The organism is Streptomyces sp. NPDC014733, from assembly GCF_043083385.1.
Taxonomy (GTDB): domain Bacteria; phylum Actinomycetota; class Actinomycetes; order Streptomycetales; family Streptomycetaceae; genus Streptomyces.
This window is the reverse complement of sequence record NZ_JBIBYO010000011.1, coordinates 57,031-111,978: the sequence shown is the minus strand read 5'-3', so window position 1 is coordinate 111,978 and position 54,948 is coordinate 57,031. Positions and strand designations below refer to the sequence as shown.

At 74.0% G+C, this 54,948-nt stretch carries 53 protein-coding genes (2 of these 53 cut by a window edge); 28 read left to right on the top strand and 25 right to left on the bottom strand.

The features are described 5' to 3' along the window. Both ACF1BH_RS23295 and ACF1BH_RS23290 read right to left on the bottom strand, forming a co-directional pair. On the bottom strand, nucleotides 1-1,795 hold the 5' portion of the coding sequence (locus ACF1BH_RS23295; RefSeq protein WP_391645124.1) for a family 2 encapsulin nanocompartment cargo protein terpene cyclase. The gene continues 455 nt to the left of window position 1, outside the view; 1,795 of the gene's 2,250 nt are visible here — the first part of the coding sequence; the start codon lies at nucleotides 1,793-1,795; its stop codon lies beyond the left edge, outside the window. A 42-nt stretch (nucleotides 1,796-1,837) separates the two neighbouring features. Next, the gene (locus tag ACF1BH_RS23290; protein WP_391645122.1) at nucleotides 1,838-3,241 is read right to left on the bottom strand and encodes a family 2B encapsulin nanocompartment shell protein; all 1,404 of its coding nucleotides are present in this window, start codon (nucleotides 3,239-3,241) and stop codon (nucleotides 1,838-1,840) included. Between the two features lie 884 nt (nucleotides 3,242-4,125). Between ACF1BH_RS23290 and ACF1BH_RS23285 the strand changes: the two genes are divergently transcribed. The 4 genes from ACF1BH_RS23285 (at nucleotide 4,126) to ACF1BH_RS23270 (ending at nucleotide 7,888) form a co-directional block, all read left to right on the top strand. Further along, nucleotides 4,126-5,238 carry an LCP family protein gene (locus ACF1BH_RS23285; protein ID WP_391645120.1) on the top strand — a complete coding sequence of 371 codons (1,113 nt, stop codon included), beginning with the start codon at nucleotides 4,126-4,128 and terminating at the stop codon, nucleotides 5,236-5,238. Between the two features lie 211 nt (nucleotides 5,239-5,449). Continuing rightward, nucleotides 5,450-5,953: a hypothetical protein gene (locus ACF1BH_RS23280; protein ID WP_391645118.1), complete on the top strand. Its 504-nt coding sequence runs from the start codon at nucleotides 5,450-5,452 to the stop codon at nucleotides 5,951-5,953. Nucleotides 5,954-6,013: 60 nt separating this feature from the next. Continuing rightward, nucleotides 6,014-7,207: an MFS transporter gene (locus ACF1BH_RS23275; RefSeq protein ID WP_391645116.1), complete on the top strand. Its 1,194-nt coding sequence runs from the start codon at nucleotides 6,014-6,016 to the stop codon at nucleotides 7,205-7,207. 225 nt (nucleotides 7,208-7,432) lie between these two features. Next, entirely contained in the window at nucleotides 7,433-7,888 is a 456-nt protein-coding gene (locus ACF1BH_RS23270; protein ID WP_391645114.1) for a cyclic nucleotide-binding domain-containing protein, read from the top strand. Between the two features lie 58 nt (nucleotides 7,889-7,946). Here the strand turns inward: ACF1BH_RS23270 and ACF1BH_RS23265 are convergent, their stop codons facing one another. From ACF1BH_RS23265 to ACF1BH_RS23245, 5 genes are all read right to left on the bottom strand, one after another. After that, nucleotides 7,947-8,681 carry a Mut7-C RNAse domain-containing protein gene (locus tag ACF1BH_RS23265; protein ID WP_391645112.1) on the bottom strand — a complete coding sequence of 245 codons (735 nt, stop codon included), beginning with the start codon at nucleotides 8,679-8,681 and terminating at the stop codon, nucleotides 7,947-7,949. A gap of 100 nt (nucleotides 8,682-8,781) precedes the next feature. Then, entirely contained in the window at nucleotides 8,782-9,456 is a 675-nt protein-coding gene (locus ACF1BH_RS23260) for a hypothetical protein (RefSeq protein ID WP_391645110.1), read from the bottom strand. After that, nucleotides 9,453-10,022, bottom strand: a complete 570-nt coding sequence (locus ACF1BH_RS23255; protein ID WP_391645108.1) for a sigma-70 family RNA polymerase sigma factor — start codon at nucleotides 10,020-10,022, stop codon at nucleotides 9,453-9,455. Before ACF1BH_RS23255 ends, ACF1BH_RS23260 begins: the two co-directional genes overlap by 4 nt. Then, a complete protein-coding gene (locus ACF1BH_RS23250) occupies nucleotides 10,019-10,222 on the bottom strand; it encodes a hypothetical protein (RefSeq protein ID WP_391645106.1) in 204 nt (67 codons plus the stop codon). Before ACF1BH_RS23250 ends, ACF1BH_RS23255 begins: the two co-directional genes overlap by 4 nt. A 379-nt stretch (nucleotides 10,223-10,601) precedes the next feature. Then, nucleotides 10,602-11,009 (bottom strand): 4-oxalocrotonate tautomerase family protein, encoded by a 408-nt coding sequence (locus ACF1BH_RS23245; RefSeq protein ID WP_391645104.1) that lies wholly within the window; start codon nucleotides 11,007-11,009, stop codon nucleotides 10,602-10,604. Nucleotides 11,010-11,140: 131 nt separating this feature from the next. On the opposite strand from ACF1BH_RS23245, the gene ACF1BH_RS23240 reads away from it, so the two are divergent. Further along, the gene (locus tag ACF1BH_RS23240) at nucleotides 11,141-12,025 is read left to right on the top strand and encodes a LysR family transcriptional regulator (protein WP_391645102.1); all 885 of its coding nucleotides are present in this window, start codon (nucleotides 11,141-11,143) and stop codon (nucleotides 12,023-12,025) included. A gap of 9 nt (nucleotides 12,026-12,034) precedes the next feature. Here ACF1BH_RS23240 and ACF1BH_RS23235 read toward each other — a convergent pair whose 3' ends face one another. The 5 genes from ACF1BH_RS23235 to ACF1BH_RS23215 form a co-directional block, all read right to left on the bottom strand. Further along, nucleotides 12,035-13,039 carry an MASE1 domain-containing protein gene (locus tag ACF1BH_RS23235; RefSeq protein ID WP_391645100.1) on the bottom strand — a complete coding sequence of 335 codons (1,005 nt, stop codon included), beginning with the start codon at nucleotides 13,037-13,039 and terminating at the stop codon, nucleotides 12,035-12,037. A 64-nt stretch (nucleotides 13,040-13,103) separates the two neighbouring features. After that, entirely contained in the window at nucleotides 13,104-13,940 is an 837-nt protein-coding gene (locus ACF1BH_RS23230; RefSeq protein ID WP_391645098.1) for a PP2C family protein-serine/threonine phosphatase, read from the bottom strand. Nucleotides 13,941-14,101: 161 nt separating this feature from the next. After that, nucleotides 14,102-15,733, bottom strand: a complete 1,632-nt coding sequence (locus ACF1BH_RS23225) for an APC family permease (RefSeq protein WP_391645096.1) — start codon at nucleotides 15,731-15,733, stop codon at nucleotides 14,102-14,104. A 162-nt stretch (nucleotides 15,734-15,895) separates the two neighbouring features. Next, nucleotides 15,896-16,117, bottom strand: coding sequence for an acyl-CoA carboxylase subunit epsilon (locus ACF1BH_RS23220; protein WP_391645094.1), 222 nt, complete (start codon nucleotides 16,115-16,117; stop codon nucleotides 15,896-15,898). A 187-nt stretch (nucleotides 16,118-16,304) separates the two neighbouring features. Beyond that, complete coding sequence (locus tag ACF1BH_RS23215; RefSeq protein WP_391645092.1) at nucleotides 16,305-17,303, bottom strand: winged helix-turn-helix domain-containing protein; 999 nt, start codon at nucleotides 17,301-17,303, stop codon at nucleotides 16,305-16,307. Between the two features lie 220 nt (nucleotides 17,304-17,523). Here ACF1BH_RS23215 and ACF1BH_RS23210 point away from each other — a divergent pair, with 220 nt between their 5' ends. Next, nucleotides 17,524-19,599, top strand: a complete 2,076-nt coding sequence (locus ACF1BH_RS23210) for a prolyl oligopeptidase family serine peptidase (RefSeq protein ID WP_391645090.1) — start codon at nucleotides 17,524-17,526, stop codon at nucleotides 19,597-19,599. Nucleotides 19,600-19,644: 45 nt separating this feature from the next. Here the strand turns inward: ACF1BH_RS23210 and ACF1BH_RS23205 are convergent, their stop codons facing one another. Continuing rightward, nucleotides 19,645-20,055, bottom strand: a complete 411-nt coding sequence (locus ACF1BH_RS23205) for an organic hydroperoxide resistance protein (protein WP_391645088.1) — start codon at nucleotides 20,053-20,055, stop codon at nucleotides 19,645-19,647. Between the two features lie 119 nt (nucleotides 20,056-20,174). On the opposite strand from ACF1BH_RS23205, the gene ACF1BH_RS23200 reads away from it, so the two are divergent. The 6 genes from ACF1BH_RS23200 to ACF1BH_RS23175 all read left to right on the top strand — a co-directional run bounded on the left by ACF1BH_RS23200 (nucleotide 20,175) and on the right by ACF1BH_RS23175 (nucleotide 25,186). Next, nucleotides 20,175-20,654: a MarR family winged helix-turn-helix transcriptional regulator gene (locus ACF1BH_RS23200; protein WP_391645086.1), complete on the top strand. Its 480-nt coding sequence runs from the start codon at nucleotides 20,175-20,177 to the stop codon at nucleotides 20,652-20,654. A 282-nt stretch (nucleotides 20,655-20,936) separates the two neighbouring features. Continuing rightward, nucleotides 20,937-21,170 (top strand): acyl carrier protein, encoded by a 234-nt coding sequence (locus tag ACF1BH_RS23195; protein WP_030280985.1) that lies wholly within the window; start codon nucleotides 20,937-20,939, stop codon nucleotides 21,168-21,170. Further along, complete coding sequence (locus ACF1BH_RS23190) at nucleotides 21,167-22,405, top strand: beta-ketoacyl-[acyl-carrier-protein] synthase family protein (protein ID WP_391645084.1); 1,239 nt, start codon at nucleotides 21,167-21,169, stop codon at nucleotides 22,403-22,405. The genes ACF1BH_RS23195 and ACF1BH_RS23190 overlap by 4 nt, the downstream gene beginning before the upstream one ends. Nucleotides 22,406-22,444: 39 nt before the next feature. Then, nucleotides 22,445-23,347 (top strand): alpha/beta fold hydrolase, encoded by a 903-nt coding sequence (locus ACF1BH_RS23185; protein ID WP_391645082.1) that lies wholly within the window; start codon nucleotides 22,445-22,447, stop codon nucleotides 23,345-23,347. A gap of 76 nt (nucleotides 23,348-23,423) precedes the next feature. Then, on the top strand, nucleotides 23,424-24,155 hold the full coding sequence (locus ACF1BH_RS23180) for an HAD family hydrolase (RefSeq protein WP_391645080.1): 732 nt from the start codon (nucleotides 23,424-23,426) through the stop codon (nucleotides 24,153-24,155). Between the two features lie 377 nt (nucleotides 24,156-24,532). Beyond that, nucleotides 24,533-25,186: a transglycosylase SLT domain-containing protein gene (locus ACF1BH_RS23175; protein ID WP_391645078.1), complete on the top strand. Its 654-nt coding sequence runs from the start codon at nucleotides 24,533-24,535 to the stop codon at nucleotides 25,184-25,186. Between the two features lie 129 nt (nucleotides 25,187-25,315). On the opposite strand, the gene ACF1BH_RS23170 is transcribed toward ACF1BH_RS23175, so the two are convergent. Then, nucleotides 25,316-25,507 (bottom strand): hypothetical protein, encoded by a 192-nt coding sequence (locus ACF1BH_RS23170; RefSeq protein WP_391645076.1) that lies wholly within the window; start codon nucleotides 25,505-25,507, stop codon nucleotides 25,316-25,318. 523 nt (nucleotides 25,508-26,030) lie between these two features. On the opposite strand from ACF1BH_RS23170, the gene ACF1BH_RS23165 reads away from it, so the two are divergent. Both ACF1BH_RS23165 and ACF1BH_RS23160 read left to right on the top strand, forming a co-directional pair. Continuing rightward, complete coding sequence (locus ACF1BH_RS23165) at nucleotides 26,031-26,723, top strand: transglycosylase SLT domain-containing protein (protein WP_391645074.1); 693 nt, start codon at nucleotides 26,031-26,033, stop codon at nucleotides 26,721-26,723. Nucleotides 26,724-27,070: 347 nt separating this feature from the next. Next, the gene (locus ACF1BH_RS23160) at nucleotides 27,071-27,946 is read left to right on the top strand and encodes a lysozyme (RefSeq protein WP_391645072.1); all 876 of its coding nucleotides are present in this window, start codon (nucleotides 27,071-27,073) and stop codon (nucleotides 27,944-27,946) included. A gap of 71 nt (nucleotides 27,947-28,017) precedes the next feature. Here the strand turns inward: ACF1BH_RS23160 and ACF1BH_RS23155 are convergent, their stop codons facing one another. Continuing rightward, nucleotides 28,018-29,580 (bottom strand): SDR family oxidoreductase, encoded by a 1,563-nt coding sequence (locus ACF1BH_RS23155; RefSeq protein ID WP_391645070.1) that lies wholly within the window; start codon nucleotides 29,578-29,580, stop codon nucleotides 28,018-28,020. Between the two features lie 307 nt (nucleotides 29,581-29,887). Between ACF1BH_RS23155 and ACF1BH_RS23150 the strand changes: the two genes are divergently transcribed. Both ACF1BH_RS23150 and ACF1BH_RS23145 read left to right on the top strand, forming a co-directional pair. Next, nucleotides 29,888-31,183, top strand: a complete 1,296-nt coding sequence (locus ACF1BH_RS23150; RefSeq protein ID WP_391645068.1) for a glycosyl hydrolase — start codon at nucleotides 29,888-29,890, stop codon at nucleotides 31,181-31,183. 53 nt (nucleotides 31,184-31,236) lie between these two features. Further along, nucleotides 31,237-34,278, top strand: coding sequence for an alpha-mannosidase (locus ACF1BH_RS23145; protein ID WP_391645066.1), 3,042 nt, complete (start codon nucleotides 31,237-31,239; stop codon nucleotides 34,276-34,278). A 45-nt stretch (nucleotides 34,279-34,323) separates the two neighbouring features. Here the strand turns inward: ACF1BH_RS23145 and ACF1BH_RS23140 are convergent, their stop codons facing one another. Then, nucleotides 34,324-34,539 carry a hypothetical protein gene (locus tag ACF1BH_RS23140; protein ID WP_391645064.1) on the bottom strand — a complete coding sequence of 72 codons (216 nt, stop codon included), beginning with the start codon at nucleotides 34,537-34,539 and terminating at the stop codon, nucleotides 34,324-34,326. A gap of 190 nt (nucleotides 34,540-34,729) precedes the next feature. On the opposite strand from ACF1BH_RS23140, the gene ACF1BH_RS23135 reads away from it, so the two are divergent. Continuing rightward, on the top strand, nucleotides 34,730-34,924 hold the full coding sequence (locus ACF1BH_RS23135) for an antitoxin (RefSeq protein WP_391645062.1): 195 nt from the start codon (nucleotides 34,730-34,732) through the stop codon (nucleotides 34,922-34,924). 108 nt (nucleotides 34,925-35,032) lie between these two features. Here the strand turns inward: ACF1BH_RS23135 and ACF1BH_RS23130 are convergent, their stop codons facing one another. The 5 genes from ACF1BH_RS23130 to murJ form a co-directional block, all read right to left on the bottom strand. Continuing rightward, nucleotides 35,033-35,392, bottom strand: coding sequence for a hypothetical protein (locus ACF1BH_RS23130; RefSeq protein ID WP_391645060.1), 360 nt, complete (start codon nucleotides 35,390-35,392; stop codon nucleotides 35,033-35,035). A 354-nt stretch (nucleotides 35,393-35,746) separates the two neighbouring features. Further along, nucleotides 35,747-35,953, bottom strand: a complete 207-nt coding sequence (locus ACF1BH_RS23125) for a cold-shock protein (protein ID WP_391645058.1) — start codon at nucleotides 35,951-35,953, stop codon at nucleotides 35,747-35,749. A 289-nt stretch (nucleotides 35,954-36,242) separates the two neighbouring features. Beyond that, nucleotides 36,243-37,493, bottom strand: a complete 1,251-nt coding sequence (locus tag ACF1BH_RS23120) for a D-alanyl-D-alanine carboxypeptidase family protein (protein ID WP_391645056.1) — start codon at nucleotides 37,491-37,493, stop codon at nucleotides 36,243-36,245. A 140-nt stretch (nucleotides 37,494-37,633) separates the two neighbouring features. Further along, nucleotides 37,634-38,506, bottom strand: coding sequence for an endonuclease I family protein (locus tag ACF1BH_RS23115; protein ID WP_391645349.1), 873 nt, complete (start codon nucleotides 38,504-38,506; stop codon nucleotides 37,634-37,636). A gap of 282 nt (nucleotides 38,507-38,788) precedes the next feature. Continuing rightward, on the bottom strand, nucleotides 38,789-40,348 hold the full coding sequence (gene murJ / locus ACF1BH_RS23110) for a murein biosynthesis integral membrane protein MurJ (RefSeq protein WP_391645347.1): 1,560 nt from the start codon (nucleotides 40,346-40,348) through the stop codon (nucleotides 38,789-38,791). Nucleotides 40,349-40,580: 232 nt separating this feature from the next. Here murJ and ACF1BH_RS23105 point away from each other — a divergent pair, with 232 nt between their 5' ends. Together ACF1BH_RS23105 and ligD (ACF1BH_RS23100) are read left to right on the top strand one after the other, a co-directional pair. Continuing rightward, a complete protein-coding gene (locus ACF1BH_RS23105; RefSeq protein ID WP_391645054.1) occupies nucleotides 40,581-40,958 on the top strand; it encodes a nuclear transport factor 2 family protein in 378 nt (125 codons plus the stop codon). Nucleotides 40,959-41,073: 115 nt separating this feature from the next. Continuing rightward, nucleotides 41,074-42,051 (top strand): non-homologous end-joining DNA ligase, encoded by a 978-nt coding sequence (gene ligD, locus ACF1BH_RS23100; protein WP_391645052.1) that lies wholly within the window; start codon nucleotides 41,074-41,076, stop codon nucleotides 42,049-42,051. A 10-nt stretch (nucleotides 42,052-42,061) separates the two neighbouring features. Here the strand turns inward: ligD (ACF1BH_RS23100) and ligD (ACF1BH_RS23095) are convergent, their stop codons facing one another. Further along, nucleotides 42,062-42,955: a non-homologous end-joining DNA ligase gene (gene ligD / locus ACF1BH_RS23095; protein WP_391645050.1), complete on the bottom strand. Its 894-nt coding sequence runs from the start codon at nucleotides 42,953-42,955 to the stop codon at nucleotides 42,062-42,064. A 30-nt stretch (nucleotides 42,956-42,985) separates the two neighbouring features. Here ligD (ACF1BH_RS23095) and ACF1BH_RS23090 point away from each other — a divergent pair, with 30 nt between their 5' ends. After that, nucleotides 42,986-44,146 (top strand): Ku protein, encoded by a 1,161-nt coding sequence (locus ACF1BH_RS23090; RefSeq protein ID WP_391645345.1) that lies wholly within the window; start codon nucleotides 42,986-42,988, stop codon nucleotides 44,144-44,146. A 128-nt stretch (nucleotides 44,147-44,274) separates the two neighbouring features. After that, nucleotides 44,275-44,649, top strand: a complete 375-nt coding sequence (locus ACF1BH_RS23085) for an RNA-binding S4 domain-containing protein (RefSeq protein WP_391645048.1) — start codon at nucleotides 44,275-44,277, stop codon at nucleotides 44,647-44,649. A gap of 34 nt (nucleotides 44,650-44,683) precedes the next feature. Here ACF1BH_RS23085 and ACF1BH_RS23080 read toward each other — a convergent pair whose 3' ends face one another. After that, entirely contained in the window at nucleotides 44,684-45,142 is a 459-nt protein-coding gene (locus tag ACF1BH_RS23080; RefSeq protein ID WP_391645046.1) for a YchJ family protein, read from the bottom strand. A gap of 245 nt (nucleotides 45,143-45,387) precedes the next feature. On the opposite strand from ACF1BH_RS23080, the gene ACF1BH_RS23075 reads away from it, so the two are divergent. Then, a complete protein-coding gene (locus ACF1BH_RS23075; protein ID WP_345081089.1) occupies nucleotides 45,388-45,582 on the top strand; it encodes a hypothetical protein in 195 nt (64 codons plus the stop codon). 213 nt (nucleotides 45,583-45,795) lie between these two features. Beyond that, nucleotides 45,796-47,499: an FtsK/SpoIIIE domain-containing protein gene (locus ACF1BH_RS23070; protein WP_391645043.1), complete on the top strand. Its 1,704-nt coding sequence runs from the start codon at nucleotides 45,796-45,798 to the stop codon at nucleotides 47,497-47,499. Between the two features lie 33 nt (nucleotides 47,500-47,532). Here the strand turns inward: ACF1BH_RS23070 and ACF1BH_RS23065 are convergent, their stop codons facing one another. Next, complete coding sequence (locus ACF1BH_RS23065; RefSeq protein WP_391645041.1) at nucleotides 47,533-47,733, bottom strand: hypothetical protein; 201 nt, start codon at nucleotides 47,731-47,733, stop codon at nucleotides 47,533-47,535. 450 nt (nucleotides 47,734-48,183) lie between these two features. Here ACF1BH_RS23065 and ACF1BH_RS23060 point away from each other — a divergent pair, with 450 nt between their 5' ends. Both ACF1BH_RS23060 and ACF1BH_RS23055 read left to right on the top strand, forming a co-directional pair. Next, nucleotides 48,184-48,360, top strand: coding sequence for a hypothetical protein (locus ACF1BH_RS23060; RefSeq protein ID WP_391645039.1), 177 nt, complete (start codon nucleotides 48,184-48,186; stop codon nucleotides 48,358-48,360). Between the two features lie 258 nt (nucleotides 48,361-48,618). Then, on the top strand, nucleotides 48,619-50,496 hold the full coding sequence (locus tag ACF1BH_RS23055; RefSeq protein WP_391645037.1) for an ABC transporter ATP-binding protein: 1,878 nt from the start codon (nucleotides 48,619-48,621) through the stop codon (nucleotides 50,494-50,496). 87 nt (nucleotides 50,497-50,583) lie between these two features. Here ACF1BH_RS23055 and ACF1BH_RS23050 read toward each other — a convergent pair whose 3' ends face one another. Continuing rightward, nucleotides 50,584-52,089 (bottom strand): PLP-dependent aminotransferase family protein, encoded by a 1,506-nt coding sequence (locus ACF1BH_RS23050; protein WP_391645035.1) that lies wholly within the window; start codon nucleotides 52,087-52,089, stop codon nucleotides 50,584-50,586. Nucleotides 52,090-52,195: 106 nt separating this feature from the next. Here ACF1BH_RS23050 and ACF1BH_RS23045 point away from each other — a divergent pair, with 106 nt between their 5' ends. The 3 genes from ACF1BH_RS23045 to ACF1BH_RS23035 all read left to right on the top strand — a co-directional run. Then, nucleotides 52,196-52,873: a YitT family protein gene (locus ACF1BH_RS23045; protein WP_391645033.1), complete on the top strand. Its 678-nt coding sequence runs from the start codon at nucleotides 52,196-52,198 to the stop codon at nucleotides 52,871-52,873. Further along, on the top strand, nucleotides 52,870-53,670 hold the full coding sequence (locus ACF1BH_RS23040) for a glycerophosphodiester phosphodiesterase (protein WP_391645031.1): 801 nt from the start codon (nucleotides 52,870-52,872) through the stop codon (nucleotides 53,668-53,670). Before ACF1BH_RS23045 ends, ACF1BH_RS23040 begins: the two co-directional genes overlap by 4 nt. 61 nt (nucleotides 53,671-53,731) lie before the next feature. Next, on the top strand, nucleotides 53,732-54,948 hold the 5' portion of the coding sequence (locus tag ACF1BH_RS23035; RefSeq protein WP_391645029.1) for an MFS transporter. It continues 139 nt past the right edge of the window; 1,217 of the gene's 1,356 nt are visible here — the first part of the coding sequence; it begins with the start codon at nucleotides 53,732-53,734; the stop codon falls past the right edge of the window.

Below are 54,948 nucleotides of genomic sequence, written 5' to 3'. Positions count from 1 at the left end.
GGGTGCGGTAGATCTCGGGCGGGACGGTGCGGCCGTGGCCGAGCCGGGAGAGGCTCATGGTGAGGTCCGCGCCGAAGGTCCGGCGGCGCATCTCGACGTAATCGACCGGGTCCGGGACGCGGTTCGCCCAGTGGTTGTCCAGCTCCCACAGCCAGCTGCCGGTCATGTCCTCGATGGTGCGGCGGAAGGTGCGGCGGGCGGCGGGCGTCATGGGAGCCGCGGTGCGCCGCCACAGATCGGCCAGTCCGCGCTCCAGCGCGTTCCGCGGCTCCGGCAGGTCCGCGCCGGATTCGACGGGCATGAAGGAGGACAGCCGGTCGGTGCAGGCGCGGGCGCCGACCGCGTCGCGGCTGCGGCCGAAGACCACCGGGTAGTAGTCGTCGCCGTAGGTGCCCCAGGTCAGCCAGCCGGTGGTGAGGTCGAGACCTTCGGGGGTGGCGTCCGGGTGGATGCCGGCGGAGCAGAGGGCGAAGTCGAAGGCGCGAAGCTTGTGCTCGTCCCAGATGACGGGCGGCGCGGAGCCGCCGCCGGGCAGCCCGGGCGGCTGCTCCAGCATGCCCATGCGGCGCGCCCAGCCGACGATCCGCTCCCGGGAGCCCGCCAGATGCGGCGAGAGCCGGGTGGTGTACGGCAGGTACAGCTCCGGGAGCCGCACCTTTCCGACGGGCCGGAACGGCACATGGGTGTGTTGCCGGACGCGGGCCGGGAGGGTGGCCGCGAGGGAGCCGGCGATGCGGGCGGCGGAGGTGCCGAGGCCGGTGGGTCCGCCGAGGACGGGGGTGAGGGCGCTCGGCGTCTTGTCCGTGGCGGCGTTCATGTAGCGGCTGGAGCGCAGATGCCATTCGTGGCCGCCGGACTGCCAGTCCTGGAGCCCCTTGACGTACGCGGCGATGTCGGCGCAGGCCGCGGGGGACAGACCGTGTTCGGCGCAGAGGACGGGCACCTCGGTGAGCGCGGTGTGTTCGAACTGGTGGAGCCGGGAGGTGAGGAGGTCGTTGACGGCGTCGGCGGCCTCCTGGGTGGTGCAGCCGAGGAAGGTCTCGAAGACCAGGACACCGTTGGAGAGTTCTCCCTCCTCCTCGATCTCCCGCTGGTAGGAGAAGAGGTCGTTCCGCAGGTGGACGGCGTCGGAGAAGGTGTCCTTGAGGACCCGCAGCGGACGGGTGGCGGCGACGGCCGCGGGTATCTCGGCGCCCGCCGCGTACTCGACGAGCCCGGCGGACCAGGGGGCGCCGCCGACCTTGCGGCGCATCTCGATGTACTCGACGGGGTTGGCGATGCGGCCGGTGCTGATGTTGGCCAGCTCCCACAGCGACTCCTCCAGGAGATGCTGGGTGTACTCCGCGAAGCGGCGGCGCCAGTCGCGGGACATCGCCGGAACGGTGCGTCGCCACAGGTCGGCGAGGCCCTTCTCGACGGCGTTGACCGGCTCGGGCGGCGGGCCGGCCGGGTCCACCGGCATGAAGGCGGGCAGCCGGTCGAGGTAGGCCTTGGCGCCCGCCATGTCCTGGCCGCGTTTGAAGCTCTCCAGGAAGTGGTCGTCGAAGAAGAAGACCCAGACGTACCAGTCGGTGACGGTGGCGAGCTCCGCCGCCGGGGCGTCGGGGTGGGTGTAGGCGCAGAGCAGGGCGTAGTCGTGGGCGTCGAAGTCCCGCTCGTCCCAGATGCCTGACCCTTCGATCATCTCCATCTCACGGGCCCACGCCTTGGAGTGGTCACGGACCGCCTCCAGGTGCGGGTTGAGCCGTGCGGGATACGGCTCGTAGAACTCCGGAAGTACGAAGGGCTGTGTCATCTGCGCCTCACCTCGTCTCGTCGTGTCCGCCTCGGCGCCCGGTCAGCCCCGGCGGCCGATCTCGACGTTCTCCAGCACGCCGAGCGCGTCCGGTACCAGTACGGCGGCGGAGTAGTAGGTGGAGACCAGGTACGAGATGATCGCCTGCTCGTTGATGCCCATGAAGCGGACGGAGAGACCGGGCTCGTACTCGTCGGGCAGTCCGGTCTGGTGCAGGCCGATGACGCCCTGGTCGTCCTCGCCGGTACGGAGCGCGAGGATCGAGCTGGTGCTCTCCTTGGTGACCGGGATCTTGTTGCAGGGCAGGATCGGGACGCCGCGCCAGGCGGGGGCCTGCTGGCCGCCCAGGTCGACATGGGTGGGGTAGAGACCGCGGGCGTTCATCTCGCGGCCGATGGCGGCGATCGTGCGGGGGTGGGCGAGGAGGAACTTCGTGCCCCGGCGGCGGCTGATCAGCTCGTCGAGGTCGTCCGGGGTGGGCGGGCCGGAGTGGGTCTGGATGCGCTGGCGGTAGTCGGCGTTGTGCAGGAGACCGAACTCGGGGTTGTTGACCAGTTCGTGTTCCTGGCGCTCGCGCAGCGCCTCGATGGTCAGCCGGAGCTGGTGCTCGGTCTGGTCCATCGGCTCGTTGTAGAGGTCGGCGACGCGGGTGTGGACGCGCAGCACGGTCTGGGCGACGCTCAGTTCGTACTCGCGGGGCCGGAGTTCGTAGTCGGCGAAGGTGGCGGGGAGGGTGGGCTCGCCGGTGTGGCCGGCGGCGAGGGCGATCTCGGCCTCGCCGTGCTTGTTCTGGGCCTGCTGCGGCAGGGCGGCGAACTCCTGGAGGTGGCTGCGGAGCGCGGGCGCGGTGTCCAGCAGGGCGGCGAAGTCGCGGCGGGCGAGGACGAGGACGGTGCCGGCGGTCTCGGCCTTGGCGGTGTACTCCCAGACGGCGTCGGGGTCGGTGAGGCCCTGGGCTCCGAAGTGGTCGCCGTCGGCGAGGACGCCGAGGCCGGCGGCGTGTCCGTAGCGGCCGTCGGCGGTGCGGGCGATGCGGCCGTGGGCCAGCAGGAAGACCTGGTCGACGGGGTTGCCCTGCTCGGCGAGGACCTCGCCGGCGGCGATCTCGCGCTGCGCGAAGCGGTCGGCGAGGGCGGTGAGGACGCCGGTGTCGTCGAAGCCGCGCAGCGGGGCGAGTTCGCCCAGTTCCTGGGGGATGACGGCGACGCGGGAGCCGGTCTGGTCGAAGTCGATGCGGCCGTCGCCGACGGTGTAGGTCAGGCGGCGGTTGACGCGGTAGGCGCCGCCCTTCGTCTCGACCCAGGGGAGCATCTTCAGCAGCCAGCGGGAGGTGATGCCCTGCATCTGGGGTGCGGACTTGGTGGTGCTCGCGAGGTTCCGCGCGGCGGCGGTGCCCAGGCTCTGCTGTGCGGCGCGGGTTTCCTCGGTACCGGCGGGGATCGTCATCCGGCGCTCCTCATCGTGGTGGACGCCCGGTCCGCGCGGTCGCCGGGCATGCGGCAACCCGGCGCCGGAGGGCGGGAGTCGGGTGGGGGTGGGTGGTCCCGGGCCGGTCGGGCGGACGGGGTCCGGGCCGCTCGGGGAATCCGTTGATCACACTAAGGCCGTGTCACAGAGGCAAAAGCCGATTCCGGCGCCCCACCGACCGGGTACGCCCGTACGAGTGACATGCGGTCCGCGAAACGTGAGACCCACCTCGGGCGGCGTGTTTTCGCCCCTCGAACGGGGCCGCTCCCCCGCTTTCCCCGCCGGCCAGGGGATGTGCGGCGTGCTGCCGCACGGTCACACGTTCCTTCTCTGGCTTGTTCTCGCGGCTCGGGGACGGGCGGGACGGGGCGGAGCGGGTGGCTCCGGCGTGCTGGGTGGCCGCGCGCTCCCTCCCCTTCGTCGGGGACAAAAAGTGCATTACCCATGTTTACGGATGCGAGGCTTCGGGTGCGGTTGTGACCCCGGCCATAGGTCGTCCGTCACGTACGACGCCGGGTAGTGGACCCGGCGGGGCCGTGCGCCTCGCGGGTGCGGCGGTTTCCGGGAGGCGGGGCGGGGCGTCTACGCGGCGGGGTAGTACGGGACGTCGTTGCCCGTGGGGCGGCGTCCGCCCAGGATGGTCGGGCCCCGGGCGCGGACCTGGTCCGTCCCCGGGCCGCCGGCCCGTGCACGGAGCGCGCCGGCGGGGCGGGAGCGCCGGACGGCGCTCCCGCACGCCAGGGCGCCGGGCCCGTGCGGGCCCGCGGCCGGTCCGGCGCAGGCCGACCGCGACCGGACGCCCGGGCCATCGACAACGCACGCCGGGCGCAGCCGTGCCCGGGCGGGCGGAGGACGGAGTGCAGATGCCGCAGGACAGCGGGAACAACGGGCCGTATCCGGCGGACATCCCGGCGCACGGGGACGGGCCCCGGCCGCCGCGTCGCCGCCGCCGGGGGCTGCGGATCGCCGCGTGGACCGCGCTGGGCGTGGTGGCCGTGGGCGGCGCCGGGACCGCGTACCTCTGGTCGCATCTGAACGGCAACCTCCAGGGCGTCGACATCAACGCGGCGCTCGGCAAGGACCGTCCCGGCGCCTCGAAGGACGGGGCGATGAACATCCTGCTGCTGGGCTCCGACTCGCGGGCCGGTACGGGTGGCGAGTACGGCAGGAACATCAGCGGCGCCCGGTCGGACACCACGATGGTGCTGCACGTCGACAAGGACCACCGCACGGCGAGCGTGGTGAGCATTCCGCGCGACACGATGGTGGACCGGCCGGCGTGCCCGAAGCCGGGCGGCGGTGCGGCGCCCGCCGCGCACCAGGTGATGTTCAACGAGTCGTACCAGGTCGGCGGCCCGGGGTGCACGGTGAAGACGGTCGAGGCACTGTCCGGGGTGCGGATGGACCACTACCTGGAGGTCGACTTCACCGGCTTCAAGAAGATCATCGACGAGCTGGGCGGCGTCGACATCACCACCAAGCAGGCGGTGAAGGACATCCACAGCAAACTCGACCTCCCGGCCGGGAAGCACACCCTCAAGGGCGAGCAGGCGCTGAGCCTGGTCCGGACCCGGCACGGCGTCGGGGACGGCAGTGACCTGGGACGGATCCAGTTGCAGCAGGCGTTCATCAAGGCGCTCACCCACCGGATCGACGATGTCGGGCTGAGCAATCCGGCGAAACTGTACGCGCTGGCGGACACCGCGACGCGGACGGTGCGCGCCGATTCGCAACTCGCCTCCACCGGCAAGCTGTTGGGCCTCGCCCAGGAGCTGAAGGGCATCGGCCCGAAGAACATGAAGATGGTGACGCTGCCGGTCACCTACGACCCGCAGAACCCGGACCGGGTGGTGGCGCTGCCCGCGGCGTCCGCGAAGGTGTGGCAGGCACTCCGGGACGACCGGCCGATCCCGGCGTCCGCGGGGCGCGACTCGGTGGGCGACAAGGGCTCGTCCCCGGTGGTGGTCCAGTCCTGAGCGGGGCGGGGCGGCGGCTCCGTCCGGCCGGGCCGTAGCTCCCTCCCGCCGGGCGGCGACCGGCGCCCCGGCGCGGCGGCGGGGTCCGGGTGCGCCCGCGCACTCCCCTTTTTCCTTTTCCGTCACCTTCGATGACGGTCCGTCAGTGCCGGGGGCGGGTATCAGCCGGGGGTACCGGTGGCATTCCTCTTCGCCTCTCCCGGAGCCGCAGATGATCCAAGCCAGTCCGCAACCCGGCGACATAGGTCTGACCCAGATATCCGGCACGGTGGGCCGGTTGATCCGGTTCGGCCAGTGGCTGAACGGCAACGGCTTCGCCGACTACCAGCACGCGTTCCTCGTCCTGCCCGGCGACCGGCTGATCGAGGCCGAACCCGGCGGGGCGCGGATCGTCCCCCTCGACTCGTATGCGGGCGCCGACGTGGTGTACGTCTGCCCGCCCGGCCTGACCGACGCGGACCGCGACCGGATCTGCACGGCGTCCTCGGTGTACGAGGGCGTGCCGTACAGCTTCCTCGACTATCTGGCCATCGCCACGCACCGGCTGAAGCTGCCGGTGCCGGGACTGCGCCGCTATGTGGCGGCGACGGGCCACATGATCTGTTCCCAGCTCGTCGACCAGTGCTACCAGGACGGCGGGGTGCATCTCTTCGACGACGGCCGGTGGCCGGGGTATGTGACGCCGCTGGCGCTGTACGACCAGCTGGCCGACTGAGGCGGGGCCCGCCGGGCGAACGGGTCGACGGGGTCCGGCGGGGCTCCTACTGTGGCCGTCATGATCATCAGACGTACGGACCGGCGTCCCGGGCCTCTCGTGGCGGCCGTGGTGTTCGCCATCGGCATGGCGGGCACCACCCTGCCCACCCCGCTGTACGGGCTCTACCGGCAGGAGCTGGGCCTGTCACAGCTGATGGTGACCGTGATCTTCGCGGCGTACGCGCTGGGGGTGATCGCGGTGCTGCTGCTCGCCGGGAACGTCTCGGACGAGGTGGGGCGGCGGCCCGTGCTGCTGGTGGCGCTGGGCCTGTCGGCGGCGAGCGCGCTCTGTTTCGTGGACGAGGGCGGGCTGCCGCTGCTGTTGCTGGGGCGGGTGCTGTCCGGGTTCGCGGCGGGGTTGTTCAGCGGGGCGGCGACGGCGGCGGTGCTGGAGCTGGCGCGGCCCGGCGGTGAGGCGGTGGCCGGGTTCGCGGCGACGGCGGCGAACATGGGCGGGCTCGGGTGCGGTCCGCTGCTGGCCGGGGCGCTGGCGCAGTACGCGCCGTGGCCGCTGAAGCTGCCGTTCCTGGTGCATCTGGCGTTGCTGGCGGTGGCTGCGGCGTTGGTGATCCGGGTGCTGCCGGAGACGGTGGCGGAGCCGGGACGGCCGTCGCCGCCGCGGCCGAGGCGGTTGGTGCCGCCGCCGGAGGTGCGGGGGGTGTTCGTGCCGTCGGCGGTCGCGGCGTTCGCCGGGTTCTCGCTGCTGGGGCTGTTCACGGCGGTGGCACCGAGCTTCGTCGGCCAGACGCTGGGCGTGCACAATCTGGCGGTCTCGGGCGCGGTGGTCTTCACCGTCTTCCTCGGGTCGACGGCCGGGCAGGCGCTGTCCGGCCGGCTGGGGGTGCGGCGGGCGCTGCCCGCCGGGTGCCTGGTGCTGGTCGCCGGATTGCTGCTGGTGGGGGCGTCGCTGGCGGTGCGGTCGCTGCCGCTGCTGGTGGGCGGCGCGCTGTGCGGCGGCTTCGGGCAGGGCCTCGCGTTCCGGGCCGGGCTGACGGCGGTGGGCGCGGCGGCCCCGCCCGCCCACCGGGGCGGCACCATCTCGGCGTTCTTCCTCGCGGCGTACGTGGGCATCTCGCTGCCGGTGGTGGGCGTCGGGGCGCTCACCGTGCCGCTGGGGCTGCGCGGCGCGGGGCTGACGTTCGCCGGGTGCGTGATCGTGGTCGCGGTGGTGGTGGGGGTGTACGTGCTGCGGCGCCCGCCCGGTGAGAGGTGACGGGCCGCGGCGGACCGGCCCGAGCCCTCGCGGCCGGGCGCCCGTGATCCGGCGGGGGCCGTCGGCCGAGGTGCCGCGGGCCCCGCTGCGGCCCGGGGTGACCGGCCCTCTCCGCCCTCCCGGGGTGCCGTGGCCGCCCGGCACGGTTCCAATGGAAGGAGAACGGCCGTACGCCCGCGCCGTTGCGGGGGCGGGCATCCGCCTACGGCGAGGAGGGCACCGGAGATGACCATCGCGACGCGGCTGCTGACCGCGCTTCCGACCGCGTACCGTGACCAGCTGATGACGCTGGCGCGCGAGGTGTCGTTCGAGCAGGACACCCGCATCTTCGAGGAGCGGGGCCGCGCGGACCGGTTCTGGGTGCTGCGCTCGGGATCGGTGACGCTCGACCTGAACGTCCCGGGCCGCCGCCGCGTCACGGTGGCCACCCTCGGCCCCGGGGATCTGCTGGGCTGGTCCTGGCTGTTCCCGCCGCACGAGTGGGACTTCGGAGCCGAGGCGTTCAGCCCGGTGCGCGCCCATGAATTCGACGCCCGCAGCGTCCGCGCGCTCTGCGACGCCGACCCGGCGCTGGGGCTGACGCTGGTCAGCGCCATCACCCAGGTCCTGGCCCACCGGCTGGAGGCGACCCGGGCGAAGCTGATCGACCAGTACGCGGTCCCGCACGCGGTGACGACCTAGACGGCGTAGCGGACCCCGGGCCGGGGCGGGACACCCGGCCCGACCGCGGCCGCCCGGCTCAGCTCCGGGCGGCCGCGAGGGTGCCCTGTGCCCGGTCGACGAGGGCCTGGAGGCGTGCGTGGTGGGCGCCGCGCCAGTAGACGCGGTCGCACTCCGTACAGCGGGCGAACACGTCGTAGGTGCGGCGGGTGCCGTGGTGGAGCCGTTCGACGACGGCGTCCTTGCCGGCGTCGGTGAGCGGGCCGTTGCAGGCGGTGCAGCGGGTCCAGGGCGCGACCTCGGGCACGAACCTGCCGAGGACGTCGGTGAGTTGGTCATCGGGCCGGTCGCTGTAGACGTAGGCGCCGGCCCACAGTTCGCGGCGGTGGAGCAGCCCGCGGTCGCGGGTGAGCAGGACCCGCCGCTCGGCCGCCGACCGTGCCGCCAGCGCCGCGTCACCCGGGTCCTCGGCGGTGTACGCGGCGTCGACGCCCAGCAGCCGCAACCGGCGGGCCAGGGTGCCGAGATGGACGTCGAGCAGGAAGCGCAGCGGGGCCCCGGGGACGGTCTGCGGGCGGGCGACGGCGAGCACCGTGACGCACTCGCCCGCGCGCGGCACATGCGACGGGTTGACCGGCGCGCCGTCCACCCGCAACTCCCCCACCTCGGTGAGCGGCACCCCCAGCGATTCGACGACATGGCCGAGCGAGGCGGCTCCGTCCGTCACCACACGGGCGTGGTCGCCGGAGCGCCCTGCGGGGAGGAAGAGATGGAGCGCGGGCGCGAAGCTGAAGGAGATCTCGGGTCCGTTCACCCCTCCAGCATGGCACCGGCCGCACCGCCCGGGCCAGGGGATTTCCGCTGGTGGGGGCAGGTGCGACCGTCGGGCGGCGGCCCACGTTTCGCCGAGCGGGTCAGAGCGCGTCGGCGAGTTCTCTCAGCCGGTCGGCGAGGCAGGGGTCGGGGTGCGGTACGCGGCCGAACTCGTCGTCCTCGTCGACGGTGAGCAGCCCGATCACGGCGCGCAGCGCGGCGCGGGGCTGGTAGCCGTCGGGCGGCGGTGCGGTGTGCGGCCGGCTGAGGACGGTCGGGCCGCCGGCGAGTGCGGCCGCCTGGCCCGCCCAGTGCTCGGCGTCGCGGAGTTCCCCGCGGGCGAGGTGGAGCAGGTGCAGGCAGTGCGCGGCCGCGGCGCTGCCCGCCCCGGCGGCGAACTGCCACCAGAACTGGGCGCCTTCGGGGCATCCGGCGAGGTACAGGAGACTGCCGAAGTGGAGGGCGCCGTCGGGGTCGATGCGGCGGCTGTTGGCGAGCTTGGCGAGGAGTTCGGCGGCGTCGCCGCGGTGCAGCGCCTGTGCGCACAGGGCGCGCAGATCGGCACCGGCCCGGTCGTGGGCCGAGACCAGCACCAACGCCGGGCGGCGGCCGGGGGCGGGGCGCAGAGTGGTGGCGTCCCGGCGCACCGCGTCGGCGGCGGCGAGGTCGTACGCCATGTGCCGCTTGGAGGCGGCGAGGTCGAAGTCGGCGAAGGCGTCGGGGATCGTGGCGTCGTCGAGGACTTCGTGGATGCTGCGCGAGGACCGCACGGTCACTCCTCTTCCTTCTCGTCGCCGGTGGCCGCGGTCAGCGGCAGCCCGAGCTTTCTGGCGATCCGGCGCTTGGCGAGGCGCCGGTGGGACCGGACGGTGTCGCGGGTGACGCCCATGATGTCGGCGACCCGGTCCGAGGGGTAGCCGAGGACGTGGAGCAGCACGATCACGTCGTACTGCCGCTCGGGGAGGGAGGCGATGGCGGTGTAGAGGCCGAGGGAGGTCTCCATCACCTCGAACTGGCAGCGGACCGATTCGAGGGTGGCGCGCGCGGTGCGCTGGAAGGCCGTGGTCGCCACCATCCGCGAGGGCGCTCCGGTGAGCCGCAGATGGGTGTCGACGCGGACCTTCAGCAGCGCCCAGGCGTAGGCCTCCGGGCTCTCCTCCTGGATGACGTGCGCCCAGTTGAGGGCGAGGTGGGAGAAGCAGCGGCGGACGACGGCCTGGGCCGCGTCCTTGTCGCCGAGCATGGTGTGGGCGTAGTTGAGGTACGCCTTGACGTACAGGTCGTGGAAGGCTTCCAGGGCGGTCGGCAGGGTGTACTGCACCGGCGGTAGGTCGGCGTTCACGGGGAGACCTCCTCGTCCCGGGCGGCAGGTACGTGGCCGGTGTGCCACGGAGGGGCGGGCGGACGGTCCTCGACCAGTGCCGCCGCGCCCACCCGGACGCCCGCCCGCAGCAGACGCCGCGTCAGGCGTCGGGTGTCCGGGGCGAAGACACGCACCGCGGTGAGCAGCACCAGCGGGGCGAGCGCATCGTTGAGAGTCACGTCTGTGTCCTCCTTCCGGCCCGGCGCCCGCCGGGGTGCGGCGGGCGCCGGAGATTTCGCTGTCCTCCTCCGCAGGATTTCCGAAAGGGGTGGGCAAACGTGCAATGCGGTGCGGAAGGAAATACGGAAAGCGATCGTCCGGTGACGCGGAGAGGTCTCCTCCGTGCCGCCCGGCGTCCGCTCCCCCGCCGGACCAGGGAGGATCGCCACCACCCCGCCGACCTGGGGAGGAGTTTCCCCTCACGCCGGACGCGCGGAGGTTGACTATCCGTCGGGCAAATGACAACGACATCCACCCACCCCTCATCATGTGAGGCAGATCACTGATCATTGCCGCATGATTTCGGTGGACGCCGGAATGCGGGGCGGCCCCTGGCCCTCACGCCGTGGCCGGCGCGCGGTCGGGGCGGCCGTAGTGGGCGCGTTGCGTCACGCCGCCGTAGCCGTAGCCGTCCGGGTCCAGTTCGTGGAGCGCGACGCCGCGCCGGGCCAGCGGGCCGAGGACGTCCGTGAGCAGGGCGTCCGCCGCGGCGACGAACGCCGCCCGCTCCTCGGCGGTGTTCGTGCCCCGCGTCAGATTGCCCTCGACGTAGGCATCCCGGGCATCGGTCAGCGGGGCGCCGGCCACGAACCAGCGGCCGGACGGGACGAGGTCGAGGTGGACGAGGGTGCGTGCGGCGTCCTTGCGCAGGACGGACACGGCGAGGGCGGTCAGCCCCTCGGCCAGGGCGCGTTGCCCCTCGGCGGGCAGCGCGGGGTCGGTGACGGTGACGCGGAAGTACGGCATGGCTCTCCCGGGGGGGGACGGCGGACGGGGCGGGGCGCCGGGTGCGGCGCCCCGCCGTGGGCCCGCCCAGCCTCACCGGCGCGGCATCATGAGGCCAACGCATCCCTGTCATCGCTCCATGAGGCCGCCGCATGTCCGTGAATCTTCCCCAGCTCAGAGCCTTTCTCGCGGTCGTGGAGACGGGCGGCTTCGGCGCCGCCGCGGACGAGTTGGGGGTGAGCCAGTCCGCGGTCTCGCACGCGGTCGCCGCCCTGGAGCGGACGCTGGGCGGCCCGCTCCTCGTACGGGCCGTCCCGGCGCGGCCCACCGCGCTCGGGCGGCGGGCGCTGCCGCATGCCCGCGCCGCGCTGGCGGCGGTCGGCTCCCTGGAACTGCTCGGCGACGACGGGACGCTGCGCGGCACGGTCCGGCTGGCGGCCACCCCCACCGTCCGCCGGGGTCTCCTCCCGGATCTGCTGCGGCACTGGCGGGCGGAGCTGCCGGGGGTCACGGTGCGGGTCTTCGAGGGCGACAGCGGGGAGCTGGCCGACTGGCTGGCGAACGGCACGGCGGACGCCGCCGTCCTCGTCGACCCGCCGCCCGGGCCGGGCCTCACCCTGGCCTCGGACGGCTACCGCGCCCTGCTCCCCCGCGACCATCCGCTGGCGGACGAGCCGCACATCGCCCTCGCGGACCTCGCCGACGACGCGTTCCTCGTCGCGCCGCACGGCTGCGAGGAGCGGGTACGGGAGCTCCACGCCCCGGCCGGTGCCCGTTTCGCGCCCGCGCGGCGGGTCCGTGACCTCGCCACGCTGATCAGCATGGTGCAGGCGGGGCTGGGCGTGACCGTGCTGTCGGAGGTGTCCCGGCCGCTGATCGGCCCGGATCTCGTACTGCTGCCGCTGGACCCGCCCGCCGCGCGCCGCCTCGTGCTCAGCGGGCCGCGGTCGGGGCCCTGGCATCCGGCGGTGCGCCCGCTAGCGACGGCGGCCGCGGAGTGTCTGGCCGGGCACGCCCGCCCCGGAGAGGCCCGCTGACCCGGGCGGTCACCTCCCCCGCTTCCGTCCGCGGGGCGCCGTGGCGCCCGGCGGCCAGCGGTGGGCGGCCTCACCGGGGGCGAGGCGGTCGACCACCTCGGCCAGCTCCCGGCAGGCGTCCTCGACCTTCTCCCGGACGGCGTTCTGCTCGGCGACGAGCGCGGCGAGCAGCAGCGCGGTGAGCGCCGCCGCGCCGTTCAGGGCCTGGAGGTTGACCATCACCAGCAGGAAGCTGTGCCCGGCGAACGGGCCCGCCCGGTCGTTGGCCGCCGCGATGGCCAGGACGGAGACGATCAACGCGACGGGTGCGGCACCGGCCAGCTGGAACCGCACCGCCGCCCACACGATCAGCGGGAAGACCAGGAAGAGCAGCGAGAGCGAGCTGCGGGTGCACAGCAGCCCGACGCCGACGGCGGCGAGCAGCAGCGCCGCCGCCTCCACGGCGCGCGCCGGGCGGATCGCGCGCGGCAGGCCGGCGTGCCACGCCACCAGCAGCAGCGGGGTGACGATCAGTACGCCCATCGCGTCGCCCGCCCACCAGGCGGCCCACGCGGGCCAGAACTGCGCGGCCGGGAGATGGCCGATCAGCACCTGGTTCCCGGCCCCGAACGTCGCGCTGACCAGCATCCCGGCCAGCGCGCCCAGCACCACCAGCGCCACCCCGTCGCGCAGCCGGTCCAGCTCGGTACGGAACCCGGCCCGGCGCAACAGCAGCGCGGCGCACACCGGGGCGAGGGTGTTGCCGGCGAGGTTGCCGAGGATCCCGGCGTCCACCGGGCCGATGCCCGCGATGACGAAGAACGTGCCGAGCAGGATGCCCGGCCAGGTGCGCAACCCGAAGACGAGCAGGCAGCTCAGCGCGATGCCGGTGGGCGGCCACATCGGCGTGACCACCGTCCCGTCGATCACCACCTGCTCCAGCAGACCGATCCGGGCGCCCACGAAGTACGCGACGGCCAGGGCGAGGACCTTCAGGGCGTCGGCAGCGAGAGGGGGCACGTTCCCGGTGCGCATCCCTCCAGCATCGGGCAACGGCCCCGGACCCGCGCGGCCACCGCCACGGACGGCGGCACCGCGTTCACCCGTTGTCCCGGTCCGCCCGGTCGTAGCAGAGGACGACGACCGCGGCGTCGTCGGTGTGGCCGGTGAACTCCGCGACATCCATCACCGCCGCGGCGACATCGGCCGGATCGCCGGTCGGGGCGCAGTCGCGCACCCGCTTCGCCGCCTCCGCGAGCCCCGCCTCGATCGGGAACGACGGCCCTTCCACCACACCATCGGTCAGCAGCGCGAACGCGCCGCGCGGGGCGAGCCGCCAGTACGTGACCGGGTACGTCTCGCCGGGCAGCACCCCCAGCGGCGCGCCGCCGGTCTCCTCGGCGATACCGCACCGGCCGTCGGCGGTGGCCCAGACACCCGGCGGATGCCCGGCGCGGGCGGCGACCACCTCCCAGGTCACGGGGTCGAAGGTGAGGAAGGTGCAGGTGGCGAAGAGCGGGCTGTCCACGGAGAGCAGCAGTTCGTTGGCGCGGGCGAGGACCACGCCCGGGTCGGCGCCGCCGCCCGCCACGGCGCGCAGCCCCATGCGGATCTGCCCCATGAACGCCGCCGCCTCGACGTCATGGCCCTGGACGTCGCCGATGCAGAACGCCAGCCGGCCGCCGGGCAGCGGGAACCCGTCGTACCAGTCGCCGCCGATGTCCAGACCGTTGCGCGCCGGGGCGTACGCGGCGGCGGCCCGCACCCCGGGGACGCCGGGCAGGGCGGCCGGGAGCATCTCCCGCTGGAGCGCCTCCGCCAGTTCGACCCGGGCACGCTGGAGTTCGGCGCCGGCCCGGGCCTGGGCGGTGAGCCGGCCGAGCGTCGTCAGCAGATCGTCGGCGCTCAACTCCCGCGCGGGACGCCGCCGGAACATGGCCGCCTCCGTGGTGCGGTGGGTGTCCGCCGCGGGAGGCACGCGCGGCGTGTCGTGGCCGCCTCCTGTTGCCGTCGCCGACCGGACGGGCCGACGCACAAGCTCCCGTCAGGATAGGCCGGTACGGGCGGTTTCGCCTGGTGGGCGCGGTGCCCGTGCCCTCACTCCGCCGCCACCGGAGCCGGCGCCGGGACCACCGCGAGGTACCGGACCCCGGACCGTACCGCCCAGAAGAACAGCGCGAGGGCCACGGCGGCAACGGTGAGGGAGTCGTACGGGGCGGGCAGCAGGCCGGTGCCGCCGAAGGAGCCGAGCCGGGAGAGGACGGTCAGGGCGAGGAGGTAGCACACCAGCCAGGCGCCGGTGCGCAGTTCGGCGGCGAGCGGGCGGCGGGGCAGTTCACCGGGGGTGGGGGCGGTGCCGGGGCGCCGCATGAGGAGGAAGAGCAGCAGTCCGCCGAGGACCATCGGGAGCGCCAGCCGCAGCGCCGCCCAGCCCGACCAGTAGACGAACTCGCTCGCCACCACGAAGCTCACCGGCGCGAGCCAGCGCAGACCCGGGATCCAGCCGGCGGTGACGGTGCCCGGGTCGGCGCGGAAGACGGCGGCGGCCACCGCCGACGCCGCGTAGATCAGCAGGTACATGTCCCCCATCACGCTGACGATCTGTTGCCAGCCGCCGATCGGCAGCAGGAAGAGGACGATCACCGCGAGGTTGACGACCAGGGCGCGGCGCGGCACGCCGGAGCGGGCGTCCACCTTCATGAAGTAGCGCGGGATGGTGCCGTTCTTGGCGAGCGCGTAGGTGTGGCGGGCGTCGAGGGCGACGCCGACGTACGCGGAGCCGCCGGGTGAGAGGACGGCATCGGCGTAGAGCAGGCTGGAGAGCCAGTGCAGATTGAGGATGAGGGCGAGCTGGCCGAAGGGCGATTCGAAGGAGACGCCGTGCCAGCCGCCGCCGAGCAGCGACTCGGGGACGGTGAACAGGAACGCCACCTGGAGCGCGAGGTACATCAGCACCGCCAGCCCGATCCCGGCGAGGACGGCGGCGGGCAGGGTGCGGCGCGGGTTGCGGGTCTCACCGGAGAAGTCCAGCGGCGCCTGGAAGCCGTTGACGGAGTACACGATGCCGCCGCCGGCGAGGGCGGTCAGGCAGGCGGCGTAGCCGTACGGGGCGAAGCCACCGTGGTCGCTGAGGCGGCCGGAGTGCCAGCCGGAGGCGATGAGGGCGGCCACGGTGACCACCGGGACCACGATCTTGAAGACCGAGACGAGGTTGTTGAGCCGGGCGAACAGCCGCACCGCGAACCAGTTCAGCGCGGTCAGCACCACGCTGAGCCCGGCGGCGAGCGCGACGCCGGAGGCGGAGAGCGTCCGTCCGTTGTAGAGGTCGGGCAGATAGTGCGCGGCGTACTGCATGATGGCGCTGATCTCGGCCGCGGTGCCGCCGACGGACAGCAGCACCGACCAGCCGACGAGGGTGCCCACGAGCGGACCGCCGGCGTGCAGCGGCCAGCGGACGGTGCCGCCGCCCTCGGGCCGGGAAGCACCCAGTTCGATCATGACGAGGGCGACCAGCGCGCAGAGCAGACCGGCGCCGATCCAGGAGAGCAGGGAGGCCGGCCCCGCGGTCTGCGCGGCGTAGAGGGCGGCGAAGAGCCAGCCGGAGCCGACGATGTTGGAGAAACCGATCGCGGTCAGGCCCCAGAATCCCAGATCCCGGCGGAGCCTCCGCTCCTGCGCCACCGCCGCCGGTGTTCCCGGCTCCCCGCCCGTCACCTGATGCTCCGCCACGTTCCGGCCTCCCGCTCCGCTTCCGGCTGTACGGCGCCGCGCTCACGGGGCCCGGTGGGGATTCTGCCGGTCACCGGCCGGTTTTCTCCGGTTGTCGGGTGAACGGGACGCCGGGCGCGACGGGTTCGTCAGCGGATGCGGTTTTTCTTCCGGGGCGGCGGGTCAGCCGCAGCACCAGCAGCCGGACCAGCAGGCGGAGCGCGGCGGGTGCCGGTGGCACTCGGAGTCGTCCGGGGGCACCACCCAGTCGGTGCCGTCGGCGGTGACGGCGACGGCGAGGCGGGCGTAGAGGATCACGGTGATCGCCGCCAGCTCCTCCGGTTCGGCGACCCCGCCCTCGATGCGCAGGCCGATGTCGCGCGGCGCGTCCGGCGGGGCGGTCACGGCAGCGCCCCGCGGGTACGGGGCCCCGGCCGGGCGGCCCGTGGCGGGCGGGCCGGCGGGGCCGGGGCTCCGGAGCTGGTCGGCGCGGTCACACGGCCGACCCTAGGAGCGCCGGCGGGGAGTGTCGCGCCCGTGTGGACCGATCGGGCGAGGCGCGCGGACGGACACGGCGCGGGCCGCGGAGCGGTCAGCCGTCGGCCGTGCGCGGCGTGCCCCCGGCGCCCAGGAGCGCATCGGCGGCCGGGGTGCGGCGGTAGAGGACCGAGGCCCCGGCCCGGCGGCGGCTCACCAGCCCGGCGTCGCGGAGGACCTTCAGATGGCCACCGACGGAGCCCAGGCCGAGACCGGTCAGGGCGGCGAGCTGGCTGGTGCTCCTGGGCGGGGCGAGGAGGGTGAGGAGGGTGGCGCGGTTGGTGCCGAGGAGGCGGGCGAGCGGGTCCGGGACGGGCGGCGGTCCGTCGGGGCCGGTGCCCGGTCCGTCCGCGAGGGCCGTGCCGGACGCCGGGTAGATCATCGCGTAGCTGTCGGGCAGCTCCCACGCCACCCAGCCGTTCGGCCCGCCGACGGGGACGAAGAGGAGGTCGGCACCGGTGAGGTCGCGGGAGGGGCGGTCGGCGCCGTTGATGCGGAGGCGGCCGTTGCCGAGCCAGCGGGTGCGCGGGCCGAGATCGGCGACGGCGGCGGCCCAGCCGTGCCGGCTCAGCCGGTGCGCCCGCCCGATGACGTCGGCCTCCAGCACCCGGCTGCGGCGCGGCCAGTCGGGTCGGACGACGCCCTGCCACACCCGGTCGAGCAGGTCGGCGGCGCGGCCCGCCGGGTCCGGGACGTCCAGCGCGCGGGGCAGCCGTCCACCGCAGGCCGCGGCGAGGTCGGCACGGGCCTCGCGGGCGGGGGTGGCGCGGACCCGGGCCAGCTCCCCGGCGAACGTGGGGGTGTCGTGGCGCGGCGGCCGGGTGAGGAAGTCGGGCGTCCAGTGCACCCCGACCCCGGCCGCCGCCCAGGCCCGGACGAACGGATCGGCGGTGAGCCGCGCGCGGAACGCCTCCGCGGGCGACGGGCGCCCGCCGCGCCGGACGGGGGCCGGGTGCGTGGTCAGCGTCCGCAGCGTGGCGACCGTCTCGATCAGCGGTGAGAGCACGAACCGGCTCCGCGCCAGCACCTCGGCGTCGACCAGCCACTCCCCCATGCGGTGCTCCTCCCCGTCCGCCACCGGCCGATCGCGTGCGCCGCCGCCCGGTCCGGGGCGGGGCCGCGTTCCGGCCCGGGCCGGGCGGTCGCCGCCCGATGCGCTCGGCCCCTGACCGCCCGGGTCACCGGCGTACCGGAGCCGCCACCCGCCCCGCTCACCTTTCGTATCGGGACGAAACAGTAGGACGCCGGGGCCGGGGCGCTCCACCCTGTCCGCCATGCAGCCTCCCGAGAGTCTTCCGCACCAGTTCCTGCGCACCCGCCGCTTCACGCTGGGCGCCCCCGACCGGTTCACCGTCTCCCCCGACGGCGCCACCGTCCTGTTCCTGCGCAGCGCCTCGGGCGACGATCCGGTGCACCGCCTGTGGGCGCTGGACACCGCCTCGGGCCGCGAACGGCTGCTCTTCGACCCGGCCGATCCGGCGCACGGCGCGGGCCCGTCGGGCGACGGCGTCACGGCGTACGCCACCGACGCGGCGGGCACGCTCGCCGCCTGTCTGTGCGGCGGGGCGCTGTGGGCGGTGGAGGTGGCGACGGGCCGGGTGCGCGCGCTGCCGGTGGCCGGGCGCCCGGCCGATCCGCGGCCCGATCCGACGGGCCGCCGCATCGCCTATCTCGCGGACGGCGCCCTGCGGGTGATCGGCGCGGACGGCACCGGGGCCCGCGAGATCGCCGCGCCCGACGGGCCGGACGTCCGCTACGGCGCTGCCGAGTACGCGGCGGCCGCCTCGATGGGCCGCGACCGGGGCTACTGGTGGGCGCCGGACGGCTCCCGTCTCCTGGTGGCACGGGTCGACGAGAGCGCCGTCGCCCGCTGGTACGTCGCCGATCCGGCGCATCCGGCGACGCCGCCGCGCGCGGTCCGCTACCCGGCGGCGGGCACCGCGAACGCGGAGGTGACGCTGTGGCTGGTACCGGCCGACGGGGGCGCCCGTACCGAAGTGGCCTGGGACCGGGCCGGGTTCCCGTATCTGACGGCGGCGGGCTGGGACGCCCACGGCCCGTTCGCCGCGGTGCAGAGCCGGGACCAGCGGCGGCTGCGGACGTACGCGGTGGACCCGGCCGACGGGCGGCCGGCGCTCCTGGCCGAGCAGCGCGATCCGTGCTGGGTGACGCTGGTGCCGGGCACCCCGGCGCGCACCGCGTCCGGCGCGCTGGTGGCGCACCGGGACACCGAGGGGGCCGACGGCACACGGCAGTTGACCGTCGGCGGTACGGCCGTCACCCCCGACGGGCTCCAGCTGCGGGAGGTGCTCGGGGTCGGCGGCGAGGGGGTGCTGTTCACGGCGTCCGCGGACGTGGTCGGGCAGGCGCTGTGGTCCTGGTGTCCGGAGGGCGGCGCCCGGCCGCTGACCACCGCCCCGGGCGTGCACACCGGGGTGCGGGGCGGGCCCACGCTGCTCCGGGTCGCCCGGGCGCCGCACCGGCCCGGCGCCACCGCGGTGGTGGCGCGCGCCGGGCGCCCGGACCTGCCGGTGGCCTCGTACGCCGAGCGGCCGGTGCTGGCACTGTGCGAGCGGCGGCTGACGGTGACGGGGCGTGGGCTGCACAGCCGGTTGCTGCTGCCGTCGTGGTACCGGCCGGGCGGTGGGCGGCTGCCGGTGCTGGTCGATCCGTACGCGGGCCCGGCGCTCCAGCGGGTGACCGCCGCCCAGGCGCCGCTCATGTTCGTCTCACAGTGGTTCGCCGAGCAGGGGTTCGCGGTGCTGGTGACCGACGGCCGCGGCACGCCGGGCCGCTCCCCGGACTGGGAGCGCACGGTGTACGGCGACGTCGTGTCGGCGGCGCTGGAGGATCAGGCGGCGGCGCTGACGGAGGTGCTGGGGCGGTTCCCGGAGCTGGATCCGGGCCGGGTCGCGGTCCGCGGCTGGTCGTTCTCCGGGATGCTCGCCGTGGCGGCGGTGGTGCGGCGCCCCGACCTCTTCCACGCGGCGGTCGCGGGCGCGGGCCCCTACGATCCGCGGCTGTACGACACCCACTGGCGGGAGCGGTTCCTCGGGCATCCGGACACGCACCCCGAGAGGTACGACGCCTGCGCCCTGACCCGGGAGGCCGCGGGGCTGACCCGCCCGTTGCTGCTGATGCACGGGCTGGCGGACGACAACGTCCACGCCGCCCACACGCTGCGGCTCTCCGCCGCCCTGCTGGCCGCCGGACGCCCGCACGAGGTACTGCCGCTGCCCGGCACGGCGCACGCCCCGACCGATCCGGTGCTCTTCACGAATCTGCTGCGCCATCAGGTCGACTTCCTCTGGCGGCACCTGGGGCGCGAGGACAGTGCGGCCGTCTCGTAACGGCCGCCGACGGGGGGCGGGCGAGAGTGCCGCCCGCCCCCGGTCTCACTCGATGACCAGCTCGACGTCGATGTTGCCGCGGGTGGCCTTGGAGTACGGGCAGAACCGGTGGGTGGCCTCGACGAGTTCCCGGCCGGCGGCGCCCGCGAGGGCGTCCGGCAGCTCGACGCGCATCACGACGGCGAGGCCGAAGCCGGTGTCGTCCTTGCCGATCGAGACCTCGGCGGTGACCGACACCTCCGCGGTGTCGACCTTCAGCTGCCGTCCGACCTGCGCCATCGCACTGGCGAAGCAGGCGGCGTACCCGGCGGCGAAGAGCTGCTCGGGGTTGGTGCCCTCGCCGCTGCCGCCGAGCGCGGGCGGCATGGCCAGCGCGAGGTCGAGCCGGCCGTCGGAGCTGACGGCGCGGCCGTCCCGGCCGTTGGCGGTGGCGGCGGCGGTGTAGAGCGCGTCCATGGGTGTCCCTCCGGTTCCGGCGGCCGCGTCCCGGCCACCGGAGAGAACAATGACACACAACTAAATTGCACACAACTCAATGTCCCGCGATTCAATGCCTCGACGGCTAACCTGGGGGCATGGCCGCCTCCCCCAGCCCCTCCGGCTCCCCCGACTCCCCGCTCACCGACGCCGAGCTGCTCCGCCTCGACCACCAGGTCTGTTTCTCGCTGCACGCCGCTTCGCGCGCCTTCGGCGCGGTCTACCGGGACGCGCTCAAGGACCTCGGGCTGACCTATCCGCAGTACCTGGTGATGCTCGTGCTGTGGGAGGACGGCCCGCTCCCCGTCAAGTCCATCGGCGAGCGGCTGCGCCTCGACTCCGGCACCCTCTCCCCGCTCCTCAAGCGCCTGGAGGCCGCCGGTCTGGTGCGCCGGGTGCGCAGCGCGGAGGACGAACGGTCGGTCGGCGTCCACCTCACCGACGCCGGCGCCGCGCTGCGCGAGCGGGCGCTGCCGGTGCCCCGCCGGATGCTCGCCGCCACCGGCCTGGAGCTGGCGGAACTGCGCACGCTGCGCGCCCTGTTGAGCCGGGTGACCCGGACCCTCGACGAGACCTGAGCCGCCCGGCCGGGCCGCCGCGCGCATCCCGATCCGGCCGCGCCCCGTACCCTCCCGTCACCCTGCGCCGTTAGACGGGGCGAGTGCCTTCCGCGCCGTGCGGGCAGGGGCGCGCACCGCGCGTGCGCCCCCTGCGTCGCCCCTCACCCCATCGAGCGAACGGCGTTGGGGAGTTTTCCGGACGAAGACGTATAAAGGGTGCCGCCGAACCAGCCGGAGCCGCCGGCGAGCCCCGCCAGGACGCGGTTGGCAACAGCGCCTACGAATGCGGAGGAGTGCCACGTGAACGCGGCAGAAGTCGTCAACACCCTGCTGGTCCAGCGATTCGGGGTCGATCCGGTCGACGTCAGCGCCGAGACCTCGCTGCAGCATCTGCGGATGGACTCGCTCGCCCTGGAGGAGCTGCGGTTGCTCATCGAGGACCGCCTCGACGTCGATCTCGACGAGGTCGCGCTCACCTCCCGGGACACCGTGGGAGCGCTGGTGGCGGCCGTCGACGGCAAAGTCGCCGCGTGACGGCCCGCACGCCGTTCGCCGCGGCCGTGACGGGCGTGGGGCTGATCACCGCCGCGGGCGTCGGAGCCAAGGCCACCTGGCACACCGTCACCGGCGGGACGACCCCGGTCGGCGTCCGCCACCGCCCCGAACTCACCGATCTGCCCTGCGACTTCACCTACGGCGTCGACGGTCTCGACACCACCGAGGTGCTGGGCGTCGCCACCCAGCGGCTGATGGACCGCTTCGCGCAGCTCGCGGTGATCGCGGCCCGGGAGGCGATGGCCGACGCCGGCCTCGACGCCGGGAGCTGGGACGGCACCCGTGTCGCCGTCGTCATCGGCTCGGCCCACGGCGGGCTGCCGTTCTACGACGAGCAGCACACCGCGCTGCTGGAGCGCGGCGCCCGCCGGGTCTCCCCCAAGCTCGCGCCGCTCGCCGTCGTCAACAGCGCGGCCAGCAGCGTCGCGATGGACCTCGGCGCACAGGGCCCCAGCCTGGGCGTGGCCACCGCCTGCTCGTCGGGGACCGTCGCGCTGGGCACCGCCCATCAGCTGCTGCGCGCGGGCGCCTGTGACATCGCCGTCGCGGGCGGCGCCGAATCGGTCTGCTCCCGGCTGCTGGTCGCCAGCGCCTGCCAGATGAAGGCCGTCTCCACCCGCCGCGACGATCCGGCTGCCGCCTGCCGCCCGTTCGACGCCGACCGCGACGGTTTCGTCATCGGCGAGGGCGCCGGACTCCTCGTCCTGGAGCGCCCCGAGCACGCCCGCGCCCGCGGGGCGACGGTCCGTGCCCATGTCGCGGGGTACGGCGCCTCCAGCGACGCCTACGCCGCGGTCGCCCCCGACCCCGAGGGCCGCGGCGTCGAGCGTGCCCTGCGTACCGCGCTCGCGGACGCCGGGGTCGGCCCGCGGGACATCGGCCATGTCAACGCGCACGGCACCTCCACCGTCGTCAACGACCGGATCGAGGCGGCGATGCTCCGCCGGGTCCTGGGCGAGGACGCACTGGTCACCTCCACCAAGGCGATGACCGGGCACACTCTGGGGGCGGCGGGCGGCATCGAGACCGCGCTCACCGTCCTCGCGCTGGAGTCCCAGCTGGTCCCGCCGACCGCCAATCTGGACACGCCCGATCCCCGGATCCCCCTGGAGATCGTGCGCGGCGCGGCCCGGCCCGCGCCCTTCGACTGGGCGGCCAAGACGTCGCTCGGCTTCGGCGGCCACAACGCCGCACTCGTCCTGACCCGCGCCTGACGCGCGCCGCCCCCGCGGATCTCCCGAGAAGGAACCGTCATGTCCGAGGAAACGATCCGCTCACTGTCGGTGGGCGGGGTGTCCTACGCGTACCGGCTGCTGCACCGGCCGGACGGCGTCACCGAACCCGTCATGGTGCTGGGCGGTGCCCTGCAAGGCATGTTCGGGTGGCCGCAGATGGAAGAACGGCTGACGCCCGTGGCCGGCGTGATCACCGCCGATCTGCCCGGGATGGGCACCGCCGAACCGCTGCCGCCGGGCCCGAGCACCGAGCTGCTGTGCCGGGCGATCGAGCACATCCTCGACGACCTCGGGCTGGCGCGGGTCAACCTCTTCGGCTTCTCCTACGGCGCCGGCCTCGCCTTCGGCTGCGCCCGGCGCTTCCCGGACCGTATCGCCCGGCTGGCGCTGGGCGGGGTCCCGTCCCACATCAGCGACGAGCAGTGCGCCCACTGGGAGCGGGCCGCCGAAGAGCTGCGGCGCGGGGCGGTGGACACCTTCGCGACGCTCGCCACGGACGGTCTGCTCTGCCTGGACGAGGGGCGGTACGTGACCCGGCGGCGGCTGGCCTACCGCTATGTCCGACGGTCGATGCTGCAGGCGGCCCGCACCTCCCCGCACGCGCTCGACTCGCTGGTCCGGGCGGTGACCGACCGCCCGGACTTCTCCGGCGGGCTCAGCGGCGTGCCGACCCTGGTGTTCAGCGGCGCCCACGACACCGTGACCACCCCGGCCCGGCAGCGGCGGTTCGCCGCCACCCTCGACGGCAGCCGTTTCCTGGTGATCCCGGACGCCGACCACTGGGTCGTCCTGGAGCGCCCGCAGGCCGTCGCCGACCTCGTCGCCCGCTTCTTCACCGACCGTCCGCTCTCCTCGGCCCCGGCGCTGGCGCCGGTCGCCCGCGACGGCGAGCCGACGGACGGTGCGGCGGCGTACGTCTGAGCCGGTGCGGGGCCGGCGCCGGGCGGATTCCGCCGAACGCGCCCGCCACCGGCCCCGTACCCGGTAGGAAGGGCCCATGGTTTCTCCCCCGGAGTACGGACCCGAAGGCCCGATCCGCGCCGTGACGGCGCGGCCGCCGGTGCCGGTAGCCGGGGTGCTGTTCGACTTCTCCGGGACCCTCTTCCAGATCGCGCCGTACGCCGACCGCATCCGGGCGGCCGTCCCCTGTGCCGTGGACGACGCCACGGTGGACGCCTGGCTGACCGCCCTGGCGACGGGGCTGACCGATCCCGGGGTGCGCGCCGCGCAGCACGCCCGCGACACCTCCGCCCGGGCCCACCGGCACGCCTTCACCACCTGGTACGCGTCGGTGCCCGCGCTCGCTCCGTACGCGGAGGCGCTGTACGAGCAGCTGCGGACGCCCGCGCACTGGCTGCCGTACGCGGACAGTGCGCGGACCCTCGCGGCGCTGGCGGCGCGCGGGATCGCGGTCGGGGTGGTGAGCGATGTGGGCTGGGATCTGCGGCCGACCTTCGCCCACCACGGGCTCGCGGAGTACGTCGGGGCCTGGGTGCACTCCTTCGAGCACCGCACCGAGAAGCCCGATCCGGCCCTCTTCCACCACGCCTGCGCGCTGCTCGGGCTGGCCCCCGCACAGGCGCTGATGGTCGGCGACCACCCCGCCAAGGACGGCGGTGGCGCCCTCGCCGGGCTGCGCTCCTACGTCCTGCCGAGCGGTGCGGCGCCGGGCGGTGTCCGCGGGCTGGACGCGGTACTGCGCCTGGTGACGCCGGGCCCGGCCGGCTGAGCCGCGCCCCTCTCCTTCCTTGTGGCGCAGGCCACTTCGGCGCTCTTCCGCGCCGTCTCGCGCGCCGCTTTTCGGTCGCCGCGGAGTGAGGGCAGGCACAGGGCGTACGTCACGTACGAGGGCGCTTAGTCGCGCCGGATCCCGTGGCGACATAGGAAAACGCGGATGATTGCGGACATTTACCCTCATCTCACTATGCACGGTAGTACGTCACATCATTGCCACCGATTCAGGGCCGCGCTAACCATGGATCCAGCAAGCGCCGAGAACGTGCCGGTGAACTCCTCGCCCTGGTGAGTGAGCGCGGCCAGACCCTCGGTTCCCGCGCCGCCGAAGGCCGCATTCCGCACCAGCCCCTGAGAAGAGGTCACCACCGCATGTCCCGTTTCGCCCTGCTCCGCAACGTCCGCGTCACCCGCACCCAGAAGGTCGCCACCGCCGTGCTGGCCGCCGCCGGTGCCACTACCGCCCTGGCCGTGACGGCCGCCCCGAGCCAGGCGGCGCCCGCCACCTCCGCGCACGCCCCGGCCGCGGTCAAGCCCGTGAGCGCCAACGGCATGCCGAAGACCGGCGCCGGCAAGAGCGCCGAGACCGCCTCCGCCACGGTGTCGGCCGCGGGTCACCTGAAGGTCACCGCCGTCGAGAAGCAGGGCCACGCCGCCAAGCAGGCCGCCAACCGCTCCGCCGAGCGTCAGGCCCCGAAGTCGTATGCGAACAACCTCGACGGCTGGATCCGCCAGTCCCTCGACATCATGAAGAACAAGGGCATACCCGGCTCCTACGAAGGGCTCCACCGCAACATCATGCGCGAGTCCTCCGGCAACCCCAACGCCGTCAACAACTGGGACATCAACGCCATCAACGGCATCCCCTCCAAGGGCCTCCTCCAGGTGATCCAGCCCACCTTCGACACCTACCACGTCAAGGGCACCCCCCATAAGCTCACCGACCCCGTCGCCAACATCACCGCCGCAGCCAACTACGCCGCCCACCGCTACGGCTCCATCGACAACGTCAACTCCGCCTACTGAGCCGGAACATGACGGCCGTCACCCCTGACGGCGACAGCATCGGGCGACCGGCCTCCGGCCGGCCGTGACCACAGACGAGGGCCCTGTCCGCCTCCCGCGGCCAGGGCCCTCGTCGTCGTGCGCGGACACCTACCGGACGGCGCCGCCACCCAGCGGTCCGAGGCCGAGGAGGGCCCCGACGACCTGGCCGACGACCTCCAGGCCGGCTTTCTCCTTCGGGGTGAGGTCGTGGTCGTCGGCGGGTGCCGCGACGGCCGGACCGGCGACCAGGGCGCCTGCGGCGCAGAGAGCGGCGACCAGGACGGTCAGACGACGGAACATAGACGCTTCCTTACGGTGCGAGGGCTCGGACGGGCCCAGTCTCGGCGAGCCGCGCGCCCCGGCCGCCGCGACAGTCCGGGCGCTGCGGCGAACGGCCCACCGACTGTGCCGCAACGGGCGCTCCACCCGTCCGCGCCACGGGACGACGGGGCCGCACACCCCCGGATCCGGGCCCGCTCCGGGCGTGACCCGGGCCATACGCACGGCCCCCCTGAAGGGGGCGCCAGGTGATGCCGGGCACAGGACGCACGTCACCTACGAGGTCCGGTAGTCCTGCCGACACCGCCACAGCACGGGATAAAAAGCCTGCAACATCGGACATATCGCCCCATCTCACTACGAGGGGTAGTACGTCACATCATTGCCACCGCTACGGGACAGCGCTAACCATGAATCCCGTAAGCACCGAGAACGTGCCGACGGACTCCTCCCGCCAGGTGAGCGAGCGCGGCCTGACCCTCGGTTCCACGCGCCGCCACAGGCCGCTCCCCCGCGTCCCGCACCCGGAAGAGGTCACCACCGCATGTCCCGTTTCACCCTGCTCCGCAATGCCCGCGTCACCCGCACCCAGAAGGTCGCCGTCGCCGTGCTGGCCGCCGCGGGCGCCACCGGCGCCCTGACCGCCACCGCGACGCCGAGCAACGCCCAGCCCGCCGCCGCGCACGCCCCGGCCGCGGTCAAGCCCGTGAGCGCCAACGGCATGCCGAAGCTGGTGACCGGCGAGGCGACGACCGCCGAGGCCAAGACCGCGGACGTCTCCGCGTCGGTGGCCGACGGCCTGAAGGTCACCGCGGTGGCGAAGCAGGACCGGGCCGCCCACGAGGCCGCCAACCGCTCCATGGAGCGCGCGTCCCTCGCCCCGAAGGCCGCCCCCAAGGCCGCGCCGAAGTCGTATGCGAACAACCTCGACGGCTGGATCCGCCAGTCCCTCGACATCATGAAGAACAAGGGCATACCCGGCTCCTACGAAGGACTCCACCGCAACATCATGCGCGAGTCCTCCGGCAACCCCAACGCCGTCAACGACTGGGACATCAACGCCATCAACGGCATCCCCTCCAAGGGCCTCCTCCAGGTGATCCAGCCCACCTTCGACACCTACCACGTCAAGGGCACCCCCCATAAGCTCACCGACCCCGTCGCCAACATCACCGCCGCAGCCAACTACGCCGCCCACCGCTACGGCTCCATCGACAACGTCAACTCCGCCTACTGACACGGAGTGACACCGCGCTGACGGGCACGCGCTCCGGCACCACGCCGGACCGTGCGCCCCCGAGACCGCGGACCGGGGCGACTGGCGCGTGCGCCTCGTCCGCAGCCCCGCAGCGGGCCCCGTTCACCGGGGCCCGCTGCGGCGTTTGCACACCAAGGTGCCCGAAGTGCGGCGACACGCCGTCAGGGACGTCCGATCGGGTGAGACCGACCGGCTGAATGGCGGACTGACGGGCCATCTGGTCTTCGGCGCGTACGGATTAGCGTATACGTCTTCTTATCGGCCGATATGTTCCGTCTTTCACATCTGCCGATGACGACCTCACCGATGGCTTTCGGAGGCACTCGATGCCCTTGCGCAGTTCCGGTCCCGCCCGCCGTGCGTTCCCCGTCACGGCCGGAACCCTCATCGTCCTCACCGCGCTCGCCCTGCCGCTCGCGCTGCCCACCGCCGCGGTGGCCGCCACCGGGAACGGCCGGGAGCCCGCCCATCCCGAGCAGGACTGGATGGGCTCCACCATCGCCGCCCACGAGGGGGGCGACCGGGCCGGCGGCAAGGACACGGACGACCCGGAGACGACGGAGTCCAACGCCGTCACGTCGGTCAACGGCGTCGACGTCTCCAGCCACAACGGCAACGTCGGCTGGCCCGCGCTGCGGCAGAGCGGGGTGCGCTTCGCGTACGTCAAGGCGACCGAGGGAACGACCTACAAGAACCCGTACTTCACCCAGCAGTACAAGGGGTCGTACGACGCGGGGATCATTCACGGCGCGTACCACTTCGCGCTGCCCGACCACTCCAGCGGCGCGTCACAGGCGAAGTACTTCGCGAAGGAGGGCGGCGCCTGGTCGAAGGACGGCAAGACGCTGCCCGGGGCGCTGGACATGGAGTACAACCCCTACGGATCGACCTGCTACGGCAAGAGCGAGTCCGCGATGATCGACTGGATCGCGGACTTCCTGAAGACGTACCGCGCCGAGACCAAGCGGGACGCCGTCCTCTACACCTCCACCAACTGGTGGAAGCAGTGCACCGGCAACTCCACGAAGTTCGGGAAGACCAACCCGCTGTGGGTCCCCCGCTACGGCTCGTCCGTGGGGGAGCTGCCGGCGGGCTGGGACTTCCACACCATCTGGCAGTACACCTCCAGCGGACAGACGGTCGGCGACCGCAACCGCTTCAACGGCTCGTTCAGCCGTCTGCAGGCACTCGCCAACGGCTGACGCCACCGTGTGTGACGGCCGGTCCCGGCGCCCGATGCGGTGCCGGGACCGGCCGTTCGGCGTACCGGCGCCTACCCCCGGCCGGACGGGGAACTCTCCGCGGCGTGCGCGATGTTGCGGGCCATCCCGCCGAACACCGCGGCGTGGAAGGGCGCGACGGCCCACCAGTAGGCGTGTCCGGCCAGTCCGCGCGGGTGGAAGAGGGCGCGCTGGCCGTAGACGGTACGGCCGTGGGCGTCGCGGCCGACGGTCAGCTCCAGCCAGGCCAGGCCCGGCAGCCGCATCTCGGCGCGCAGCCGCAGCAGCCGCCCGGGGGCGATCTCCTCGACCCGCCAGAAGTCGAGGGAGTCACCGGCCCGCAGCCGGGCGGCGTCGCGGCGGCCGCGGCGCAGCCCGACGCCGCCGACCAGCCGGTCGAGCAGGCCCCGGACCGCCCAGGCGGCGGGGAACGAGTACCAGCCGTGCTCCCCGCCGATGCCCTCGACGACGTTCCAGAGCGCTTCGGGGGTGGCGTCCACCAGGCGCCGGCGGCGGTCGGTGTAGAGGCTGCCGCCCGCCCAGTCGGGGTCGGTGGGCAGCGGCTCGGCGGGGGCGCCGGGGACCGCGGCGCTGGACCAGCGGGTGGCGACCTTGGCCTCCCGGATCCGGCGCAGGGCCAGGGCCAGCGCCTCGTCGAGCGGGAGCGGGTGGCCGGGCGGGTCGGGGACGTACCGGGCGATGTCGTGCTCCTGGCAGACGACCTCGTGGCGCAGCGATTCGGCGAGCGGCCGGGCGAGGCCGCCGGGGACGGGGGTGACCAGGCCGACCCAGAGGCTGGACAGGCCCGGGGTGAGGACCGGGACGGACACGATGAACCGGCCGGGCAGCCCGGCGACGCGGGCGTAGCGCTGCATCATGTCGCGGTAGGTGAGGACGTCGGGGCCGCCGATGTCGAAGGCGCGGGAGACGTCGTCGGGCAGGGTGGCGCAGCCGACGAGATACCGCAGGACGTCGCGGACGGCGATGGGCTGGGTGCGGGTGGCGACCCAACTGGGCGTGATCATCACCGGGAGGCGTTCGGTCAGGTAGCGGAGCATCTCGAACGAGGCGGAACCGGAGCCGATGATCACCGCGGCGCGCAGTGCGGCGGTGGGGACGCCGGAGGCGAGCAGGATGTCGGCCACCTCGGCGCGGGAGCGCAGATGCGGGGAGAGCTGGTTCCGTGGGACGCCGGGCGGAGTGAGGCCGCCGAGGTAGACGAGGCGGCGGATTGCGGCGGCGCGGGCCTCGTCGGCGAAGATCCGGGCGGCGCGGCGGTCGGTCTCCTCGAAGGCGGCGCCGGTGCCGAGGGCGTGCACCAGGTAGTAGGCGGTGTCGACGCCGTCGAGCGCCCCGCGGACGGAGGCGACATCGGTGACATCGCCCCGCCGGATCTCGATGCGGCCCGCCCAGGGATGGTCGCGGAGCTTCTGCGGGGTGCGGGCCAGGGCCCGTACGGCGAACCCGGCGTCCAGCAGCTCGGGGACGAGGCGCCCGCCGATGTATCCGGTGGCGCCGGTGACCAGCGCGAGGGGGCGCTTCGGCGGGGTGTGCGCGCCGGGTACCCGGTCGTGCGCGGCCGGGTCCGGGCCGCCGGGCCCTGTGGTGTCGGCCATGGACCGTGCCTCCTGACGGGGCGGGTGCCGGGGCGACGGGGCGCGCCGCCCCACCCGGCTCAGTGTGGCACCGGGAGGGGCGGGGCGGCACGCCGGCGGGCGCGGGGCCAGGCACCGGGTGGCACGGGCGCGGGCCCGGCGCGGGATGTACCGGGCGCCCCGGTGGCGCCATCCGGCCGCCGCTCCCGGTCTTCATCGCGCCGCGGCGTTTCTCCGTCCCCGATACGGGCCAGGGTGCGGTCATGGGACACGGGGTCCGGCCCCGTCCGGCCGTGTCCGCCGGTTCGTCCGACCCGCAGGAGCCGTCATGCCCGAGCAGGAAACCGATCGCCGCCCGCCGCGGTTCGGCGTCAACTACACGCCGTCGCAGGGATGGTTCCACCACTGGCTCGACTTCGACCCGGACGCGGTGCGCGCCGATCTGGACGCCGTCGCCGGCCTCGGCCTCGACCACGTACGCGTCTTCCCGCTGTGGCCGCTGTTCCAGCCCAATCGGACACTGATCCGGCCGCGCGCCGTGGAGCAGCTGGTGGCGCTGGCGGACGCGGCCGCCGAGCGGGGTCTCGACGTCGCCGTCGACGGCCTCCAGGGGCATCTGTCGAGCTTCGACTTCCTGCCCGCCTGGACCCGGACCTGGCACCGCCGGAACCTGTTCACCGATCCGGAGGTGCTGGCCGGGCAGCAGGAGTACCTGCGGACGCTGGCCGCCGCGCTCGCCGACCGGCCCGCGTTCCTCGGGATGACGGTCGGCAACGAGTTCAACCAGTTCGCGGACGGTCCGCACCCCGATCCGGACCGGATCGACGCCGCGCGGGCCGGGGCGTGGCTGGAGCTGATGCTGGCGGCCTGTGAGCGCGGGGCGCCGGGGCGGCCGCATCTGCACGCCGCCTACGACGCCGCCTGGTACCAGGACGGTCACCCCTTCACGCCCGCGCACGCCGCCCGGCTGGGCGCGGTGACGGCGGTGCACTCCTGGGTCTTCAACGGGACGGCGCAGCGCCACGGCGCCACCGGCGTCGCGACGGAGCAGCACGCCGCGTATCTAATCGAGCTGTCGAAGGCGTGGGCCGACGATCCGCGCCGTCCGGTGTGGCTCCAGGAGGTGGGCGCCCCGGCGCCGCACATCCCGCCGGAGGGCGTCGCCCGCTTCACCGCGGCCACCGTCGACGCCGCGCTGGACTGCGCGGACGTGTGGGGCGTGACGTGGTGGTGTTCGCACGACGTGGACCGGGCGCTGGCGGACTTCCCGGAGCTGGAGTACGGGCTGGGGCTGTTCACCACCGACGGGACGGCCAAACCCGCGGCCCGGGCCCTCGCCGAGCGGGCCGCCGCCTGCCGCGCCCGGCCGCCCCGCCCCGCCCCCCGCACCACCGCGCTCGTCGTCGACGCGGGTGATCCGGAGACGGCGCCGCACCGGTCGGTGTGCGCCCCGGGCGGGCCGGTCTTCGAGGCATGGGCCCGGCTGGCGGCCGACGGCGTCCGGCCCGCGCTGGTGTTGGCGGGACACACCGGCGACGTGGACCGGCTGACGGCCCGCGGCATCACGGAACTGGTGACTCCGGACGAGGTGAGGGGCGGCGCCGCGGTCCGGCATCCCGGCTGACCACGGCCGCCTCGCCCCGCCCCGAGCCCACCCCCGACGTGAGGAGCACACCCATGCACGACGACCGCGCCCTGACCGAAGCCCGTCTCGCCCGGGTCCTCGACGAACGCATCCGGCCCGCGCTGTACCCCGCCTCCGTACCGCTGGAGGTCTCCGCCTGGGTCGCGCCGGGTGAGCCGGTTCCGGTGGCGGAGGGGATCGCGGCGCCGCACTCCCCCGTGGCCGTCGGGGACGCCTGGGGCGCGCCCTGGGGGACGACGTGGTTCAAGGTGACCGGTGAGGTGCCCCGGGAGTGGGCGGGGCGGACCGTGGAGGCGGTGCTCGACCTCGGGTTCGACGAGCAGCAGCCGGGCTTCCAGTGCGAGGCGCTGGTCCACACACCGGACGGCACCCCCGTCAAGGGCCTCAACCCGCGCAACCAGTGGGTGCGGGTCGGCGCCCCGGTGTGCGGCGGCGAACGCGTCGAATGGCATCTGGAGGCGGCGTCGAACCCGGTGATCCTCGGCGATCCGCCGTTCCGGCCGACGCCGCTGGGCGACCCGGAGACCGCGGGCCATGCGCCGCTGTACCGGCTGGCGCGGATGGATCTGGCCGTGTTCGACCGGGCGGTGTGGGAGTTGATCCAGGATCTGGAGGTGCTGGGCGAGCTGATGGCCGAGCTGCCGGTGGAGGCGGGGCGCCGCTGGGAGATCCTGCGGGCGGTCGGCCGGGCGCTGGACGTGGTGGACCTCCAGGACGTGGGCGGTACGGCCACGGCGGCGCGGGAGCGGCTGCGGGAGGTGCTGGCGGCGCCCGCGGGCGCGTCGGCGCACCGGATCAGTGCGGTGGGGCATGCGCACATCGACTCGGCGTGGCTGTGGCCGCTGCGCGAGACGGTGCGGAAGGTGGCGCGTACCGCGTCGAACATGACGGCGCTGCTGGCGGACGAGCCGGAGTTCGTGTTCGCGATGAGCCAGGCGCAGCAGTTCGCCTGGCTCAAGGAGCACCGGCCCGCGGTGTACGCGAAGGTCAAGGAGGCGGTGGCGGCGGGCCGGTTCGTCCCGGCGGGCGGCATGTGGGTGGAGTCGGACACCAACATGCCCGGGTCGGAGGCGATGGCGCGGCAGTTCGTGCACGGGCGGCGGTTCTTCCTGGAGGAGTTCGGTGTCGAGAACGACGAGGTGTGGCTGCCGGACACCTTCGGGTTCGCCGCGGGGCTGCCGCAGATCATCAAGGCGGCGGGCGCCCGGTGGCTGCTGACGCAGAAGATCTCCTGGAGCCGGACGAACTCCTTCCCGCACCACACCTTCCGCTGGGAGGGCATCGACGGCACCCGGATCTTCACGCACTTCCCGCCGGTCGACACGTACAACTGCGAGATGTCGGGTGCGCAGCTGGCGCATGCGGCGCGGAACTTCAAGGAGAAGGGGGCGGCGCGGCGGTCGCTGGCGCCGACCGGGTGGGGTGACGGCGGGGGCGGCACCACCCGCGAGATGATCGCCAAGGCGCGGCGGGTGCGGGATCTGGCCGGTTCGCCGGTGGTGGTGTGGGAGAAGCCGGCGGACTTCTTCGCGGCGGCCGAGGCGGAGTACCCGGAGGCGCCGGTCTGGGTGGGTGAGCTGTATCTGGAGCTGCACCGCGGGACGCTGACCAGCCAGGCGCGCACCAAGCGCGGCAACCGCCGCAGCGAGCAGTTGCTGCGGGAGGCGGAACTGTGGTCGGCGACCGCGGCGGTGACGGCCGGTCATCCCTATCCGTATGCGGCGCTGGACCGGCTGTGGAAGGCGGTGCTGCTGCACCAGTTCCACGACATCCTGCCCGGCTCGTCGATCGCCTGGGTGCACCGGGAGGCGGCGCGGACGTATGCGGCGGTCGCGGCGGAGCTGGAGGGGATCGTCGCGGGTGCGCTGGCGGCGCTGGCCGGGGACGGGGAGCGGGAGCTGACGGCGAACGCGGCGCCGCACGCCCGTGCCGGGGTCGCCGCCGGCGAGCTGGCCCCGGCGGTGTCCGAGGGTGGTCCGGTGACCGCGCAGCCGCGCGCGGGAGGCGGGTTCGTGCTGGTCAACGGCGTGCTGCGGGTGGAGGTCGACGGCCGGGGGCTGCTGGTCTCGGTGTACGACCTGGCGGCGGGGCGGGAGTGCGTCGCGCCGGGCGGTGCCGCCAATCTGCTCCAGCTGCACCCGGACTTCCCGAACATGTGGGACGCGTGGGATGTGGACGCGTTCTACCGGAACACCGTCACCGAGCTGACCGACGCGGACGAGGTGGTGCTCACGGCGGCGTCCGACGAGGCGGCGACGGTGCGGGTCACGCGGCGGTTCGGCGCCTCCCGTGTGGTGCAGACGGTGACGCTCCCCCGGGGCGCGGGCCGGGTCGACCTGGCGGCGGAGGTCGACTGGTACGAGACGGAGAAGTTCCTCAAGGCCGCCTTTCCGCTGGATCTGCACACCGACCGGTACGCGGCGGAGACCCAGTTCGGGCATCTGTACCGGCCCACGCACACCAACACCAGCTGGGACGCGGCGAAGTTCGAGGCGTGTGCGCACCGCTTCGTCCACCTCACGGAGCCCGGCTGGGGTGTGGCGCTGGTGAACGACGCGACGTACGGGCACGACGTGACCCGCACCGTGCGGGAGGCGCCCGACGAGCCGGGTACCACGACCACGGTGCGGCTCTCCCTGCTGCGTGCCCCGCGCTTCCCGGACCCGGAGACCGACCACGGGGTGCACCGCTTCGGGTACGCGCTGGTGCCCGGCGCGGACATCGGCGGGGCGGTGCGCGAGGGCCACCGCATCAACCTGCCGGAGCGGCGGGTGACGGGCGCGGGCCCGGTGGCGCCGCTGGTCTCCGTCGCCGGGGAGTCGGTGGTGGTGACGGCGGTGAAGCTCGCGGACGACGGCAGCGGCGATGTGGTGGTGCGGCTGCACGAGGCGCACGGTGCGCGCGCCACCGCGACGCTCACCCCGTCGTTCGTGCCGTCCGGGGTGGTCGCCACGGATCTGCTGGAGCGCCCGGTGGCCGACGGCCCGCGTCTCGTCCGGGAGGGCGCCGCGGTGCGGCTGGCGCTGCGGCCGTTCCAGCTGGTCACGCTGCGGCTGGCGCGGGCGGCGGGGTGAGCGCGGAGGGCGGCCGGCGGCGGTGGGCGGCCGGGCCGCGGGGTGTCACGGCGGGTGGCCGTCGTCCTGAGGTGCGGCGGGCTCGTCCTCCTCGGGGTAGCCGTCGTGGCCCGGGTCGAGGTCGAGCATGTCCAGCAGCAGGGACAGCTCCCCCGCGTCCCGGGCCCGGCCGGCCAGCGCGGACCGGGCCCGCCGACGCTCCTCGTCGCGGCTGATGCGGCGGGGCGGGGGCCCGTCGGGCGTGCGGTGTTCATCGGTCACCGGTGCATTCTGGGCCGGTGCCCGGTCGGCGCGCCCGCCGGACGGGCCGCTGCTGCGCCGCCCAGGCCGTATCCGTGGCCCGGCCGGGTGACGGCGGGCGCGGTCGGGCGCCGCGGGCCGCGGGGATGCGGGGTGCCGGGAGCGGCGCGATGCTGGAGCCGACGGGGATCGTCGTGAGGGAGGATCACCCATGTCCATGCTCGACAAGCTCAAGTCCATGCTCAAGGGCCACGAGGAACAGACCGGCAAGGGCATCGACAAGGCCGGCGACTACGTCGACAAGCGGACCCAGGGGAAGTACAGCGGCCAGGTCGACAAGGGCCAGGAGCGGCTGAAGGACGAGTTCGGCGGGGGCGACGACAAGGGCCGGCCGCCGCAGTCCTGACCCTCCGGACCGCGGCCGCCACCGCGGTCCGCCCCTTCCGTGGCCCCGCGCGGGAGCGCCCCGGCGCTCCCGCGCGGGGCCACCGGCCGGTCCGGGACCGGCAGGGCGTCACTCCCCGGTGATCTCCAGGCCCCGCAAGGGGCCGGGGTCCAGCACGGCGCCGCCCGCGGCGAGATCGCGCGGGAGGTCGGCGGCGGTCACTCCGGTCAGATAGAGGGCCGCTTCCTCGCCCTCGGCGGCATGGTCGCGCCTGCGGCGGCGGACCTCGATGGCCTTGACCGTCACCTCACGCGGCCCCGCCGGCAGCGGCAACAGCCCCCGCTGCCCGGTCCGTATCGCCCCCGAGACCACCTGCCCGGTGAAGGCCACCCCGCGCACCGGCACGACGAAGACGTCCGCCACGGTGAAGCGGAACGGCCCTGCGGCGGGCGGCGGTTCGGTGCCGCCGCGCCTGCTGAAGATTCCCATGCCCGTCATCCTCGCACGCCCGTACGACAATGAGCCGGAATATCCACAACGGTGCAGGTGGGCCGCCTGCTGTGGGCCGATGACGGCGGTGTCCGCCGGTCTGGCGCCCGATGTTCTGCGCCGTCCCGCCACCGTCGCCGCCGCACCGGCCCGCGCATTGACGCCGCCTCGCAGCGGGTGCCGGTGAGGAACGGGTTCACGCCGTACGGCGTCGCCGAGCGGTATCCGCACATCAACGGCGCCTGGCGCGACCACCGGCTCTTCCGGAGGATCCTCGACGACCGCGAGCCGTGAGCCGGACACACGACGGCGCCCGCCCCGGACACGCGGGGCGGGCGCCGTCGGAAGGCAGGCTCAGACCGCGAGGCGGATCTTCTCCGCCTGCGGGCCCTTCTGCCCCTGGGTGACCTCGAACGTCACCTTCTGGCCCTCCTGGAGCTCCCGGAAGCCGGTGGCGTCGATGTTCGAGTAGTGCGCGAAGACGTCGGCGCCGCCGCCGTCCTGCGCGATGAAGCCGAAGCCCTTCTCCGAGTTGAACCACTTCACGGTTCCGCTGGCCATATCCGTCTCCTTCGTTCAAGGGGCTCGTATCGGCTTCCGCGCGGTGCGGCAGCCGGAGGTGATCGCCCTGGTCCGGAGAGGTATCGCACAGAAAGAACGCCCGTGAAGGCGACACGGGCGTCCGGCACTTCGGAACCACGACAGCTGATCGGGACGCTACACCGAGTCCTGCCCGGCAGTCATCACCGTCGTGGCAGTCGCGTCACGGGTCCCCTGCGGGTACGCCCCCACGGTCCACCGAATCCCCGACCGGTCGTACGTCCGTACGGGGCCCGGCCGGGGTGGCGGGTCAGCCCTGACGACGGCGGAGCACGACCACCGTGGAGCCGGTGACCAGCACCGCACCGGCGGCGACGAACCACCACACGCCCGGCCCGGAGCCGTCCGGCGTACCGGCGTCGTGGCCCAGCGCGGCGGCGCGCAGCACGGCCGCCCGGTCGGTGGCGCGGCGCCGGGCCGCGCGGTCGGCGGCGGGCTGGTGGGAGGCCGGTCCGTCGGCGTCCGGCTCCGGGGCCGACGGCAGCGGTCCCACGCGGTCCGGCAGCATCGCGACCGGTTCGATGTCGGGTGCGGCGTCGAAGCCCCAGTCCAGGAGCGAGCGGGCCTCCTCGTAGACCGCGTTGTTCTTGCCGGACTGCGGGTTCATGACGGTGACGAGCAGCGTCCGGCCGTCGTGGCGGGCGGCGGCGACGAGGGTGTTGCCCGCCTGCGAGGTGTAGCCGTTCTTGACGCCGATGAGGCCGGGGTAGGGCTCCACTCCGTGCGAGCCGACCAGCAGCCGGTTGGTGTTCTGGATGCCGAACGCGTCCGGGCCGCCGGACTCGGGGAACTCCGCCTCCTTGGTGCTCGCGAAGCGGGCGAAGTCCTCGTTGGTGAGCCCGGCCTTGGCGAAGAGGGTGAGGTCGTAGGCGGAGGAGTGCTGGCCGGGTGTGTCGTAGCCGTCCGCCGACTCGACGTCGGTGTCCCGGGCGCCGAGGCGGTCGGCCATCGCCCGCATGTCGTCCAAGGTCGTCTCCCAGCCGCCGTTCATCGCGGCCAGGGTGCGCACCGCGTCGCTGCCGGAGCTGAGGAAGACGCCGCGCCACAGGTCGGCGACGGTGTAGCGGTGGTCTTCCTTGATGCCGACGAGGGAGCTGCCGGGGCTGATGTCCGACAGGTCGTCCTCGGAGACGGTGTGCACGGTCTCCTGACCGAATTTCGGCAGCACGGTGACGGCGAAGAGGGTCTTGAGGGTGGAGGCGGGCGGCAGTTCGCGGTGGGCATCCTTGGCGGCGAGCACCCGGCCGTCGTCGGCGTCGGTGACCATCCAGGACAGGGCGGAGACATCGGGAGGTTCGTCGACGTCGGGCGCGGAGCGCACCTGGACGCCGGGGCGGTCGAGGCGGACGGCGGCGGAGGTGGCCGGGGCGTCGCCGGCCACCAGGGGGCCGTCCCCCGGGGAGCCGGCCGCGGCGGCCGGGAGGGCGGTGACGGCGACGGTCGCGGCGCAAACGGCCGCAGCGGTCCCGGCTTTGACGGAGGGCCATTTCGCTGACGACATGAGGCCACGCTAGGAACGGCCCCGGGCGCGTCGCCGTCTGGAGTGCTCCATCCGGTTCATCGGCTCGACCCGGCACGGCGTGTCGGGTCGACGTGGCGGTCCGGGCCGGGTCGACGCGCGTCGACCCGGCCCGGATCAGGTCACCAGATCTCGTTGACCCACTCGGGGTGGTCGATGAACGGGTTCCTGTTGTGCTGGTACTTGTCGAAGATCACCTGGTTGCGGTGCTGCTCGAACGCGTCGGGCGGGTCGGCCTGGCTCCACGCCTTGAGGACGGAGAGCTTCCCGATGTTCGGGGCCGAGCCGTTGTCGACCTTGTCGTTGGGCTCCAGGTCGGGGAAGCCGTCGTCACCGTCGTACCGGACGGCCATGTAGAGGATCATCCGGGCGACGTCGCCCTTGACCGCGTCGCGCGGCTCGAAGGAGTCGTTGTCGGTGAAGCTGCCGGGCGCCTCGGGGACCGGGGAGCCGCCGTTGTCGAAGTCCTTGTTGCCACGGTCGCTGTTGACCGAGACGTCCTCGGGCCGCAGGTGGTGCAGGTCGGTGCCGGGGCCGGTGGAGGTACCGAAGTCGCCGTGGGACTTGGCCCAGACGTGCTCGCGGTTCCAGTCGTCCGGGTTCCCGCCGTTGGCGTCCTTGCTCTGGGAGCGGCCGGAGTAGAGGAGGATGACGTCGGACTTGTTGTCCGGGTCCTCGTCGGTGTCCTTGAGGGCGTCCCAGACCTGGCTGTAGGAGAGCTTGCCGGTCTGGGTGGACTTGATGATCTGGTGCAGGCTGGACTTCAGCTCCTGCCCGGTCTTGCCGATGGCGTCCTTGTAGTAGGTGTCGTCATAGGCGGTGTGTGTCGCCCCGGGTGCCGCCGGACCGCCGGACACATGGGCGGCGGCCGGGTGGGGGGCGGCGGGGGTGGCTGTCGCGGTGGCCGGGAGCTGGGTGGCCAGCGCGACGGACGCGGCCACGGCGGCCACGGCGAGCGCGGTACGGCGGCGACCTCTACGGGTCGCGCGGGTGATGTCCACGAAGGTGTCCTCTCCCCGAATGGTGGTACCGGGCCGCGAGTTGTGGGGGTGCGGCCGATACCGGCCGTTGGGTGTACGGCCGGTGGGCAGCCTTCCACCGCAACAAATCCCACAGTGTGAACAGCAGGGGGGAGTTGTGTGCGCAGACCGTGAAGAGCGGGCCTTTCATACCGGACGGCCCCGATTGTCGGACGGCCGCACCGCCGGTTCCGCGCCACCGGACAGCCGCCCGCCGGACCGGTTGCGCCTCCGGACCGGACGGCCGCCCGACGGCGGTCAGGCGCGCCGCAGCCCCGGCAGCCCGCGCAGTTCGCCGACGCGCAGCAGCCGGGCCAGCCCCCAGAAGGCCGCCGCCATGACGAGACCCCCGACCGGCAGGGTCACGGCGGGCGCCCCGCCGCGGACGATGCCGGTGGCTGCGAGGTGGCCGAGGAGGGCGGCCGCCGCGGCGGCCGCGGCCAGCTTCCCGTAGGTGCGGCACAGCCGCCGCCCGTCGAGCCTGCCGTGCAGGCGGCGGCGCAGCCGGACCGCGGTGAGCAGCAGCCCGGCGGTGTAGGCGACGGCGTACGCGGCGGCCATACCGGTCACCGCCCAGCGCGGCGGCAGCAGCAGATGGCAGGCGACGGCGAGGGCGATGTTGACGGCGGCGATCTGGGCGGCGGTCCAGAACGGCGTACGGGTGTCCTCGAAGGCGTAGAAGCCGCGGAGCAGCAGGTACTGCGCGGAGAACGGGATCAGGCCGAGGCCGAGCGCCTGGAGCATGTGGCCGGCCGGGGCGGCGGAGGCGGCGTCTACCGCGCCGTGGGCGAAGAGGAGCTGGGCGGTCTGCGGGCCGAAGGCGAGGAAGAAGAATCCGGCCGGGACGATGACGACGCCGCTGGCGCGCAGCGCGCGGGAGAGGTCGCCGCGCAGATCGTCCAGGCGGTGGTCGGCCACCGCGCGGCTCATCCGGGGCAGCAGGGCGGTGACGAGCGAAACGGTGACGAGGGACTGCGGCAGCATCCAGATCGTCTGGGCGTAGGAGTACGCGGTGAACCCGACCCCGGCGGTGGGCAGTCGGCGGTCGGCGGCGCCCGCGAGATGGGTGACGACGGTCATCGCGGCGAGATTGGCGAGCACCAGCAGCAGGGTCCAGCGGGCGGCGGTCAGGCTCTTGCGGAGTCCGGCGCCGCGCCAGTCGAAGCGCGGCCGGAAGCGGAAGCCGGACGCCCGGACGAACGGGATGAGCGCCACGGCCTGGACCACGATGCCCGCGGTGGTGCCGATGCCGAGGAGCCGCACCTGGCCCGCGGTGATGTCGGCGACCTCGCGGGGGCCGGTGAGCAGGGCGATGTAGAGGCCGAACACGGCGATGAGGACGAGGTTGTTGAGGACCGGCGTCCACATCATCGCGCCGAACTTCTGCCGGGCGTTGAGGAGTTGCCCGAGGATGAAGTACAGGCCGTGGAAGAAGATCTGCGGCAGCAGGAAACGGGCGAAGACGACGGTCAGCTCGAAGGCGGCGTGATTCCCCGGCCCGTCGGACGCATAGACCGCGACGATCCCCGGCGCCGCCCACACCGCGAGCACCGTGCCGACCGCCAGCACGCTCAACACCAGGGTGACCAGCCGTTGTTCGTGGGCGTGGCCGCCGTCGGGATGCTCGGCCCGGGCGCGTACCAGCTGCGGGACGAGGACGGAGTTGAGGGCGCCGCCGATGAGGAGGGTGTAGACGCTCATCGGGACGACGCCGGCGGTGGTGTACGTAGTGGCGAGCAGGCCGGTGCCGAGGGCGGCGGCCTGGAGGGTCTGGCGGATCATGCCGGTGGCCCGGGAGACGGCGGTCCCCGCGGCCATCAGCGCGGAGGAGCGCAGGGCTCCGGCGGGTTTCGCCGCGGCGTGGCGGGGGCCTGCGCCGGGCGGTGGGCCGGCCGGGGACCCGCCGGTGGGCGGTATCCGCAGCGGGAGGGTGTCGTCGGGTTTCTCCTGGGTCATGGGCCTCAACCTAGTGCTGTGACGGGATGGTCCACCGCGACCGGAAGGCGGCTCGCGGGGCGAGCGCACGCGCAACGGCTGGTATTACTGGGGCATGCAGGAAGACACGGCACGCTCCGCGATCGACACGTTCATCTCCGCGTTCAACACCTCGGACGACAGCTATGTGAATGCCCTGCTCTCCCAGGCCCTGACCTCAGACGTGGTCTTCTGGGGGCCGTTGGGTCGCAGCGAAGGAATCGCGGCGGTCGAGCGGTTCGTGCTGGACATCCGGCGCCACCCGGCGGGGGCCGGCACGATGGTGCGCTGCTCATCGGTGGACATGCCTGGTGAGTGGGCCCGGTACCAGTGGGTCTTCACCACGCCGGATGGAGGCCCCCGCCTGGCGGGAACGGACATCGTCCATCTGCAGCGGAGCCTCATCGACCAGGTCATCGTCTTTGCGGGGGAGATCGAGACGCCCGCCTCCTGAGTCGTCCTTCCGTCGCTGTCCTTCTCCTGAACTTGTCCCTTGGCCCCGGCCCCTACGAGCACAGCCGCGGCCGGTACGCCCTGCGGGTCCGGGCCGGGCGGACGACCATCGAGGTATGGCGGATTCCACGGGCCCCGGCCGCTCCCCCGGTGGTGCGCCACCGGTGATCGCGCCGATGCTGGCGGTGGCGGGGCCGCTGCCCGTACCGGACGACGGCTGGGCGTTCGAGGTCAAGTGGGACGGGGTGCGGTGCGTCGTGACGGTGCGGGACGACGGGAGCGTACGACCGGTGTCGCGGGCCGGGAACGATCTGTCGGCGGCCTACCCCGAACTGCTGGTCCCGGCGGACGGCGCGCGCGGGCACACGCTCGTCCTCGACGGCGAGGTGGTGGCCCCGGACGCGGCGGGGCGGCCGGACTTCGGGCGGTTGCAGCACCGGATGGGCGTGAGCGATGCGCGGCGGGCCGCCCGTCTGGCGCGCGAGACGCCCGTACGGCTGGTCCTCTTCGACGTGCTGCATCTCGACGGCCGGTCGCTGCTGGCCCGGCCGTACCGGGAGCGGCGCCGGGTGCTGACCGGCCTGGAGCTGTCCGGCCCGGCCTGGTCGGTGCCGGCGGCGCTGCCCGGGCACTCCGCCGAGGTGTGGGACGCGGTGGTGCAGGCGGACCTCGAAGGTGTGGTCGCCAAGCGGCTGGATTCGCCGTACACGCCGGGTGTGCGGTCGGCGCACTGGCGGAAGACGAAGCGGGTGGAGACGCTGGACGTGGTCATCGGCGGCTGGACGCCGGGGCTCGGCGGTTTGCGGGGGCTGCCGGGGGCGGTGCTGGTCGGCACCGATGCGCCGGAGGGGCTGCGGTTCGCGGGGTCGGTCGGGTCGGGGCTGTCGCTGCGGGAACGGCGGGAGCTGGCCGGGTATCTGGAGGTGCTGGCCCGCACGGAATCGCCGTTCGCCGGGCCGGTCGGGGTGGCGGGGGCCCGCTGGGTGGAGCCGCGGCTGGTCGCCGAGGTGACGGCGTCGTCGTGGACGGAGGCCGGGCGGCTGCGGCATCCGGTGTGGCTGCGGCTGCGGCCGGATCTGACGCGGCTCGGGTAGCCGTGCGCGGTCAGGCGGGGCGGGGCAGCGGATGCGCGTAGTTGGGGTTGAGCAGCGGGGCGAAGAGATCGCCGTGCCGGGCGCGGCGGGCGGCGATCTCGCCGAAGAGGAAGGTGAGTTGGGCCGGGTCGGTGCAGCCGGCGACCTCGTCCCAGGTGACGGGCGTGGAGACGGTGGGGGTGGCGCGGGCCCGCAGGGTGTAGGCGCAGGCGGTGGTCTTGGCGGCGGCGTTCTGCGAGTAGTCGAGGAAGACCTTGCCGGGGCGCAGATCCTTGCGCATCTTCGCGGTGACCAGGTCCGGGAACGCGGCGGCGGCTTCGACGGCCAGGGCGCGGGCGTAGGCGGTGGCGTCGTCGGACGGGGCGGGTTCGATGGGGGCGAGCAGATGCAGCCCCTTGGAGCCGCTGGTCTTGACGCAGGCGTACAGACCGTCGGCGGCCAGCCGGTCGCGCAGCCAGCGGGCGACGGCGCAGCATTCGACGAGGGTGGCGGGGGCTCCGGGGTCGAGGTCGAGGACGAGGCGGTCGGCGGTGGCCGGGGTGTCGCAGGTCCACTGGGGTGCGTGCAGTTCGACCACGAGGTTGGCGGCCCACACCAGGGAGGCGAGGTCCTGGAGCAGCACCTGCCGGCGGGAGTGCGCGGAGCGCGACGGGACCTCGCAGGTCTTCACCCAGGCGGGTGTACCGGGTGGCACGTTCTTGGTGAAGAAGCGCTCGCCGTCGGGCCCGTCGGGGTAGCGCAGAAAGGACACCGGCCGGTCGTGGAGGTGTGCGAGCAGAGCGCCCGCCGTGGTGGTGACGTAGTGCAGCACCTCGCCCTTGGTGGTGCCGGTCTCCGGATAGAGGACCTTGTCGAGGCGGGTGAGCGGGAGGCGCCGCCCCTCCACGATGGTTATCGGCGACATACGATGAGAATCCCACACAAGGGATGAATGATGCGATCTGTATGGAACGGTGCGATCTCCTTCGGCCTGGTCAGCATCCCCGTGAAGACCTACAGCGCGACGGACCGCAGCACCTCGGTCTCCTTCGTCCGCATCCACGAGAAGGACGGCGGACGCATCCAGTACCGCAAGGTCTGCGAGCTGGACGGCGAGGAGGTCCCCAACGAGGAGATCGGCCGGGGCTACCGGGCCACCGACGACACGATCGTGCCGATCACCGACGAGGACCTGTCCCATCTGCCGCTGCCCACCACGAAGACGCTGACCATCCTGGCGTTCCTGGACGCCGGTGAGATCGACCCGCTCCAGATGGACAGGGCGTACTACCTCGGCCCCAACGGTCCCACCGCCACCAAGCCGTACACCCTGTTGCGGGAGGCGCTGGAGCACCACGGCAAGGTCGCCGTCGGGAAGGTGGCGATGCACGGCCGGGAGACGTTGGCGATGCTGCGGGCACACGACGGGGCGATCGTGATGCACGCCCTGCTGTGGCCGGACCAGATCCGTTCGACGGCCGGGGTGGTGCCGGACGGCGTCGAGATCCGCGACAGCGAACTGACGCTGGCCGAGACGCTGATGGACTCCCTGGGGGAGCTGGACCCGGGCGAGCTGCACGACGACTACCGCGAGGCGGTGGAGAGCCTGGTCGCCGCGAAGCTGGAGGGCGGCGAACCGGCCGCCCCGGAGACCGCGGGTGCCTCCGGCGGCCAGGTGATCGACCTGATGGCCGCGTTGGAGAGCAGCGTCCGGGCGGCGCAGGAGGGCCGCGGCGAGCGGACCGGGGCGGACGAGGAGTCCGGGGCGGAGGCGGACGCCACCGTCACCCCGATCCGTGGCCGCAAGGGCGGCAAGAGCGGTACGGGCACGAAGAAGCCGGCGTCCACGGGCCGGAAGACGGCGTCGGACTCCTCGGGGGCGCCGGGGCGGAAGCGGACGGCGGCGAAGGCGTCGGCCGGCCGGACGAAGTCGGCCACCGGATCCGGCGGTTCGGGGTCGGGGGCGAAGAAGAGCACCACGGAGAAGAGCACCGCGAAGAAGACGACCGCGAAGAAGACGACGAAGGAGACCGCGTCCGAGAAGAGCGTCGGCACCGCCAAGTCGGGCCGCGCGAAATCGGCGGCCAAGGGGGCGTCGAAGCGCACCTCGGCGTGAGCGGGGCGGGTACGGTACGGCCGTCCGCCCCGGCCGCCCCGTCCACAGAGGGCGGCACAGCGCACGGGCAGCGGCTCCGCGCCAGGACCGTGGCGCCCGCTGTCACCCCGGCGCTCTAGAGTCGGAGTATGGCTTCAGACGAGGGGAACACCCGCATCGACAGCTGGATCTGGTCGGTCCGGCTCACCAAGACCCGGTCGCTGGCCGCGTCCGCCTGCCGGGCGGGCCACGTCCGGATCAACGGCGAGCGGGTGAAGCCCGCCTCCACCGTGCGCACCGGCGACGAGGTGCGGCTGCGGTACGCCGGGCGGGAGCGGATCGTGGTGGTCTCCCGGCTGGTGCGCAAGCGGGTGGGCGCGCCCGTCGCCGCGGAGTGCTACGTCGACAACACCCCGCCCGAGCCGCCGCGCGCCCAGGCACCGGTCGTCGCGGTACGCGACCGGGGCACGGGCCGCCCCACCAAGCGCGACCGCCGCGAGATCGAGCAGCTGCGCGGCCGCTGAGCCGGGACGTGCGGACGGCCGGAGGCCCGGCGGTTCACGGGCCGTCGAGCGCGTCCACGTACACCCAGGCGCCGTCCTCGCGGACGAAGCGGCTGTTCTCGTGCTGGCTGTCGGCCGCGCCGCGCCAGGTGGAGTGGGCGCGGAACTCCACCGTGCCCTCGGCGTGGAAGGCGCTGCCGCCGGTGGCGGCGAGGATGTCCAGGCCGGTCCACCGCCGCCCGGCGTCGAGGTCAAGCGTGGCCGGGCGGGTCGAGGAGTGCCAGGTACGCAGCAGGTAGGCGGTGTCCCCGACGGCGAAGGCGGCGTAGCGCGAGCGCATCAGCCGCTCGGCGGTCGGAGCGGCGGCGTCGCCCCGGTGGAACGGCGCACAGCAGTCGCCGTAGGACGCGTCCCGGCCGCAGGGACACGGGTCCGCGGCGGGGACGGCGGGGCGGGCGACGGGGCGACGGGGCGCGCTCTTCGGCTTCTTCGGCTTCTTCGGCTTCTTCGACACGCTTCGATTGTGCAGGTCGGGCGCGCGGGCCCGGCGGCGGGGCCGTACCGCACGCGCTCCCGCCCGGACGGCGGCCGGGCCGGCGTCCGCGGGGCCGCACCCGGACATCAGGCCGATTTTCCATGCGTCCATATGAACGGATTCAACGACAATTCACTCTTTTGCGGCTTTTCCTGGCTTGGTACGTCCTGTGAAGTTGGAAGAACTCATGGTGACCGTCCCACCTCCTCCCAGGAGAGAACCTCATGATCCTGTCCATTTCCGGTGTGATCCTGCTCGGCGTCATCGTCTTCCTCTTCTTCCGCAAGGACGGCCTCAAGGCCTCGCACGCCCTGGTGTGCGCGCTCTTCGGCTTCTACCTGGCGGGCTCCGCCATCGCCCCGAGCATCAAGGCGGGCGGCGCGAGCCTCGCCAGCCTCCTGGGAGGGCTCCGGATCTAGCGGCCGTCCGGACGGGCCCGGCGGGCGGCGCTCCCCAGGGCGTGTCCCCCGCCGGTCCCGGCCCGGTGTCCGTAACGTCGCGTCCGGCTGCCGGGCGCGGCCTTCCGGCGCCCGCCCGGCGCCGCACTCCCCGCCCCGGCGCGTGTCCCGCCGTTCCCCGGCCCGCTCCCCCGCCGGGCCGCCCACCGCCGCGTACGACCCCAGGAGACCGATGTGGCCCGGCGCCCTCTGCCCCGCATCCTGACCGACCGCGCGCCGCTCACCCGTGGCCGTGAGCTGGCGCGCACCGCAGCCGACGGCGCCGGCGACATCTTCCATCCGCTCCTCACCCTCAGCCGCGGGCTGCGCCGCCTCGCCGTCTCCGCCGGGCAGCGCTGGCGCGCCACACCCCAGGAGCGCCGGGCCCCGGTGTGCTTCCTGAGCGGCGCCTGCATCCTCGCCGTGGCGCTGGCGCCGTACGGTCCGCTGCTCGGGCTGCTCGCGGTGATGGGCGCCGCCGCCTGGGCCGGGCGGGACCGTTCGCCCGCCCCCTCCGGCCCGGGCGAGGCGGAGTCGGCCCGGCTCCGTGCGCTGTACGAGGCGCTCGTCCCGTACTTCGCCGGGGACGGGGACCCCGAGCCGCTGTACGCGTACGGCGGCGACTGGGCGGCGGCGTTCGAGGCGTACACCTTCGACGACGACGGCCGGATCGCGCAGCTGCATCTGCGCTACCCGGCGTACTTCACCGACGGCGAGCCCGCGGCCCGGGCCCGGATCGAGCAGGTGCTGCACGCGAAGTCGGGGCGCGGCCGGGAGTACCGCTTCGACTGGGACGAGGAGGCGAACACGCTGACGCTGACCGTCCTGGAGGCGCTGCCCACCGACATCGTGGCGCAGCGGTTCGTGACCGCGCCGGGCGAGACGGTGCTCGGCTTCACCGATCCGGAGTCGGTGCAGCGGACGCTGCCGGTCACCGACGGCGATGTGACGTGGGACGAGCCGCCGGTGGTCTGGCGCACCGGGTCACGCTCGTCCGAACCGCATCTGCTGGTCCTGGGGCAGCCCGGCTCCGGCACCACGACGCTGCTGCGGTCGCTGGCGCTCCAGGCGTTGCTCCACGGCGATGTGCTGATCATCGACGGCGGCGGCACCGGCGAGTTCGGGGCGCTGGCCGGGCGCGCCGGGGTGCTCGGTGTGGAGAGCGGGCCGTCCGGCGCGCTGGCGACCCTGGCGTGGGCGGCGCAGGAGACCGAGCGGCGCCTCCTCGTCGCGAGCCGGGCCCGCCAGGCGGGCGAACCGGCCCCCGACGACACCCGCCGCCCGCTGTGGATCCTCGCCGACCGGCCCACCGCACTGACCCATCTGGCGGCCGCCGAGGGCCGCGACGATCCGCAGCGGCTGCTCCAGGTGCCGCTGCGGCACGGCCGCGCGGCGCAGGTGACGGTGGTGGTGGCCGAGCAGTTCGACAGCGCGGACCTGCTGAGCGAGCCGGTCCGGGCGCACACCCGGGCGCGGGTGGTGCTCGGGTCCGCGACGCCGGACGAGGTCGGCGCGGTGCTCGGCGCCGAACCGCACACCACGCCGACGCCGGTGGTCCCGCCCGGCCGCGGCTACGCCCGGCTGGGCACGGGCCCGGTGCTGCGGCTCCAGGTACCGGCGACACCGGACCCGTACGACGAGGCGACGGGCGAGGCGCTCCGGCGGGCGGTGCTCGCGCTGCTGCCGGAGCGGACCGTGCCCGCCGGGGAGCGCCCGGCCGCCGGGCCGGTGCGGATGACGAAGACCTTCGCCACGCCCTCGACCGGCCAGGAGGCGCCCGGGCGCACCGCCGAGGAGCCGGCGCAGGGAGCCGGGCCGCCGGCGGCGGACGCGACCGGCCCCACGGGTGGCGCGATCACGGTTCACGGCACGGTGCGGGCAGCGGGCGCGGAGGGCTGACGGGCACACCCGCGTGCGGACCGGGAGCGCCGTTCAGCAGCCGCCCGCGCCGGCGCCGGAAGCGGCCGACGCCGCGATGGCGGCATCGGTGCCGCGCCGTGCCGCCCGGTCCCCGGCGCGCTTGGCCTCCTCCAGGCCGGCGCCGCGCATGCCCGCCGCCATGGTGGCCTCCATGCGGCGCCGCTCCACCAACTCGGCGCGCTGCTGCTTCAGTTTGCTCAGGAACGACATCACGGCCCTCGCATCTTCCTGTGAGACGGCATCCGAACGTGCCGGCGCATTCACTGTACGGCGGACGTATGACAAGACCCCGCGCCGTGACCGCGTACCGCTTCAACCACCGCTCCCCCGGCGGGCAGCCTGCTCCCACTCCGGTCGTTCCCGGCCCCGGCGCGACCGGCGCGACCGGCGGAGAGTGCGGCCGCGGCACGGGGGCGGGGCAGCCGCCCCCGCACGTCAACCCTCGGCAATCACGCACCCACGCACGGCGATATGCGCGTTTTATCCAATTTTCACGCCATGCACTTGTTGGGGTCAGAGGTCCGACGTAGTGTCGGAAGTGTCGCGGTGGAAACGTTCCGTCCGGACGACCGCACCAGAGTGAACGCCCTGACGGGCGCGCCGAATCGCCACCAGAGCACGGTCCGGGAAAGCCGCGGCGGCATCCGATCACTGGAGGCAGAGATGACCTTCAAGGTGTTCTTCCCCCGCATCCGCAACGACCGTGGCGGACACGGTGACCACGGCGACCACGGCGGCCGAGGCGATGACTTCGGCGGACGCGGCGACTACGGCGGACGTGACGGACGCGACTGGGGCGACTACGGCGGACGCGGCGACTACGGCGGCTTCCGCAGGTAACCATCCGAAATGTTGTCGCGGATTCCGATATCCGCTGACGACCGTGTGACATGTGCTTCGGATCCGGATCCACGGACCTGAGGCTTGGACGAGGCGGGCCCGCGCACACCGCGCGGGTCGGCCTCGTGAACTGCCGTCAGCCGGTAGGACCGCCGCGGCCGGAGGAAGCTGACGACCGTGCAGCAACGACGCCCGACAGCCGGGAGAGGGAGACCGTCGGCGACCGCGGCGCACACCGTCAACGGCCAGGAGCGCCGAATGGCCCACGACCGCCTTCCCGAAGCGGACCCGCCCGCCTCCACCACCGCGCCTCTCACTACGCCCCCCGAGGCGCCTCGCCCCTCCTCGCCGCACCCGCCGCTCACCAGCGAAGCGCCCATTGCGACGCGTCATGTCGGCCCCGCGGAGGCGTTCCACCGCTTCTGGCCGCTGACCCGGGGTGACCGCCGCTGGCTGCTGACCGTGATCGGTTGCGCCATCGTCGCCGCCCTCGCGGAGACGGCCGCGATCCTGCTCTTCGCCCAACTCACCGACCAGGCCCTGGCGAAGGGCTCGGTCAGCGCCTTCTGGGGCCCCGCCGGCGCATGGCTGGCGGTGGCGGTCATCGGCGCCGCCGTCGGCTATCTCGGCAACTCCCTCGCCGCCTGGATCGCGGAACGCTTCCTGCTGCGCCTGCGTGCCCGGGTCTTCTCCCATCTCCAGAAGCTGCCGCCGCACTTCTTCCAGCGCAATCGCCGCGGCGACCTGGTGGAACGGCTGACAGGCGACATCGACGCCATCGAACGGCTCGTCGTCAGCGGTGTGGTGGGCGCCTCCGCGGCCCTCTTCTCCACCTTCTTCTACGCCGCCGCGGCCCTCTGGCTGCGCTGGGAACTGGCCCTCGCCACCTTCATCGCCGCCCCCCTCTTCTACCTCGCCACCCGCCGCTTCACCGGACGCATCCGCCAGGTCACCCGCCGCCAGCGGGCAGCCGACGGCGCCCTCACCTCCGTCGTCGAGGAAACGCTGGTGAATGTCGTCCTCACCCAGGCGTACAACCGCCAGCACGACGAGGAGGAACGCCTGGTCAGGGAGGCCCGCCGCTGGCTCCGCGCCTCCGTCGCCAGCGCCCGCCTGGGCGCCCTCTACGACCAGTTCATCGAGATCCTGGAAACCCTCTGCGTGCTGGCCATCATCGGCCTGGGCGCCTGGGAGATCTCGGCGGGCCGGCTGACCCTCGGGCAGCTCCTCGCCTTCGCCGCATTCATCGGCTATCTCTACCCGCCGATCCGCTCCCTCGGCCGCCTCGGGCTCACCGCCACCGCCGCCACCGCCGCCGCCGACCGGCTGCTGGAAATCCTCGACGCCGACCCGGCGGTCACCGACCCGCCCCCGACCCGGACGATCCCCTTCCCGCACCGTGCCCACGGCGAGCTCCGCATCGACGACATCACCTTCCGCTACCCCCGCTCCCCCCGCGACGCCCTCAACTCCCTCACCTTCACCGCCCACCCCGGTGAGTTCGTCGTCGTCACCGGGCCCAGCGGCGCCGGCAAGTCCACCCTGGCCGCCCTTCTCCTGCGCTTCTACGACCCGGACACCGGCACCATCCGCCTCGACGACACCCCGATCGACCGCCTCCCCCTCACCGACCTGCGCCGCAACATCACCCTGCTCCCCCAGGAGACCCTCGTCCTCCACGACACCATCGAGCGCAACATCGCCTGCGGCCGCGACGACCCCACCCCCACCCGCGACGAGGTCACCCGGGCAGCCCGGGCAGCCGACGCGCACGGCTTCATCACCGCCCTCCCGGACGGCTACGACACGGTCATCGCCCCGTCCACCGCCGCCCTCTCCGGCGGCCAGCTCCAGCGGGTCGCCATCGCCCGCGCCATGCTCCGCGACGCCCCGGTCCTCATCCTCGACGAGCCCACCACCGGCCTCGACACCCTCGCCGCCCAGCGCATCCTGGGCCCCTTGCACCACCTGGCCGCCGGGCGCACCACCCTCGTCATCACCCACGACCTCGACCTGGCCACCACCGCCGACCACATCCTCGTCCTCAACGACGGCCACCTCACCGAATCCGGCACCCACCCCCAGCTCCTGGCCCGGGGCGGCCTGTACGCGGAGCTGTTCGAAGGGCGGACATGAGCGGGCACCGGCGGCGAGGGAGGACGCCGGGGCACCCGCCGCCGAGCGCTCCCGGTGCCGGAAGGCGTCCCCGGACGCCCGTCGGCCTCAGGCGACCAGCGTCCGCACCGACTCCACGCCGGTGGTGTGGCCGCCGGCCACCAGCCGGGCCGCGTTCGCCAGCCGGTCGGCGGCCTCCTCGGCCACCGCGCCGCCGACCGTGAACGGCAGCCGTACGTACCCCTCGAAGGCGCCGTCGACGCCGAAGCGCGGCCCGGACGGCACCCGGACGCCCAGCCGCTCCCCCGCCTCGGCGATCCGGGAGCCGGACAGGCCGCCGGTGCGGACCCAGAGCGTGAGGCCGCCGTGCGGGACCGTGAACTCCCAGTCGGGCAGCGCGCGGCGGAGCGCGCCGACGATCGCGTCGCGGTTGCGGCGGGCCTCGTCGCGGCGGATGGCGACCGCCTCCTCCCAGCCGCCGGAGTCCAGCAGCGAGGCGATGGCGAGCTGTTCGAGGACGGGTGAGCCCAGGTCGGAGTAGGCGCGGGCGGCGACCAGGCTGCGGATCAGATCGGGCGCGGCGCGCACCCAGCCGATCCGCATCCCGGCCCAGAACGCCTTGCTGGCCGAGCCGACGGTGATGACGGAGCTGCCCGCCGGATCGAACGCGCAGACCGGGCGCGGCGGCTCGGGATCGTCGTCCAGCCGCAGCTCGGTCATGGTCTCGTCGACGACGAGGAGGGTGCCGGCCGCGCGCGCCGCGTCGACCATGCGGCGGCGCTGGTCCTCGGTGGCGAGGGTGCCGGTGGGGTTGTGGAAGTCGGCGACGACGTACGCCATGCGTGGCGCGGCGTCCCGCATCACCTGGCGCCAGGCGGGGATGTCCCAGCCGCCCAGCCGCTCGGTGAGCGCCACCGGCACCAGCCGGGCGCCCGCGTCCCGCATCAGCTGGAGGATGTTGGTGTACGACGGGGAGTCGACGGCGACGCGTTCGCCGGGGCCGGTGCAGAGCTTGCAGATGGCGGCTACGGCGCCCATCGCGCCCGTGGTGACCATGATCTGCTCGGGCATGGTGGGGATGCCGCGGGCGGTGTAGCGGTCGGCGAGCGCCCGGCGCAGGACGGGCAGTCCCGCGGGGTAGTCGCCGTGGGTGTGGGCGTAGAGCGGCAGGTCGGCCATGGCGCCCTGGACGGCGCGGGTCAGCCACGGCTCCGGGGCCGGGAGCGCCGCGCAGCCCAGATCGATCACGGATCCGCCGGCCTCCGGTGGCAGCGGCTCCAGCCCGCGGGTGGGCAGCGGGTTGCCGGCCGGTACGGCGGTCCAGCTGCCGGAGCCGCGGCGGGACTCCAGGAAGCCTTCGGCGCGCAGCGCCTCGTAGGCGGCGGCGACGGTGGTGCGGCTGACACCGAGGGCGCCGGCCAGTTCGCGTTCGGCGGGCAGCCGGGCGGCGACCGGGACACGCCCTTCCAGGACGAGCAGGCGGACACCGTCGGCGAGGCTGCGGTAGGCGGGCAACCGGCGTCCGGCGGCGGTCAGTTCGGCGTCCCTGGGGTCCTGCGACCGGAGCAGCCGGGCGAGCTGCGGAGCACCCACCGCCGAAGTCCACTGCGCCATGATTGCAGTCCACCTTTCCCCGATTGGCTATCGATGACCCGTACCGACCTGCCACATGGTGGCACGCGTCGGTCCAATCCTGCCAGGAGGAGGAAGTTCGTTGTCCATGGACGAGGCGCACAAGACGCCGGGGACATTTCTGCCGCGTCGGCTCGTGCAGCTCTACACGGGTCTGGTGCTCTACGGCGTGAGCATGGCGCTCCAGCTGCGCGCCGGGCTCGGGCTGGAGCCGTGGAGCGTGCTCAACCAAGGCATCTCGCTGCACACCGGGCTGTCGATGGGGACGGTCACCATCGTCACCGGTGCGCTGATCCTGCTGCTGTGGATACCGCTGCGGCAGCGCCCGGGGCTCGGCACGGTCTCCAACGTCGTCGTGCTGGGCCTGGTCATGGACGCCACGCTGTCGCTCCTCCCCACGCCGCAGGCGCTGCTCGTCCGCATCCCGCTGCTGTTCCTCGCGGTGCTGGTCAACGGCGCGGCGACCGGTCTGTACATCTCGGCGCGCTTCGGCCCGGGACCGCGCGACGGCCTGATGACCGGACTGCACCGGCGTACCGGACGGCCGGTGCGCCTGGTGCGGACCTGCCTGGAGGTGACCGTCCTCGCCGTGGGTTTCCTGCTCGGCGGTTCGGTCGGCGCGGGCACCGTCCTGTACGCGCTGGCGATCGGCCCGCTGGCGCAGTTCTTCCTGCGCCGCTTCGCGGTCAAGGGGCTGCCGCCGGAGCCCTCGCGGGTGGTGGCGGGCGGCGACGCCCCGGTCGCACCGGCGACAATCACCGAGTGACCCCTGCGATACGCCCCCGCCACCCGTACCTCGACCACCCCGCGCCGCTGCCGTTCGCGCACCGCGGCGGGGCGGCGGACGGGCTGGAGAACACCGCCGCCGCGTTCCGGCGCGCGGTCGCGGCGGGCTACCGCTACCTGGAGACCGATGTGCACGCCACCTCGGACGGGAAGCTGGTGGCCTTCCACGACGCGACGCTGGAGCGGGTCACCGACGGGCGGGGCGCGATCGGGGAGCTGCCGTGGCGGGCGGTGCGCGGCGCCCGGGTCGCCGGGCGGGAGCCGCTGCCGCTCTTCGAGGACCTGCTGGCGGAGTTCCCCGGGGCGCGCTGGAACGTCGATCTGAAGGCGGAGGCGGCGCTGGAGCCGCTGGTGGAGCTGGTGCGGCGGGCGGACGCGTGGGACCGGGTCTGTGTCGGCTCGTTCTCCGAGGCGCGGGTGGCGCGGGCGCAGCGGCGGGCCGGGGCGCGGCTGGCGACGTCGCTGGGCACCCGGGGCGTGGCCGGGCTGCGGCTGCGCTCGCTGGGCCCGGCGCCGCTGCCGCTGGACCGGCTGCTGGGCGCGGCGGTGCGGCGCAGCGCGGTGTGTGTGCAGGTGCCGGAGCGGCAGACGGGGGTCCCGGTGACGGACCGGCGGTTCGTCCGCGCGGCGCATGCGCTGGGGTTGCAGGTGCATGTGTGGACGGTGAACGATCCCGGCCGCATGGCCGCGCTGTTGGATCTTGGCGTGGATGGCATCATGACCGATCACATCGACACACTGCGTGCGGTGCTGACCGGACGGAACGCCTGGATCTGACCCCCGGCGCCCGGTCGTGCCGCCGGGGGGAAGACGGGGGTGGGCGGTGCACGCACCGACCGTGGACGAACAACCCGCGCGGCTCGCCGCGCTCCGCCGCGAACAGCGCGGCTGGTACTGGTACGACTGGGCCAACAGCGTCTACTCCACGACCGTGCTGACGGTCTTCCTGGGCCCGTATCTGACCTCGATCGCGCAGGCCGCCGCGGGTCCGGACGGTTTCGTCCATCCGCTCGGGATACCGGTGCGCCCCGGTTCGTTCTTCGCGTACACCGTCTCGGCGTCGCTGCTGCTGTCGGTGCTGGCCATGCCGCTGGCCGGGGCGGTGGCCGACCGGACGGGCCGCAAGAAGCCGCTGCTCGGTCTCTGCACGGTGACCGGTTCGGTGGCGACGGCCGGGATGTTCTGGCTGGAGGGCACGCGCTATCTGCTGGGCGGGGCGCTGCTGATCGTCGCGAACGTCGCGTTCGTGGTCTCGATGATGCTCTACAACTCCTATCTGCCGCAGATCGCCGGGCCCGAGGAGCGCGACGCGGTCTCCACCCGCGGCTGGGCGTTCGGCTACGCGGCGGCCGGTCTGGCGCTCATCGGCCATCTGGTGCTCTACGGCGCGCACGCCTCCTTCGGTCTGACCGAGGGCGCCGCGATCCGCATCTGTCTGGCCTCATCCGGCCTGTGGTGGGGGCTGTTCTCGGTCATTCCGCTGCGCAGACTGCGCGACCGCTGGGCGGACCGGACGCCGGAGCGTCCCGGACCGGACGGACCCGCGGCGGCGGGCCGGGGCCTGTCCCAGCTGCGCGCCACCCTCCGCGACATGCGCGCCCGTCCGCTCACCCTCGCCTTCCTGCTGGCGTACCTCGTCTACAACGACGGCGTGCAGACGGTCATCACCCAGGCGTCCGTCTACGGTTCGCAGGAGCTGGGCCTCGACCAGACGACGCTGATCGCCTCGGTCCTGCTGGTGCAGGTGCTGGCGGCGGCCGGGGCGCTGGTGATGGGGCGGCTGGCCCGGCGGTACGGCGCGCAGCGCACGGTCCTCGGTTCGCTGGTGGCGTGGACGGCGACGATCGTCGCGGGGTGCGCACTGCCGCCCGGGGAGCCGGTGTGGTTCTACGCGCTGGCCGCGGCCATCGGCCTGGTTCTGGGCGGCAGTCAGGCGCTTTCGCGTTCGCTCTTCTCCCATGTGGTGCCGCGCGGCAAGGAGGCGGAGTACTTCTCCGCGTACGAGATCAGCGACCGGGGTGTGAGCTGGCTGGGGCCGCTGGTGTTCGGGGTGGC

Excerpts from the sequence above, each read along its gene's own strand:
- ACF1BH_RS23290 (WP_391645122.1), bottom strand. The coding sequence starts at position 3,241 with ATGACGATCCCCGCCGGTACCGAGGAAACCCGCGCCGCACAGCAGAGC.
- ACF1BH_RS23285 (WP_391645120.1), top strand. The coding sequence starts at position 4,126 with ATGCCGCAGGACAGCGGGAACAACGGGCCGTATCCGGCGGACATCCCG.
- ACF1BH_RS23280 (WP_391645118.1), top strand. The coding sequence starts at position 5,450 with ATGATCCAAGCCAGTCCGCAACCCGGCGACATAGGTCTGACCCAGATA.
- ACF1BH_RS23275 (WP_391645116.1), top strand. The coding sequence starts at position 6,014 with ATGATCATCAGACGTACGGACCGGCGTCCCGGGCCTCTCGTGGCGGCC.
- ACF1BH_RS23270 (WP_391645114.1), top strand. The coding sequence starts at position 7,433 with ATGACCATCGCGACGCGGCTGCTGACCGCGCTTCCGACCGCGTACCGT.
- ACF1BH_RS23245 (WP_391645104.1), bottom strand. The coding sequence starts at position 11,009 with ATGCCGTACTTCCGCGTCACCGTCACCGACCCCGCGCTGCCCGCCGAG.
- ACF1BH_RS23240 (WP_391645102.1), top strand. The coding sequence starts at position 11,141 with ATGTCCGTGAATCTTCCCCAGCTCAGAGCCTTTCTCGCGGTCGTGGAG.
- ACF1BH_RS23235 (WP_391645100.1), bottom strand. The coding sequence starts at position 13,039 with ATGCGCACCGGGAACGTGCCCCCTCTCGCTGCCGACGCCCTGAAGGTC.
- ACF1BH_RS23230 (WP_391645098.1), bottom strand. The coding sequence starts at position 13,940 with ATGTTCCGGCGGCGTCCCGCGCGGGAGTTGAGCGCCGACGATCTGCTG.
- ACF1BH_RS23215 (WP_391645092.1), bottom strand. The coding sequence starts at position 17,303 with ATGGGGGAGTGGCTGGTCGACGCCGAGGTGCTGGCGCGGAGCCGGTTC.
- ACF1BH_RS23210 (WP_391645090.1), top strand. The coding sequence starts at position 17,524 with ATGCAGCCTCCCGAGAGTCTTCCGCACCAGTTCCTGCGCACCCGCCGC.
- ACF1BH_RS23205 (WP_391645088.1), bottom strand. The coding sequence starts at position 20,055 with ATGGACGCGCTCTACACCGCCGCCGCCACCGCCAACGGCCGGGACGGC.
- ACF1BH_RS23200 (WP_391645086.1), top strand. The coding sequence starts at position 20,175 with ATGGCCGCCTCCCCCAGCCCCTCCGGCTCCCCCGACTCCCCGCTCACC.
- ACF1BH_RS23185 (WP_391645082.1), top strand. The coding sequence starts at position 22,445 with ATGTCCGAGGAAACGATCCGCTCACTGTCGGTGGGCGGGGTGTCCTAC.
- ACF1BH_RS23180 (WP_391645080.1), top strand. The coding sequence starts at position 23,424 with ATGGTTTCTCCCCCGGAGTACGGACCCGAAGGCCCGATCCGCGCCGTG.
- ACF1BH_RS23175 (WP_391645078.1), top strand. The coding sequence starts at position 24,533 with ATGTCCCGTTTCGCCCTGCTCCGCAACGTCCGCGTCACCCGCACCCAG.
- ACF1BH_RS23170 (WP_391645076.1), bottom strand. The coding sequence starts at position 25,507 with ATGTTCCGTCGTCTGACCGTCCTGGTCGCCGCTCTCTGCGCCGCAGGC.
- ACF1BH_RS23165 (WP_391645074.1), top strand. The coding sequence starts at position 26,031 with ATGTCCCGTTTCACCCTGCTCCGCAATGCCCGCGTCACCCGCACCCAG.
- ACF1BH_RS23160 (WP_391645072.1), top strand. The coding sequence starts at position 27,071 with ATGCCCTTGCGCAGTTCCGGTCCCGCCCGCCGTGCGTTCCCCGTCACG.
- ACF1BH_RS23155 (WP_391645070.1), bottom strand. The coding sequence starts at position 29,580 with ATGGCCGACACCACAGGGCCCGGCGGCCCGGACCCGGCCGCGCACGAC.
- ACF1BH_RS23150 (WP_391645068.1), top strand. The coding sequence starts at position 29,888 with ATGCCCGAGCAGGAAACCGATCGCCGCCCGCCGCGGTTCGGCGTCAAC.
- ACF1BH_RS23145 (WP_391645066.1), top strand. The coding sequence starts at position 31,237 with ATGCACGACGACCGCGCCCTGACCGAAGCCCGTCTCGCCCGGGTCCTC.
- ACF1BH_RS23135 (WP_391645062.1), top strand. The coding sequence starts at position 34,730 with ATGTCCATGCTCGACAAGCTCAAGTCCATGCTCAAGGGCCACGAGGAA.
- ACF1BH_RS23130 (WP_391645060.1), bottom strand. The coding sequence starts at position 35,392 with ATGGGAATCTTCAGCAGGCGCGGCGGCACCGAACCGCCGCCCGCCGCA.
- ACF1BH_RS23125 (WP_391645058.1), bottom strand. The coding sequence starts at position 35,953 with ATGGCCAGCGGAACCGTGAAGTGGTTCAACTCGGAGAAGGGCTTCGGC.
- ACF1BH_RS23120 (WP_391645056.1), bottom strand. The coding sequence starts at position 37,493 with ATGTCGTCAGCGAAATGGCCCTCCGTCAAAGCCGGGACCGCTGCGGCC.
- murJ (WP_391645347.1), bottom strand. The coding sequence starts at position 40,348 with ATGGCCGCGGGGACCGCCGTCTCCCGGGCCACCGGCATGATCCGCCAG.
- ACF1BH_RS23105 (WP_391645054.1), top strand. The coding sequence starts at position 40,581 with ATGCAGGAAGACACGGCACGCTCCGCGATCGACACGTTCATCTCCGCG.
- ligD (WP_391645052.1), top strand. The coding sequence starts at position 41,074 with ATGGCGGATTCCACGGGCCCCGGCCGCTCCCCCGGTGGTGCGCCACCG.
- ligD (WP_391645050.1), bottom strand. The coding sequence starts at position 42,955 with ATGTCGCCGATAACCATCGTGGAGGGGCGGCGCCTCCCGCTCACCCGC.
- ACF1BH_RS23090 (WP_391645345.1), top strand. The coding sequence starts at position 42,986 with ATGCGATCTGTATGGAACGGTGCGATCTCCTTCGGCCTGGTCAGCATC.
- ACF1BH_RS23085 (WP_391645048.1), top strand. The coding sequence starts at position 44,275 with ATGGCTTCAGACGAGGGGAACACCCGCATCGACAGCTGGATCTGGTCG.
- ACF1BH_RS23075 (WP_345081089.1), top strand. The coding sequence starts at position 45,388 with ATGATCCTGTCCATTTCCGGTGTGATCCTGCTCGGCGTCATCGTCTTC.
- ACF1BH_RS23060 (WP_391645039.1), top strand. The coding sequence starts at position 48,184 with ATGACCTTCAAGGTGTTCTTCCCCCGCATCCGCAACGACCGTGGCGGA.
- ACF1BH_RS23055 (WP_391645037.1), top strand. The coding sequence starts at position 48,619 with ATGGCCCACGACCGCCTTCCCGAAGCGGACCCGCCCGCCTCCACCACC.
- ACF1BH_RS23050 (WP_391645035.1), bottom strand. The coding sequence starts at position 52,089 with ATGGCGCAGTGGACTTCGGCGGTGGGTGCTCCGCAGCTCGCCCGGCTG.
- ACF1BH_RS23045 (WP_391645033.1), top strand. The coding sequence starts at position 52,196 with ATGGACGAGGCGCACAAGACGCCGGGGACATTTCTGCCGCGTCGGCTC.